General features: G+C 64.7%; 42 protein-coding genes and 5 pseudogenes (1 of these 47 running past the window's edge). 22 read left to right on the top strand and 25 right to left on the bottom strand.

Features of this window, described 5'->3' with window-relative positions; genetic code table 11:
• Together VSR34_RS30355 and phaP are read right to left on the bottom strand one after the other, a co-directional pair.
• Positions 1-127, bottom strand: a pseudogene (locus tag VSR34_RS30355) (acetyl-CoA C-acetyltransferase); the annotation flags it as partial.
• Between the two features lie 179 nt (positions 128-306).
• Entirely contained in the window at positions 307-885 is a 579-nt protein-coding gene (phaP, locus tag VSR34_RS30360) for a TIGR01841 family phasin (RefSeq protein WP_028213675.1), read from the bottom strand.
• Between the two features lie 353 nt (positions 886-1,238).
• On the opposite strand from phaP, the gene VSR34_RS30365 reads away from it, so the two are divergent.
• Both VSR34_RS30365 and VSR34_RS30370 read left to right on the top strand, forming a co-directional pair.
• Positions 1,239-1,541, top strand: coding sequence for a YXWGXW repeat-containing protein (locus tag VSR34_RS30365; protein ID WP_042291153.1), 303 nt, complete (start codon positions 1,239-1,241; stop codon positions 1,539-1,541).
• A gap of 88 nt (positions 1,542-1,629) precedes the next feature.
• Positions 1,630-1,815 (top strand): annotated as a pseudogene (locus VSR34_RS30370) (RNA polymerase sigma-70 factor); the annotation flags it as partial.
• Here VSR34_RS30370 and VSR34_RS30375 read toward each other — a convergent pair.
• A complete protein-coding gene (locus VSR34_RS30375) occupies positions 1,809-2,036 on the bottom strand; it encodes a hypothetical protein (RefSeq protein ID WP_051381645.1) in 228 nt (75 codons plus the stop codon). The pseudogene VSR34_RS30370 and the gene VSR34_RS30375 sit on opposite strands and share 7 nt — an antisense overlap.
• A gap of 119 nt (positions 2,037-2,155) precedes the next feature.
• On the opposite strand from VSR34_RS30375, the pseudogene VSR34_RS30380 reads away from it, so the two are divergent.
• The 3 genes and pseudogenes from VSR34_RS30380 to VSR34_RS30390 all read left to right on the top strand — a co-directional run.
• Positions 2,156-2,569: pseudogene (locus tag VSR34_RS30380) on the top strand (DUF1501 domain-containing protein); the annotation flags it as partial.
• A 124-nt stretch (positions 2,570-2,693) separates the two neighbouring features.
• A complete protein-coding gene (locus VSR34_RS30385) occupies positions 2,694-2,909 on the top strand; it encodes a YXWGXW repeat-containing protein (RefSeq protein WP_342964352.1) in 216 nt (71 codons plus the stop codon).
• A 1,065-nt stretch (positions 2,910-3,974) separates the two neighbouring features.
• Positions 3,975-13,445 (top strand): autotransporter-associated beta strand repeat-containing protein, encoded by a 9,471-nt coding sequence (locus tag VSR34_RS30390; protein WP_342964353.1) that lies wholly within the window; start codon positions 3,975-3,977, stop codon positions 13,443-13,445.
• Between the two features lie 135 nt (positions 13,446-13,580).
• Here VSR34_RS30390 and VSR34_RS30395 read toward each other — a convergent pair whose 3' ends face one another.
• Complete coding sequence (locus VSR34_RS30395) at positions 13,581-13,793, bottom strand: DUF1059 domain-containing protein (protein ID WP_028213661.1); 213 nt, start codon at positions 13,791-13,793, stop codon at positions 13,581-13,583.
• A 485-nt stretch (positions 13,794-14,278) separates the two neighbouring features.
• Here VSR34_RS30395 and VSR34_RS30400 point away from each other — a divergent pair, with 485 nt between their 5' ends.
• From VSR34_RS30400 to VSR34_RS30435, 8 genes are all read left to right on the top strand, one after another.
• On the top strand, positions 14,279-15,697 hold the full coding sequence (locus VSR34_RS30400) for an FAD-binding oxidoreductase (protein ID WP_342964354.1): 1,419 nt from the start codon (positions 14,279-14,281) through the stop codon (positions 15,695-15,697).
• 34 nt (positions 15,698-15,731) lie between these two features.
• A complete protein-coding gene (locus tag VSR34_RS30405) occupies positions 15,732-16,025 on the top strand; it encodes a GYD domain-containing protein (RefSeq protein WP_028213659.1) in 294 nt (97 codons plus the stop codon).
• 317 nt (positions 16,026-16,342) lie between these two features.
• Positions 16,343-16,690 (top strand): hypothetical protein, encoded by a 348-nt coding sequence (locus VSR34_RS30410; RefSeq protein ID WP_174480135.1) that lies wholly within the window; start codon positions 16,343-16,345, stop codon positions 16,688-16,690.
• 3 nt (positions 16,691-16,693) lie between these two features.
• On the top strand, positions 16,694-17,059 hold the full coding sequence (locus VSR34_RS30415; protein ID WP_028213657.1) for a hypothetical protein: 366 nt from the start codon (positions 16,694-16,696) through the stop codon (positions 17,057-17,059).
• 84 nt (positions 17,060-17,143) lie between these two features.
• A complete protein-coding gene (locus VSR34_RS30420; protein WP_238328000.1) occupies positions 17,144-17,581 on the top strand; it encodes a lytic transglycosylase domain-containing protein in 438 nt (145 codons plus the stop codon).
• 252 nt (positions 17,582-17,833) lie between these two features.
• Positions 17,834-20,185 (top strand): UDP-forming cellulose synthase catalytic subunit, encoded by a 2,352-nt coding sequence (gene bcsA, locus VSR34_RS30425; RefSeq protein ID WP_081716142.1) that lies wholly within the window; start codon positions 17,834-17,836, stop codon positions 20,183-20,185.
• Between the two features lie 4 nt (positions 20,186-20,189).
• Complete coding sequence (locus VSR34_RS30430; protein WP_342964355.1) at positions 20,190-22,493, top strand: cellulose biosynthesis cyclic di-GMP-binding regulatory protein BcsB; 2,304 nt, start codon at positions 20,190-20,192, stop codon at positions 22,491-22,493.
• Between the two features lie 7 nt (positions 22,494-22,500).
• Entirely contained in the window at positions 22,501-25,104 is a 2,604-nt protein-coding gene (locus VSR34_RS30435; RefSeq protein WP_342964356.1) for a cellulose synthase subunit BcsC-related outer membrane protein, read from the top strand.
• 60 nt (positions 25,105-25,164) lie between these two features.
• Here the strand turns inward: VSR34_RS30435 and VSR34_RS30440 are convergent, their stop codons facing one another.
• The 8 genes from VSR34_RS30440 to VSR34_RS30475 form a co-directional block, all read right to left on the bottom strand.
• On the bottom strand, positions 25,165-25,926 hold the full coding sequence (locus VSR34_RS30440; RefSeq protein WP_028213652.1) for a TerC family protein: 762 nt from the start codon (positions 25,924-25,926) through the stop codon (positions 25,165-25,167).
• Positions 25,927-25,981: 55 nt separating this feature from the next.
• Positions 25,982-26,905 (bottom strand): transporter, encoded by a 924-nt coding sequence (locus VSR34_RS30445; protein ID WP_342964357.1) that lies wholly within the window; start codon positions 26,903-26,905, stop codon positions 25,982-25,984.
• 186 nt (positions 26,906-27,091) lie between these two features.
• Positions 27,092-27,556 carry a protein kinase gene (locus VSR34_RS30450; protein WP_342964358.1) on the bottom strand — a complete coding sequence of 155 codons (465 nt, stop codon included), beginning with the start codon at positions 27,554-27,556 and terminating at the stop codon, positions 27,092-27,094.
• A gap of 45 nt (positions 27,557-27,601) precedes the next feature.
• Complete coding sequence (locus VSR34_RS30455; protein WP_081723678.1) at positions 27,602-28,531, bottom strand: DUF2950 domain-containing protein; 930 nt, start codon at positions 28,529-28,531, stop codon at positions 27,602-27,604.
• 10 nt (positions 28,532-28,541) lie between these two features.
• Entirely contained in the window at positions 28,542-29,846 is a 1,305-nt protein-coding gene (locus tag VSR34_RS30460) for a DUF3300 domain-containing protein (protein ID WP_342964359.1), read from the bottom strand.
• 92 nt (positions 29,847-29,938) lie between these two features.
• Complete coding sequence (locus VSR34_RS30465; protein ID WP_028213647.1) at positions 29,939-30,619, bottom strand: VIT1/CCC1 transporter family protein; 681 nt, start codon at positions 30,617-30,619, stop codon at positions 29,939-29,941.
• Positions 30,620-30,746: 127 nt separating this feature from the next.
• The gene (locus VSR34_RS30470) at positions 30,747-31,412 is read right to left on the bottom strand and encodes a hypothetical protein (RefSeq protein ID WP_028213646.1); all 666 of its coding nucleotides are present in this window, start codon (positions 31,410-31,412) and stop codon (positions 30,747-30,749) included.
• 517 nt (positions 31,413-31,929) lie between these two features.
• Positions 31,930-32,085 carry a LuxR C-terminal-related transcriptional regulator gene (locus VSR34_RS30475; protein WP_342964360.1) on the bottom strand — a complete coding sequence of 52 codons (156 nt, stop codon included), beginning with the start codon at positions 32,083-32,085 and terminating at the stop codon, positions 31,930-31,932.
• Positions 32,086-32,530: 445 nt separating this feature from the next.
• On the opposite strand from VSR34_RS30475, the gene VSR34_RS30480 reads away from it, so the two are divergent.
• The gene (locus tag VSR34_RS30480) at positions 32,531-34,012 is read left to right on the top strand and encodes a transporter substrate-binding domain-containing protein (RefSeq protein WP_036047463.1); all 1,482 of its coding nucleotides are present in this window, start codon (positions 32,531-32,533) and stop codon (positions 34,010-34,012) included.
• A gap of 103 nt (positions 34,013-34,115) precedes the next feature.
• On the opposite strand, the gene VSR34_RS30485 is transcribed toward VSR34_RS30480, so the two are convergent.
• The gene (locus VSR34_RS30485; protein ID WP_028233148.1) at positions 34,116-34,346 is read right to left on the bottom strand and encodes a hypothetical protein; all 231 of its coding nucleotides are present in this window, start codon (positions 34,344-34,346) and stop codon (positions 34,116-34,118) included.
• A gap of 1,004 nt (positions 34,347-35,350) precedes the next feature.
• Here VSR34_RS30485 and VSR34_RS30490 point away from each other — a divergent pair.
• Positions 35,351-35,470 carry a hypothetical protein gene (locus VSR34_RS30490; protein ID WP_342964370.1) on the top strand — a complete coding sequence of 40 codons (120 nt, stop codon included), beginning with the start codon at positions 35,351-35,353 and terminating at the stop codon, positions 35,468-35,470.
• A gap of 140 nt (positions 35,471-35,610) precedes the next feature.
• On the opposite strand, the gene VSR34_RS30495 is transcribed toward VSR34_RS30490, so the two are convergent.
• Positions 35,611-36,024 (bottom strand): hypothetical protein, encoded by a 414-nt coding sequence (locus VSR34_RS30495; RefSeq protein WP_154671558.1) that lies wholly within the window; start codon positions 36,022-36,024, stop codon positions 35,611-35,613.
• Positions 36,025-36,179: 155 nt separating this feature from the next.
• Here VSR34_RS30495 and VSR34_RS30500 point away from each other — a divergent pair, with 155 nt between their 5' ends.
• From VSR34_RS30500 to VSR34_RS30510, 3 genes are all read left to right on the top strand, one after another.
• Positions 36,180-37,355, top strand: coding sequence for an endo-1,4-beta-xylanase (locus tag VSR34_RS30500; RefSeq protein WP_051391042.1), 1,176 nt, complete (start codon positions 36,180-36,182; stop codon positions 37,353-37,355).
• Between the two features lie 240 nt (positions 37,356-37,595).
• On the top strand, positions 37,596-37,940 hold the full coding sequence (locus tag VSR34_RS30505) for a hypothetical protein (RefSeq protein WP_081716141.1): 345 nt from the start codon (positions 37,596-37,598) through the stop codon (positions 37,938-37,940).
• Between the two features lie 65 nt (positions 37,941-38,005).
• On the top strand, positions 38,006-39,055 hold the full coding sequence (locus VSR34_RS30510; RefSeq protein WP_063625099.1) for a hypothetical protein: 1,050 nt from the start codon (positions 38,006-38,008) through the stop codon (positions 39,053-39,055).
• A gap of 50 nt (positions 39,056-39,105) precedes the next feature.
• On the opposite strand, the gene fabI is transcribed toward VSR34_RS30510, so the two are convergent.
• The 4 genes from fabI to VSR34_RS30530 are packed head-to-tail and all read right to left on the bottom strand — an operon-like array spanning position 39,106 to position 44,440.
• On the bottom strand, positions 39,106-39,888 hold the full coding sequence (gene fabI, locus VSR34_RS30515) for an enoyl-ACP reductase FabI (protein WP_342964361.1): 783 nt from the start codon (positions 39,886-39,888) through the stop codon (positions 39,106-39,108).
• Between the two features lie 28 nt (positions 39,889-39,916).
• Positions 39,917-41,098: an acetate/propionate family kinase gene (locus VSR34_RS30520; RefSeq protein WP_028213639.1), complete on the bottom strand. Its 1,182-nt coding sequence runs from the start codon at positions 41,096-41,098 to the stop codon at positions 39,917-39,919.
• Between the two features lie 4 nt (positions 41,099-41,102).
• A complete protein-coding gene (locus VSR34_RS30525) occupies positions 41,103-42,041 on the bottom strand; it encodes a phosphate acetyltransferase (protein ID WP_028213638.1) in 939 nt (312 codons plus the stop codon).
• Positions 42,038-44,440 carry a DUF3141 domain-containing protein gene (locus VSR34_RS30530; RefSeq protein WP_342964362.1) on the bottom strand — a complete coding sequence of 801 codons (2,403 nt, stop codon included), beginning with the start codon at positions 44,438-44,440 and terminating at the stop codon, positions 42,038-42,040. Before VSR34_RS30530 ends, VSR34_RS30525 begins: the two co-directional genes overlap by 4 nt.
• 548 nt (positions 44,441-44,988) lie before the next feature.
• On the opposite strand from VSR34_RS30530, the gene VSR34_RS30535 reads away from it, so the two are divergent.
• Entirely contained in the window at positions 44,989-46,530 is a 1,542-nt protein-coding gene (locus VSR34_RS30535; protein WP_342964363.1) for a transporter substrate-binding domain-containing protein, read from the top strand.
• A 146-nt stretch (positions 46,531-46,676) separates the two neighbouring features.
• On the opposite strand, the gene VSR34_RS30540 is transcribed toward VSR34_RS30535, so the two are convergent.
• Positions 46,677-47,027, bottom strand: coding sequence for a DUF4148 domain-containing protein (locus VSR34_RS30540; RefSeq protein WP_342964364.1), 351 nt, complete (start codon positions 47,025-47,027; stop codon positions 46,677-46,679).
• A gap of 274 nt (positions 47,028-47,301) precedes the next feature.
• On the opposite strand from VSR34_RS30540, the gene VSR34_RS30545 reads away from it, so the two are divergent.
• From VSR34_RS30545 to VSR34_RS30555, 3 genes are read left to right on the top strand one after another with little or no spacing between them, the layout of a single operon-like run.
• On the top strand, positions 47,302-50,502 hold the full coding sequence (locus VSR34_RS30545; protein WP_342964365.1) for an efflux RND transporter permease subunit: 3,201 nt from the start codon (positions 47,302-47,304) through the stop codon (positions 50,500-50,502).
• Between the two features lie 9 nt (positions 50,503-50,511).
• Positions 50,512-51,726 carry an efflux RND transporter periplasmic adaptor subunit gene (locus VSR34_RS30550; RefSeq protein ID WP_342964366.1) on the top strand — a complete coding sequence of 405 codons (1,215 nt, stop codon included), beginning with the start codon at positions 50,512-50,514 and terminating at the stop codon, positions 51,724-51,726.
• A 15-nt stretch (positions 51,727-51,741) separates the two neighbouring features.
• Positions 51,742-53,235 (top strand): efflux transporter outer membrane subunit, encoded by a 1,494-nt coding sequence (locus tag VSR34_RS30555; RefSeq protein WP_342964367.1) that lies wholly within the window; start codon positions 51,742-51,744, stop codon positions 53,233-53,235.
• Here VSR34_RS30555 and VSR34_RS30560 read toward each other — a convergent pair.
• The 6 genes and pseudogenes from VSR34_RS30560 to VSR34_RS30585 form a co-directional block, all read right to left on the bottom strand.
• Complete coding sequence (locus tag VSR34_RS30560) at positions 53,210-54,625, bottom strand: heavy metal sensor histidine kinase (protein WP_342964371.1); 1,416 nt, start codon at positions 54,623-54,625, stop codon at positions 53,210-53,212. The genes VSR34_RS30555 and VSR34_RS30560 overlap by 26 nt on opposite strands.
• 8 nt (positions 54,626-54,633) lie before the next feature.
• Positions 54,634-55,320 (bottom strand): heavy metal response regulator transcription factor, encoded by a 687-nt coding sequence (locus VSR34_RS30565; protein WP_028213631.1) that lies wholly within the window; start codon positions 55,318-55,320, stop codon positions 54,634-54,636.
• Between the two features lie 409 nt (positions 55,321-55,729).
• A complete protein-coding gene (locus tag VSR34_RS30570) occupies positions 55,730-56,398 on the bottom strand; it encodes a LysE family translocator (protein WP_238327992.1) in 669 nt (222 codons plus the stop codon).
• 51 nt (positions 56,399-56,449) lie between these two features.
• On the bottom strand, positions 56,450-56,878 hold the full coding sequence (locus VSR34_RS30575) for a VOC family protein (RefSeq protein WP_028213630.1): 429 nt from the start codon (positions 56,876-56,878) through the stop codon (positions 56,450-56,452).
• Positions 56,879-57,154: 276 nt separating this feature from the next.
• Positions 57,155-57,383, bottom strand: a pseudogene (locus VSR34_RS30580) (aromatic acid/H+ symport family MFS transporter); the annotation flags it as partial.
• Positions 57,384-57,501: 118 nt separating this feature from the next.
• A pseudogene (locus VSR34_RS30585) lies at positions 57,502-57,671 on the bottom strand (acetate--CoA ligase family protein); its annotated part runs 103 nt beyond the window's last position; the annotation flags it as partial.

Raw genomic sequence — 57,671 nt, forward strand, 5'->3', positions numbered from 1 at the left:
CGCCCGCGCGCTCGAGCGCCGCCTTGATGACGATCGCGCCCAGGTCGGGCGCCGCCACCTTCGCCAGCGAACCGCCGAATTTGCCTACCGCCGTGCGTGCGGCCGAAACGATCACGATATCAGTCATGTTGAGCTCCCCGCTCTGCAATTACATTGGAAGATGTGTGTTCTGAACGCTGAGCCGGCAAACGCCCCGCCCTCGTCACTCAGTGAGGACGAAGGTCTGAGGCGTACCGCCTTTCAGTTGCCTGCTCAGTTGCCCTGCTAAGTCGCCCTGCCTGTTGCCCAACCGGGTAACAACGGGAATCAGGCCTTGGCCTGGCTCGCGGCCTTCGCGGGGGCCGGTTGCGCGGCAACCGGCGCGGCTTCCTGCGCGGAAGCGGCGACGTTCTGGAAGTTGCTTTGGGCGGTTTCGATGGCCTGGCGGCTGATGCCGCGCAGCGTCTCGACGGCATTGTTCACGGCGGCGAACGTCGAGTTCATGGCCGCAACGAAGGACTCCGAACCCACGGGCGCGTGTTGCGTCAGGCCTTCGGAAAAGGCCTTGAAACGCTGCTCCTGCTCGCCCGATTGCGCCTGGGCGGCCTGCATCCATTCGTTTTGGGTGGTCGACGCGATGTCGACGAGATGTCGGCCATACGACAGGGCCTTGGCAGTCGCTTGCTGCGTTGCGCCAATTTGCTGCGTGAAGAACTCAGTGGGATTGCTGCTCTGGAGGGCACCCTTGAGCGTGGCTTCGCTTTCCACCATCGCTGCCTTGCCGGCCTGCACGTTGAGGTCGATGACGGCGTGCACGCCATCAAGAACGGGCTTAGCGAGCGCAAAGAAGGCAGCGACACCGGCCTCGTAGTTTGCGCGGAGTTGTTCGGGTGCGGAAACAGACATCAGTTATGCTCCTTGGTTAGTCATACTAATTAAAGCGCCAACCCCCGATGGCATGACTTGCGGCTGAACTCTTATGATCAAACGTCCTTGCTGCATCGCCGCAGTCAAATTAGAAAATTCATTCTAAGGCAGAAATTTAACAATTTTGTGGCTATTCATATTAGGTATAAACCCTTAGCGCAAGTATTTCTGGTTCGGAACTTGCTGTTGTAAGGCAACAGGTAAATTTGAACTGTTCGGCCAAACACCAAGCGCGAAATATGCGCACTAGATAAATATCCGCCGACGGATATTCGGCCCACCGCCGTTCAAGTCCCAAGGGCCGCTGCTTACTGCATCAAGGAAGAGACATCATGAATCGGAAATCACTGCGCGATTTGTTTGTCAGCGTGCTTCTCGCCTCTACCGCCACGGCTGCGTTCTCGCAGCCCGTGATCGTCGAGCCCAATGCGCCGCCTCCGCCACCCCGGGAGGAAACCGTCCCGGCGCCGCGTGCCGGCTATGTGTGGGATGCCGGCCACTGGAGCTGGGATCGCGGCGTTTATGTGTGGACACCCGGCCACTGGCAGGAGGTTCGCTCGGGCTATGAATGGGTGCCGGGTCATTGGGTCGAGGACGGCGCGAACTGGCGATGGATTCCCGGCCACTGGGCATGACGCGGCATGAGCGCCATGAGATGTCAATGTCCGGTTCACCCGGGACACCCATGAAGAGAGGGAAGCGAGTGCGCCTGCGGTTCGACCGTTGCAGGTCTACCAGTCTGGGAAGGCCTTGAGCGAGCGCGATCCGGACGCAGACCTCGTCGCGCGTGTCGGCGCAGGAGATCCGCTCGCCGTGCGTGCGCTCGTCGCGAGCAAGCTGCCTCGCTTCATTGCGCTCGCCGCGCGCATGCTGGGCGACCGCGACGAAGCCGAGGACGTCGCTCAGGAGGCCAGCGTGGCGGCGTAATCGACCACGCCGCTCTCGATTTGTGCGCGCACCGCGCTATCGGCCGCGCGCGTACGCGCCAGCGCGGCGTCGAGCAGCTGGCGCCGGTCTTCGCGTGCATCGTGCGCGTATTGGCGGCCAGCGCGCCGCGAGGACTTGAGCGCTTCGATGAACTGCTGCTGGCGTTGCGGCGAAAGCGCCTCGGTGGCAAAACGCAGCGCCACGCGCTAGGCGGGCTGCGCCGGCTGCTCCGCACGCACGGCGAACCAGCGCCAGGCGTCGCCTGCAATACCGCCGAGCAGAAAAACATTGAGGAGTACGGAGCCTGTCAGCAATATTTTATACGCATAGCGCGCAAAATACGCGGCTCGCGAATCAACTCAAGGCACTCGATACGATGCTCGCCACGCTGCGCGACGGACTCGGCCCCGCGTGGGACAAGACCACGGTGCTCGTCGCGACGGAGTTCGGCCGCACGGCTGCGGCCAACGGGACCGGCGGCACGGACCATGGCCAGGCTTCGGTGGCAATGCTCCTGGGCGGCGCCGTGGCCGGGGGCCGCGTACAGGCCGACTGGCCGGGTCTGCGCGCGGCCGACCTCTACGAATCGCGCGATCTCAACCCCGCCGCCTCGCTCGACGCGTTGATAGCAGGCGCGGCGGCGGAAAGCTTCGGACTCGATCCGCGGCGTACGACCTCCACCCTGTTCGCGGAAGCGAGCACGAAAACTGCGATGAGCGGATTGGTACGCCCATGAGCCGATAAAACGGACGTGCATGCCGGCGGCTCGCGCAGCGGGATGCTGGGTTTGGCAACGCGATGAGCGTAATCAGCCGTCGTTCGGGAAACTAAACAATATCAATACGTGGAGGATAACCGTCATGAAGATGAGACTACTGCATCCCATCACATTGACCGCATGCGCCGCACTACTCTCCGCATGCATCGTGGAACCCGCCCGTCCACCCCAACCCACGCTGCACGTCGAGTCACCTCCCCCCGCGCCCTCCGAAGGCTATAGCTGGGTCAATGGACATTACCGCTGGGAAGGCAACGAGTGGGTTTGGGTGCCTGGGCATTGGGTGCAGGCGTACTGAGCTATCGCGCAGTTCCGGCTTGCGGGGCGCTGTTGACGGGCCCAAGGCTTGAAAGGTCGGCGCTCGTCTCCAGCGGATTTTGCAGATCCCGCATGATCGCAACCGCTGGATGGATGCTGCGCCACCACCGCCCGTGCTTACCTTACGCACTTTCATGTGCGTGGCGAATGACCACGCCAATCTACATGGTCTGCTAACGGATTGCCACCCGCGCCATGAAGGCAGCGGTAAGCGCAATGAATGCTCAGACAATTCAAGCGCAAGCCCCCACGCAAATCCCAAATAGAAGCGATTAATGTCGGCTTCATGAGCTGAACGTTTCCATACTGTCGTCGCACTGTACACACAGCGCTCAATAACGAAGCGATTGTTGTAGCCTAGCTTCGTCAGCAGCAGCCACTCGCATTTTCGACACCATGAAATAACTTGTCCTCCATGCTTGCGTCGAAGAATTGACTTAAATCAATTCTTCAGTTGCGATGTGACTGTCGAATGGCATGAATCGTTAAATCAGTAAGAACCGTTTGCGTTTACCCGGAAAATCGATCATGCGAGACGTTCTCATCATCGCGATGACCAAAGCATCCGCCGGGTGTTACGTGACGAAACTCCGCTTTATCTACCGCATCGGTCTGTGAGACCGCACGCGCTACGGAGCTTTTCATGCTGCGGAATTAACCATTTAGTACTCCAATGTTCATACCACCAGACCAACCGTTTGGCAAAAAATAAGCGGCCATCCCCGACACGTATGGGAACTGCCACCGAAGACCTGCATAGTCAAATTTGCATAGGGGGATCGCCATGAACAGGGTTTACCGCAGCATTTGGAACGATCAGTCGGGGAGTTGGGTCGCGGTATCCGAGTTGGCGAAAGCTCGCTCAGGATGCGGTAGATGCGCGGCGGTTCTGACAGAAAATTGTGAGGCGACGATAAGCGGAGAGGTTGCGCAATGCCCTCCTGGAATGACTGGCGGCGCAAACGGCAATTCGCAGACACGCGCACCCCATCGACGCGGTCCCGCTGATTTTCTACGGCCTTTGCTTCTCGCACAGGCATCCGCAATGTTTTTTTCGTCCGCGACGTCGGCGCAGACGACCATTCCCCAAGGCACGGACATCGGGACGTATTTGAATAGCGGAACCAACTGGAGCGCGACGAACTACAACTTCTCGATTGGCGCGGCAGCAACGTGGAGAAACGTTATCTACTTCAATAGCGCCGCCCATTCGACGCTCACATTGGATGGTGGTGGAAATACCGTCACACGCGCCGGCAACAATGTCATCATCTACAATGGCTCCAGCGTCAACAACAATTCCGTCACGCTTTCGAATTTGACATTCAGCCAGACCGCGAATTCGGGATCCGCGATATTTTACAATTCCGGCGGCTCGATCACCTCCAACGTGCTTCTAAACAACGTGACGTTCGATGGTCTTGCCGGCGCCTTCGGCAATGTCTTTTATATGAACGGCACGACCGGAAGCACAATAATGAACGTCACCGCCGGGGTAGGAGCGAACGGCGTCGTATTTTCGAATAGCACGTCGTCAGGCGATGGAGCCGGTGTCATCTCCATGTATGCCGGAAACATGACGTTCAACGGCGATTTCACATTCAATTCGAATCGCACGGACAATTATGGCGGCGCAATTTCGATGTACCAAAGCCCGGGCGTGATGACGTTCAACGGCACCACGGCATTCAACAACAACTACGCAAAGAATTACTTCGGCGGCGCCATCGACATCTGGGGCGGCGCCTCCACGTTGACATTCAATGGCCCGACCAGCTTTACGGGCAATTACGTCGTCACTTCCGCTACGGGATCGGGCAACCCACGCGGCGGGGCGATCAATATTGGCTACCTGAGCCCGGGCAGTGACGCCTCCGTGGTGCGGTTCAACAACGCGGTGACGTTCAACGGCAACTATATCGTGTCGACCGGCTCGGGCGGCAGTGCCTACGGCGGGGCCATCAGCGCTTACGGGAATGGCAACGCTTACAATTACCAATACGTTTTCAACGCCCCCGCCATCTTTGAAAACAATTATGTCGTAAAGGCAGGAACGGGCGCTGGAACCGGGAACGGCGGCGCCATCTATTACGATGCGTCTGGCGCCTTCGTAAGTCTTGCATCGGGTACCCAGTTCCTCGGCAATGACGCTTCCACCAATGGCGGCGCCATCTTTCTGCAATCGGGCACGATCTCGTTGAGTGCCCTGACGGCGAATATCCTGTTTCAGGGGAACCTGCAGGGCGTCACGTTCGGAACATCCGGAAACTACGCGCCAGTGCCAGGCACCGGCACGCCCAATGGAATCTATCTGGGCTCCTCAGGAAACCTGAACCTCATCGCCAATGCCGGCTACCAGATCCAGTTCTACGATCCGATTTCGTCCGTCGTCGGCTCGACGGTGACCGTGACCAAATCGGGCAATGGCGAAGTCGTGTTCTATGGAGATAGCGGCGCCACGACGCTATACGATTCGGCGATCCGGGCCAATACCACCGTGAATGGCGGCTATTTCACGCTCGCAAACAGCGTGAATTACGGCAATACGGCAGCCGGCGTCTTTACCGTCGGCACCGATGCCGGCGCGGGCACGTCGGGCACGGTACGCGGCGGCAGCGGTTCCAACCTGCGCGCGCTGACGTTTACGGTGCAAAGTGGCGGGACACTGTACGTCACCGACGGCACGTACACGGTTAATGCGGCAACCATCAACGTTCAGAATGGCGGCAATTTCGCCGGTAACGGCACGCTCGCCGCGAGCAGCAACATCAATATCGCGGGCACGACGAACGCCAACATCAGTGCCGGCAATACGCTCACGATCAACGGGCTGCTTGCTGGCGCGGGCGGCATCAGCGTGCAGGGAAGCGGCGTACTAGGCCTCGCCAACGCCGGTAACACGTATGTCGGCGCGACCACGGTGGGCGCCGGCGCAACATTGATTGGCGGTGCAACGAATGCGTTTGCGACGAGCGGCAGCGTGGCAGTGAACGGCACGCTAGATCTGAGCGAAAACAATCTTGGCCAGACGGCAAACAGTCTCTCGGGTTCCGGCGCAATCACGCTGGGGTCCGCGACGCTGAGCGCGAATAACAATGGAACAAGCACCGAGTTTTCGGGCAGCATCTCCGGGACCGGCGTCGTGACCAAGACCGGCACGGGGACATTGACACTCTCCGGGGCGTCCAATACCTACAAAGGCGGCACCACGATATCCGCAGGCACGCTCGTCGCCACGAATGGCGGCGCGGTTGGCACGGGCACGGTCAACAACGCGTCGACGTTCCAGCTCAACTTCGCCGCGGACAGCACGCTCGCGGATACGCTCGCGGGGTCGGGGGCGCTGGTCAAAACGGGGAGCGGCATGGCAACCCTGACCGGTGTGAATTCGACTCAGGGTACGGTGACGGTTTCCTCCGGGACGCTGGCGTTCGGACAGACCGGCGTCTTTTCGGTGACCAACAATCTGTCTACGCTCAGCGGCGCGGTCACGTCTTTGGGTCCGCACTCGCAGTTGACGATCACCAATGCATTGACGCAGGCGGCCGGTTCGACGCTGAATGTGGACGTCTCGTCATCGAATGCGCCACTCATCCGCGCAGCGACAGCGGCGCTCAACGGTACGTTGAACGTCGCGAGCTTCACTGGGGTGGCGCCGACTTCGGCAAGCGCCCTGGCCAGCACGCAATACACGGTCATCCACACCACCAGCGGTATCGCGGGTGATTTCAGTACGGTTTCAGTGGCTGGCGCGGCCAGCCCCGTCGATTATCTGACGCTTGCTGGACACAGAAGCGCCAACGCGCTCGATTACAACGTCGGCTTCGAACTGGCCTGGCAGGCCGGTGCGACGCTCGGCAACGGCACGTTCACGCTCACGAACGCCACCGACGCCTTCAACGTCGACGTGGTGCTCACCAACGAAGCCGCCTCCGCCACGGGCTGGGACGGCACGAGCCTGACCAAGGCGGGCGCGGGTACGCTCACGCTCTCGGCGCTGAACACCTATACCGGCGCGACGAACATCAATGCGGGCACGCTCGCCGCGGGCATTGCCAACGCATTCGCCTCCAGTTCCGCCGTGACCGTGAACAGCGGCGCGACCCTCGCCCCGCACGACTTCTCGCAGACGGCGAACGATCTTTCGGGCGCGGGCAACATCACGCTCGGCAGCGCAACGTCGACGGTGCTCACCGCGAACAGCAATGCCAATACAACGTTCTCCGGCGTGATCAGCGGCGCGGGCAGCGTGACCAAGACGGGTGCCTCCGCATTCACGCTCTCGGGCGCGAACACCTACCTGGGCGGCACGACGATTTCGGCGGGCACATTAGTCGCCACGTCCGGCAACGCGCTCGGCAGCGGCGCGGTTGCCAACGGCGCCGCGCTGCAACTGGACTTCGCATCGAGCAGCACACTCGCCAACGCACTCTCGGGTACCGGCAGCCTCACGAAAACGGGCGCGGGAACGGCCACGCTCACGGCGGCGGGTTCGACCCAGGGCGCGGTCACAGTAGGTGCAGGCACGCTTGCGCTCGCGCAGAACGGCGCGTTCAACGCCTCGTCGTACACGACGCAAGGCGGCGCGACGACGGCCATCGGCGCCAACGCGCAACTGGTGACGAGCGGCGCCCTCACACAGGCCGCCGGCTCGACGCTCGACGTCGAGCTCAATGCGACCACGCCTGCCGTCAGCGCTTCGACGGCCACGCTCGGCGGTACGCTCAACGTGACGGGCTTCAGCTCGTCCGCCCCTTCCTCGGCGAGCGCGTTGCCCTCGACCGAATACACGATCATCCACACGACCGGTGGTATCACCGGCGATTTCAGCACGATCTCGCTGAGCGGCGCGTCGAGCGAGGTGGACTATCTTGTTCTCGCAGCGCAAAAGAGCGCCAATGCGCTCGACTACAACGTCGGCTTCGGGCTGACCTGGCGGGCCGGTGCGACGCTCGGCAATGGCACGTTCACGCTCGCGAACGCCACCGACGCCTTCAACGTCGACGTGGTGCTGGCGAACCAGGCGGCCTCCGCCACGGGCTGGGATGGCGCGAGCCTCACCAAGGCGGGCGCGGGTACGCTCACGCTCTCGGCGCTGAACACCTATACCGGCGCGACCACCATCAACGCCGGCACGCTCGCGGCGGGCATTGCCAATGCATTCGCCTCCAGTTCCGCCGTGACCGTGAACAGCGGCGCGACCCTCGCCCTGCACGACTTCTCGCAGACGGCGAACAATCTCTCGGGCGCGGGCAACATCACCCTGGGCACCGCAACGTCGACCGTGCTCACCGCCAACAGCAACGCCAGCACGACGTTCTCCGGCGATATCAGCGGCGCGGGCGGTATCGACAAGACGGGTGCGAACACGCTGACCTTGTCGGGCGCCAATACGTACTCGGGTGGCACCGATGTCGCCGCCGGCACGCTCATCGCGACGAATGCCAGTGCGTTGGGCAGCGGCGCGATCGCCAACGGCGCCGCGCTGCAACTCGATTTCGCATCGGACGGCACGCTCGCCAACGCGCTCTCGGGTACCGGCAGTCTCACGAAAACCGGCGCGGGAACGGCCACGCTCACGGCGGCGGGCTCGACCCAGGGCGCGGTGACTGTGGGTGCAGGCACGCTTGCGCTCGCGCAGAACGGCGCCTTCAACGCCTCGTCGTACACGACGCAAGGCGGCGCCACGACGAATGTCGGCGCCAACGCGCAACTGGTGGTGAGCGGCACGTTCACACAAGCCGCCAACTCCACGCTGAGCGTCTCGGTGGGCACGAACAGCCCTGCCATCACCGCCAACACGGCTAACCTCGCGGGCACGCTGGACATATCGGGCTATTCGTCGAACACGCCCACGTCCGCAACCACCTTGCCGATGACGGAATACACGGCCATCCACACGACCGGTGGTATCACCGGCGATTTCAGCACGATATTGCTGGGTGGCGCGGCGAGTCCCGTCGACTACCTGACCCTCGCGGCACAAAAGAGCGCGGATGGTCTCGACTACAACGTCGGCCTTGGACTGACGTGGGCAGCGGGCGCGACATCAGGCAACGGCACGTTCACGCTCACGAACGCCACCGACGCCTTCAACGTCGACGTGGTGCTCACCAACGAAGCCGCCTCCGCCACGGGCTGGGACGGCACGAGCCTCACCAAGGCGGGCGCGGGTACGCTCACGCTGTCGGCGCTGAACACCTATACCGGCGCGACGAACATCAATGCGGGCACGCTCGCCGCGGGCATTGCCAACGCATTCGCCTCCAGTTCCGCCGTGACCGTGAACAGCGGCGCGACCCTCGCCCCGCACGACTTCTCGCAGACGGCGAACGATCTTTCGGGCGCGGGCAACATCACGCTCGGCAGCGCAACGTCGACGGTGCTCACCGCGAACAGCAATGCCAATACAACGTTCTCCGGCGTGATCAGCGGCGCGGGCAGCGTGACCAAGACGGGTGCCTCCGCATTCACGCTCTCGGGCGCGAACACCTACCTGGGCGGCACGACGATTTCGGCGGGCACCCTGGTCGCCACGTCCGGCAACGCGCTCGGCAGCGGCGCGGTTGCCAACGGCGCGGCGCTGCAACTGGACTTCGCATCGAGCAGCACACTCGCCAACGCGCTCTCGGGTACCGGCAGCCTCACGAAGACCGGCGCGGGAACGGCCACGCTCACGGCGGCGGGCTCGACCCAGGGCGCCGTAACCGTCGGTGCAGGTACGCTTGCGCTCGCGCAGAACGGCGCCTTCAACGCCTCGTCGTACACGACGCAAGGCGGTGCGACGACGGCCATCGGCGCGAACGCGCAACTGGTGACGAGCGGCGCGCTCACTCAGGCCGCCGGCTCGGCGCTCGATGTCACGATCGGCTCGAACAATCCGATCATCAGCGCGGCAACGGCGACGATCGGCGGCACCCTGGACGTGACAGGGATCTCGGCCAGCGCCCCTGCTTCGGCGAGCGCACTGCTCGGCACGCAGTTCACGATCATCCACACGACCGGCGGTATCACCGGCGATTTCAGCACCGTGTCGCTCGGCAGCGCAACGAGTCCCGTCGACTACCTCAAACTCGCAGCGCAAAAGAGCGCCAACGCGCTCGATTACAACGCCGGCTTCGGGCTGACGTGGGCAGCGGGCGCGACATCAGGCAACGGCACGTTCACGCTCGCGAACGCCACCGACGCCTTCAACGTCGACGTGGTGCTGGCGAACCAGGCGGCCTCCGCCACGGGCTGGGATGGCACGAGCCTCACCAAGGCGGGCGCGGGTACGCTCACGCTCTCGGCGCTGAACACCTATACCGGCGCGACGAACGTCAATGCGGGCACGCTCGCGGCGGGCATTGCCAACGCATTCGCCTCCAGTTCCGCCGTGACCGTGAACAGCGGCGCGACCCTCGCCCTGCACGACTTCTCGCAGACGGCGAACGATCTTTCGGGCGCGGGCAACATCACGCTCGGCAGCGCAACCTCGACCGTGCTCACCGAGAACAGCAATGCCAATACAACGTTCTCCGGCGTGATCAGCGGCGCAGGCGGCGTGACCAAGACGGGTGCCTCCGCATTCACGCTCTCGGGCGCGAACACCTACCTGGGCGGCACGACGATTTCGGCGGGCACCCTGGTCGCCACGTCCGGCAACGCGCTCGGCAGCGGCGCTGTTGCCAACGGCGCGGCGCTGCAACTGGACTTCGCGTCGAGCAGCACGCTCGCCAACGCGCTCTCGGGTACCGGCAGCCTCACGAAGACCGGTGCGGGAACGGCCACGCTCACGGCGGCGGGCTCGACCCAGGGCGCCGTAACCGTCGGTGCAGGCACGCTTGCGCTCGCGCAGAGCGGCGCGTTCAACGCCTCGTCGTACACGACGCAAGGCGGCGCGACGACGGCCATCGGCGCCAACGCGCAACTGGTGACTAGCGGCGCGCTCACTCAGGCCGCCGGCTCGACGCTCGATGTCACGATCGGCTCGAATGCGCCCGCGATCAACGCGAGTACGGCCGCGCTCGGCGGCACCCTGGACATCGCCGGCTTCTCGGCCAATGCGCCGACCTCGGCGAGCGCGTTGACGGGCACACGCTTCACCATCATCAACACCACGAGCGGCATTACGGGCGACTTTGGTTCCATCACGCTCGGCAATGCCACCAGCCCGGTCGATTACCTCACGCTCGCAGCGGGTTCGGGCAGGAGTGCAAACAATCTGCAATACAACGTGGGTTTTGGCCTGGCGTGGCAGGCGGGCGCGTCAGTCGGCAACGGCACGTTCACGCTGGCCGGCGTCTCGGATAGCTTCAACGTCGATGTGCCGTTGGGCGACCGCCCGGCATCGGCGACGGGCTGGGACGGCGCGAGCCTCACCAAGGCGGGCGCGGGCACGCTGATGCTCTCGGCACAGAACACCTATACGGGCGCGACGATCGTCAATGGCGGCACGCTCGCGACGGCCGTTGCCAATGCATTCGCCTCCAGTTCTTCCGTGGCGGTAAATAGCGGCGCCACACTCGCGCTGCGCGACTACTCGCAGATGGCGAACAACCTCACCGGCGCAGGCGAGGTGACGCTCGGCATCGGCTCAGGCACGGTGCTGACCGCGAACAACAGCGTCGACACCACGTTCTCGGGCGCGATCAGCGGCGTGGGCAGCGTCGCCAAGACCGGTGCGGCCACGCTCACGCTAGGGGGCTCAAACACGTATGCGGGTGGAACGGTCGTCTCGGGCGGCACGTTGATCGGTACTGCGAACAGCTTCGGCAGCGGACCGATTACCGACAACGCCGCACTGATCATCGATCAGGAATCCAATGCATCGTTCATCAACGCGATCAACGGCAAAGGATCGTTCACGAAGACGGGCGCGGGCTCACTGAATCTGACCGGCGACAGTCTGCTCACCGGCCCGACCACCGTGGCCGCAGGCCGACTCGCCGTGAATGGCGCACTGGCCAACTCGGCCGTGACCGTCGAGAACGGCGCGACGCTCGGGGGCAACGGCACGGTCGGCAGGACGCTGATCCAGAGCGGCGGCACGATCGGACCGGGCAATTCCATCGGCGCGCTCAACGTCCATGGCGGCTTCACGCAGGCCAGTGGTTCGATCTATCAGGTTCAGCTCGATCCGGCCGGCTATTCGACAGACATCATCCGTGTGAATGGCCCCGCGACCATCGCCAGCGGCGCCGTGCTCGACGTGGTGAAGTACATGCCCGGCAGCTACTCGGGGTCGTCCAACTATACGGTGCTCACGGCGACTGGCGGCGTAACCGGTACCTATACGCTCACGGGCGACATCAGCGGCGCATTCTTCAACCTCGTCGATGTTTACGACGCAAACGACGTCTACCTCAAGGCCGTGCGCGTACGCAACTTCGTCGATGCGGCGCTTACCCGCAATCAGCGGGCAGTCGCGGGAGCCCTCCAGCAACTGCCGGACGACAATGTATTGAAAAGCGCAGTGGCGGCGCTCGCGACGGAAGACGAAGCGCGGTACGCGTTCGATCAACTCTCGGGAGAGATACACGCGTCGGTCAAGTCCGTGCTGATCGACGACAGCCATTACGTGCGCGACATCGCGATCGATCGTATGCGCCAGAGCTTCTGCTTGCCGGGCAGCGGAGCGAATACGATCGCGACGACGCAGTTGACGCAATCGCCGCCCAATGACAACGACGAGTGCGCTCGACATGCCGGCGAGCCGGTCGCGTGGGCGAGCGTATTCGGCGGTTGGGGCAACATGGACAGCGACGGCAACGCAGCCAGCTTGCGGCAAAACCTGGGTGGCTTCCTCGTCGGCGCCGATACGTCGATCGGCAGCCGCTGGCGCGTGGGCGCGCTCGCCGGATACAGCGCCGGCAGCATCCATGTCGACGATCGCAATTCGTCGGCGAACAGCGATAACTACCATGTGGGGCTCTACGGTGGCGCGCAGTTCGGCGCGCTGGGCATTCGGCTCGGCACCGCGTTCACGTGGCATTCGATCGATGCGACTCGCACTCCGAGCTTCACCGGATATCAGGACCGGCTCAGCAGCAGCTATAACGGCCGCACCGCCCAGGTATTCGGCGACGTGGGCTACCGGATTCCGTTTCAGCGCATGATGCTGGAGCCGTTTGCGAGCCTTGCGTACGTGAACGTCCACACTGACGGATTCAACGAGCAAGGCGGCGCCGCAGCGCTGAGCGCACAGGGCGGCAGCATGAATTCGACGTTCTCCACCTTGGGGCTAAGGCAGTCGATCGACTTCGTGCTGCACAACGGCGCGACACTGACGGCGAGTGCGACGCTCGGATGGCGCCACGCGTTCGGCGACATCGTGCCGGTTTCGGTGTTCGCATTCGCGGGCGGCGGTCCGTTCGATATCGCCGGCGTGCCGATCGCGCGCGATGCGGCAATCGTGGAACTGGGGCTCGGCTTTCACGTGACGCGCGACGCGTCGCTGGGGCTCACGTATCGCGGCCAGTTCGGCGGCGGTACGACGGGACAGTTCATCCAGGGGACGCTGAAAGTCGTCTTTTGACGTCCAAACAATCGAAGACGTCGACTCGTCTCCCGACGGCAGGCTCCATGCTGTGGACACGATGCGGCACGCCGAGCCGTGCGGCCGGCGTCGGTCGCGGGCCGACCCCTTGCGCGCCGGCCGGCCTCTTCTTCGTCATGCCGCGCGCGGCGACGCGACGGGCGGCGAGCCTTCGTGAAAGAGCTGACTGAGCTGCGCACGCAGCTCCGGCGAATCGCTGTGACGATGCACGCTCACCGCGTGCTGGACTGCGGCTTCCAGAAGCTCCGCGTCCGAATCCGCCGAAATGGCAACCGTGCAGTTCATCTCGCTCGGAAACTCCCTGCAGTCAATGTACTTTCTAGTCATGGCGAGACCTCTTGTGGGCGAATCGATACAATCTCAAACAGACGCACGCGCGAACCATACGGCATGCGTGAAAATTATAGAATCCATGCATGACGCTTGCTAAACTATTAAAGCCAATCGACGTACGTCAATAATCTGAATTAATGCGCGAGATTTTATTTATCAAGCTGCGTAATTTAGGTTAGCTAATGAATCAACGAGGCACGGCGGCGACTGCCCGGCCACAAGACCGGCGATGCCGCAAAGCGCTCGTTGCCCGGGCCCCTGTACGGCCCGGCCAGAGGCCGCACTCTGCCGCCCTTTTCGAAAGCCTTCCTTCCCGCTTTCCCGACCGAGCGCACACCGTCTTTTTGCGCATGCGAATCTGCATTGATTCGACAATTGGAGCGGTCGCTTGCAGTCCCCTTCAGTCCACGCAGTCCACGAAAGTGCACGCCGGGCCAGTTGCGCGTGTTGTTTCCGATCCCTTGAATGAGAGGTGTGCGATGTCCAGCCTGTCGAGCGACTCCATAGCAACACTGAAAGGCACGCTGCGCGGCGATGCCCTGCAACCGGGCGACGCGGGCTACGACGAAGCGCGCCAAATCTGGAACGCGATGATCGAGCGCCGCCCGGCGCTGATCGTGCGCTGCCGGGGTTGCGCCGACGTGCGGCGCGCGGTGGCGTTCGCGAGCGAAACGGGCCTGCCGCTGGCCGTGCGCGGCGGCGGCCACAACATCGCGGGCAGCGCGCTGTGCGAAGGCGGCATCGTGATCGACCTGTCGCTCATGAAGTCGGTGCGAGTGGAGCCCGCCACGCGGCGCGCGTATGTCGAGCCGGGCGCGACGCTACGCGACTTCGATCATGAGGCGCAGGCTTTCGGCCTCGCCACGCCGTTGGGCATCAATTCGACGACCGGCGTGGCGGGTCTCACGCTGGGTGGTGGGTTCGGCTGGCTGAGCCGACGCTTCGGCATGTCGATCGACAATCTGGTCGCCGCCGACATCGTGACGGCCGACGGCGATCTGCTGCGCGCGAGCGCCGAGGAAAACGCCGACCTGTTCTGGGCGATCCGCGGCGGCGGCGGCAACTTCGGCGTGGTGACGATGTTCGAGTTCGCGCTGCACCCCGTTGGCCCCGAGGTCTACGGCGGGCTCGTGGTGCTGCCGCTCGACGCCGCGAAGGAAGCGTTGGTGCAATATCGCGAGGCGGCGAGCGCGATGCCCGAAGACTTGACCGTGTGGAGCGTGCTGCGCCTCGCGCCGCCACTGCCTTTCCTGCCGCCGGAAGTGCACGGCACGCCGGTCATCGCCTTCGCGATCTGCTATACCGGGCCGGTGGAAAACGGCCCACAGGCGGTGGAGCGCGTGCGGGCCTTCGGCAAGCCATGTGGCGAACATCTCGGGCCCATGCCGTACACCGCCTGGCAACAGGCGTTCGATCCGTTGCTCACACCGGGCGAGCGCAACTACTGGAAGTCGCACAACCTCGCCACATTGCCCGACGGCCTGCTCGACACGTTGACCGACGCCATCGCCAGCCTGCCCTCGCCCCAGTGCGAAATATTCTTCGGACAAATCGGCGGCGCGACTCAACGCGTCGCGCCTGACGCAATGGCCTATCCGAGCCGCGACGCCCTCTACGTCATGAACGTGCACGGCCGCTGGAGCGATGCCGCCGACGACGCCCGCTGCATCGCCTGGGCGCGCGGCTTCTTCGAGGCATCGGCGCCGTTTGCGCTCGGCAGCGTCTATGTGAACTTCCTCACGGACGATGAACGCGCACGCGTCGAGGCGGCCTATGGTCCGAACATGAGCCGTCTCGTGGCGATCAAGACACGTTACGACCCGCACAATCTTTTCCGTCACAACCAGAACATCCGGCCGGAAGCGTCAGGCTCAGGAAGCACACCAGGGAGCAATTGATCCGCGTTTCGATGTCATCGTAAGGGGAATCGTCATGTCGACCTATGTGGTGCTCGCGCAGTTCACCGACCAGGGTATCCGCACCGTGAAGAACAGTGCCAACCGGGCCGGTCAGGCAGCGGAAATGGCAAAAACTTTCGGCTGTGAAATGAAGCAGATTTACTGGACGCTCGGGGAATACGACATCGTCACCGTCATTGAAGCGCCCGACGAGCAAAGCTTCATGGCGTTCGGTCTCGCGCTGGGATCGCTCGGCAATATCCGTACGCAAACGCTGCGCGCATTGAGCAAGGACGAGTTCACGGCGGTGATCGGCAAGCTTCCTTGATTCGCTCGATCAAACGGGCAGAGGCGCGGGTAGCGGCGCGAGCAGCGGCGCGCGGGCCCGCGCCGCAATTGTTCATACGTATGCGGGGCGTGCGCAACGCATTCCCCCGCGAGATTGCCGGAGGCATTTCTCTGCCAGAAGTCGCCGGCGCGCGCAGCGACTTTCCGGTAACCGCCGCTGTGCGAGCGAACTCTTTCTTTTTCGCAAACGTTTGCCGCCCGGGTATCAAGTCTGGCGGGCCACGGCCGAAAACCCGTACATCGCCACGAATTTTTGGAGACCCGGCCGTGACGCGCGTTGTGCTCTTACTTGCCGTAATGGTTATGACAGGTTGCGCGCAGCTGCAGCCGCCCACTACGGCGCAAACCGGCAAACCCGCGGTGTCGAACGCAATCATGAAGTTCGACATTCCCGCCGATGCGCTCGGCGCGCGCGATGCGCAGCTCAGCGCCGTGCTCGCCAAGGCGGGCGCGCTCGCCGCCGCGCAGAAGCAACCCACCGTGATCCGCGTGACGGCGCTCGGCCAGGACCTTCCGTACATCAACCAGGCAATCTGGAAGGGTGTGCCGCAAAGGCAGGGGACGAGGCCCACGCTGGAAAACCTCACGGCTGGCGCGAACCAGGCGTACAGCGTCTCGATCGAGCCGTTGCATACGGGGAGCTGACCAATGCGCCAGATCGCTCTCGCCGCAGCCGTTCTTTTCCTGTGCAACGCCGCGTGGGCAGGCCAGCCCGCCGCCAGCGGGAACCCAACCGCAGGCCCAACCGCGAGCCCGACCGTGGTTGCCGCTGCCGCCGCGGCCGCGGCCGCGGACAAGGTCTATCCCCCGCTGCCCACGCTCGCCATGTTGCCGCCCGCGAGCGGCGACGACGACGAAGCGCCCGCGCCGCACAGCGCTTCTTCTCACAAGAAGAAAGCGCGCCAGCGCGACTGCCATTGCGCGATGCCCGCGCCGCGGCTCGTCGTTTCCGACACCTCGCGCGCCTATCTGAAGGACATCGAGCAGCGACTCGATTCCGCTCTCGCGCAGTAACGTTCCAACCCGGAGCCTCGACCGATGCAGCACAAGACCACCGCCCTCCGCCGGTTGCGATCGCGGGGCCTCCTCGCCCGGCTCATGCTCGCGGGCCTCGCGGCATTCGGCATTTCTGCGGCGCATGCCGCGCCGCCGGCCGACGAGTGCTTCGAAAAGGCCGGCGCCTACCAGGGCGTGAATCCGCTCGTGCTGCGCGCGGTCGCATGGCGGGAATCGAAAGGCGACGCGGCGGCCATCAATCACAACGCCAACGGCTCGATCGACGTAGGGCAGGCGCAGATCAACTCGATCCACTTTCCCGAACTCACGCGCGAGGGCATTCCGCACCGCGCGCTCACGGACCCTTGCGTGAATATCTTCGTGGCCGCGTGGCTGCTCAAGCAAAAGATGGTGCGATACGGCAACACGTGGCGCGCCATCGGCGCGTACCACTCGGAATCGCCGCACGAGCGCGACGCCTACGCGCGCAGCATCCAGGCGATTCTCGTGAGCTGGGGGCACCTGCAGCCGGGACGATGAGCGCGGCACGAGGCTTCATTCGTTGCTGGCTTCCCATCCCTTTCGTATGCGCGGCCCAACCAGGTCACGCGGTGTGTGACAGCCCCGCCGCTGACCGCGCCAGTCGAACCTCGCGGCCTTCCCTACGAGATCCCTTCGCATCACCGGACACCGGCGAATTCGCCGCCGGCTGACGCCGATCAAAGATACCTCTGAGAGCCTCAAGTTTCACGAAAGCCCGCCGATAAGCCGCCTGGACAAGGAAGCATCCGTATGGAGAGGATCATCGGCACGGCTGGTCGCGAGGTACGTTGGAGAATTCGCCCGCGCGGCTGGCGCCTGGGCGGCGGCCGGCACGCCGTCACGACCGCCGCGCCCTTCAGGCTGCCCGGCTGGGCGGCGGGGCTGGCATGGCTCGTCACGCTGGCAGCAGTCTCGGTGATCGCCTCGGTCAGGCTCGACCTCGTGGCGCAGCTCTGCCTGTCGTTCGCGGTGGTTGCCACGATGATCGCGCTGCGCCGCGTGCGCAGGTTTGAAGGCGTGCGCCTGTTCTTCCTCTTGTGCTCGGGCTTTCTCACGTTTCGCTACCTGTATTGGCGAACGACTTCGACGCTCGACTATTACGGTTTCTTCGACTTCATCTTCGCGTTGTTGCTGTATTTCGCGGAAATCTACGGGATCGTCGTGGCGTCGGTCGGCCTGTTCGTGAACAGCCGGCCCCTTCATCGCGCGGCGGCGCCGCTCGTGACCGACGCGGGGCCGGTGCCCAGCGTCGATGTGTTCATCCCGACCTACAACGAATCGCCCGAACTGCTGGAGGTTACGCTGCGAGCGGCGCTCGACATGCGCTATCCGCGCGGCCGGCTGAAAGTCTATCTGCTCGACGACGGGGGCACCCAGCAGAAGCTCGCACAGGCCGACGAAGCGAAGGCCGCCGAGGCACGCGAACGCGCACAGGCGCTGCGCGAGATGACGGCACGCCATGGCGCCATCTATTTGACGAGGGCGAAGAACGAACACGCGAAGGCGGGCAATATCAACGCCGCGCTGGCTCAAACGAGCGGCGACCTCATGGTGATCTTCGACGCTGACCATGTGCCGACCGCCGATTTCCTCGAGAAGACGGTCGGCTTCTTTCAGCGCGACGAGCGGGTGTGCCTCGTGCAGACGCCGCACTTCTTCATCAATCCCGATCCGCTCGAGAAGAACCTCGGCATGTTCGGCAAGATGCCGTCCGAAAGCGAGATGTTCTACTCGGTCATCCAGCCGGGGCTCGACTTCTGGAATGCGTCGTTCTTTTGCGGGTCGGCTGCCGTGCTGCGGCGCCGCTGCGTGATGGAGATCGGCGGGATCACGGGCCAATCCATCACGGAAGATGCGGAAACGGCGCTGACGCTGCACTCGCGCGGCTATCACAGCGTGTACCTGAACGAGCCGCTGATCTCCGGGTTGCAGCCCGAGACGTTCGCCAGCTTCGTCCTGCAGCGGGTGCGGTGGGCACAAGGGATGATCCAGCTGCTGCTCTTGAGCAACCCGTTGGGCATGAAGGGACTGACGGTGCCGCAGCGCCTCTGCTACTTCTCCAACGCGTTCTTCTGGTTCTTCTGCTACGCGCGCATCGTGTTCCTGTTTGCGCCGGGGATGTATCTCCTGTTCGGCCTGCAGTTCTACCACGCGACGATTCCTCAGTTTTTCGCTTACGGCCTGCCCCAGGTGGTGGGAGCGATTCTCACCACCGATTATCTGTTCGGGCGGCACCGGTGGACGCTCATTTCAGAGGTCTATGAACTGCTGCTCTCGCTGTTCTCGCTGCGCGGCGTCGTCTCCGTCCTGAAGAATCCGCGTGCGCCGACCTTCAAGGTCACGCCCAAGGGCGAGCAAATGGACGAGGACGCCATCTCCGAGCTCTCGGGGCCGTTCTACGCCGTCTACCTTTACGTGCTGATCGCCGCGGTCGTCGGGATCTGGAAGCTGCTGCACGACGCGCCGCACGCGGACGTCATCATGGCATCGCTCGGCTGGAGCGTGCTGAATCTCGTGCTGTTGAACGCCTGCGTCGGCGTGCTCTATGAACGCAAGCAGCGGCGGGCCACGCCGCGCATCCCGACCAACATCGAGGCAACGCTGCATCTCGACGACGCCGGGCCCGAAGGGGCGCCGGCGCGCGCGCTCGCATGCCGCATCGTCGACATGTCGGCCGGCGGCGCGAAGCTCGTGATTGCGCGTGGCGCGTACTCGGGCACCCTGCCCCAGTCACACGCGACGCTCGAAGTCTTCAACGCCGCGCTCAACCGCACGAGCCGTGTCGCCGTGGCGCTGCGCGCGTCGTTCAGCACGCCCGACGGGGATCTGGCGGTCGGCGCGCAATTCAGCGATCACAGTGTCGCGGGACGGTCGGAGCAAGTCGCGCTCGTGTTCGGCGATAGCGGACGCTGGCGCGTATTCCGCGAAAGCCGCAACCGACGCATCGGCATCCTGCGCAGCCTCGCCACGGTCATCAGCCTCGGCACCATCCACGCTTTACATCATTACCGCGTCTTTTTCGCCAGCATGGGCACCTATGCCGTCCGGCCGCTCCTCGCCCGCACGCGTACCCTGCGTTCCCTTCTCTCGTCGCGCCAATAACCCGATGAAATTTCCGCTTTACCCGCGCGTGATCGCGTATTCGTGTGTGCTCGCCGCGATCTGTGGCGCTTTAACCGGCCACGCGGCAGTTGCCGCGCAAGCGGCATCGCCGGCCTCCCCGGCATCGGCGCCGGTCGCGGCTGCCTCCGCGGCGGCGGCGCCCGTGTCGCTCGCCACGCTGGCAAACCTGTCGGGGCCGCTGCGACTGGCGGGCGAATCGGCCTCGCGCGCGCTCTCGCTGCCCGTGTCGGCGAGCGAGACAGTGCGCTCGGCGACTCTGCATCTGGTCGCGACCAATTCGGTGTCCTTGCTGACTGCGCGATCGGCGCTCGCCGTGCGCGTGAACGACCGCACGATCGCGCAAATGCAGCTGTCGCCGCACCAGCCGGAACTCACGGCCGATATCCGCGTACCGGTGGACTTGCTGCACCCGGGATACAACACATTGGCTTTCGCCGTTGCCGAGCACGCGACGGAGAACTGCGAGGATCCGAACGCGCCCGAACTCTGGACCGAGATCGACACGAACGCGTCGACGCTGCAGATGCAGACGGAACTCAAGCCGCTCACGCCGACATTGGCGGATCTCGACGACCTGATCGACCCCAAGCAGGCGCTCCCGCGCTCGATCGCCATCGTCCCGGCAACTCATGCACGCAACGATCTTCAGCTCGGCAGCGGCGCACTGCTCGCCGAGGGCGTGGCGCTGCGCCTGCGCTATCTGGCACCGGACCTGCGCGTGCAGGACGCGCGCCCCGGCGCGGGCGGCGGCGCGGTCGCCGGCCTCGCGCTGGCGCCGCTGTCCGGTTCCGACGTGTTGCTGTTCGGCACGCGCGACGCGCTGCGCCCCTATCTGGACCCTCGCATCGCGTCGCACATCGACGGCGCGTTTCTCGGCATCTACCCCAAGCCCGACGACCCGCGCCGATTCGTGCTCGTCGTGAGCGGCCGGGACGACGCCCAGGTGGCGCTCGCGGCGCGCGCGTTCGCCCACCGCGAACTGCCGCTGCCCAAGCGCAATGAGATGGCGGTCGGCGCGCTCAACGAAGCGACGCTCGCCCGCTATGCGGCAAAGCACGTGCTATCGGGGACCGGCGCCCACGCGTTCAAGGACCTCGGCTTCACCACGCGAACGCTGGGCCCCGCCGACCACGCCGACCTCGACCTGATGCTGCCCGCGGACATCTACGCGCCCGAAGACGCCGAGGTGATCCTCGACCTGAACTTCACCGAAGGCGCGAGGATGCGCCAGGATTCGGTGCTGAACGTCTACCTGAATAACCGCTTCGAGCAGGTCATCGCACTCGATCAGCAACAGGGAGCGGTGCTGCGGCACTATCGCGTCGCCATTCCGCTGCGCAGCTTCCAGCCGGGACCGAACGTGCTGTCGCTGCGGCCTGTCCTCGTGCCGCTCGTTTCCGACCATTGCGCGCTGCGCGAGCTGCGCAACCTCCTGATCACGGTGTTCGACGACTCTTCGCTCAGGCTGCCGCCCGCCTCGCACTTCACGACGCTGCCCGATCTCAAGCGCTTTGCGCAAAGCGAGTTTCCTTACACCGTGCATCCGGATGGGGCGGACCTGGCGCTGCGGGTCGCGGCGCGCGACAACGATACGTTGAGGGCCGCCTGGTCCCTGATGGCGAAGATCGCCCAAAAGCAGGAATGGCCGCTCACGTCCGCCCAGGTCACAGCGGGCAGCGTGGCGCCCGGAAGGCACACCCTGCTCGTCGGCGCGGTCGGCGCGCTGTCGCAGGCCGACTGGGAAGGGGCGCCCTGGCAGCCGGGCCGGATCGAGACCATCGCGTATGACCCGGCCGTGGATTCGCCGGGCAGCGAGCCTCGGCACGAAGGGCTGTTGCAGTCGCTGCGCGCTCGCTTCGGCGACGCGGGACAGCCGGCGGCAACCTCGTCGGAGTCGATGCTGAGCGCCGACACCGCGTTGTCGCGCCAGTTGCTGGTCATGCAATTTCGCGGCGATGCGCGCAAGACGGTCACGCTGCTGACCGCCGCGAACGCCGCCGAACTCGCCGAGGGGGTAAGTCGGCTCGTCGAGCCGAACTATTGGGAGAACCTTGCCGGCGACGTGGCCCTGATGAATTTCGACAGCCCCGGCCTCTGGGCGGCACGAAGCGGTGCGAGCTATGCCTACGGCGAGTTGAGCGCCTACGATCGTCTGGGCTTCGAGCTGTCCAACCATCCGTGGCTCGGCTATGCGGGGTTGGCCGGCCTGCTCGCGTTACTGGCCGCGCTCACGGTTGTCTTGCTCCGCCGTTACCACCGGAAGCACCATGCCGCCTCGAAGGACTAAGTCGCGGATGGGTCCGGGGGGAGGCAGGCGGTGGTGCGCGGTGTGGCTTTGCGGGGCGCTCTCCGGTTTCGCGCACGCGGCGCAGGACAACGTGCTCGACGTCGAGCAGACCGGGACGCAAGGGGTGGCCACGCATTGGGGCACGTCCCCGGATGCACGGCGATCGGCGCAGCCGCGGGTGACGAACGCGCAATCACGCGCGGGCGACGCTCGCGTCGAGCAGGCCGAGCAACAGGGGCTGATCGCGCCGGTGGTGCCGCCGGATCTTGCGCTGCCCGCGCGCAACGCGAAGGCGGCCGTGTACGTGCCCAGCGCGCCGGATGAGCGGCCGTTGTGGAACTTGCTGAAGGCGAACGAGCTGACGGCCTACGATGCGCAGGTGGCCCGGCTGACCCGGGAATATCCGTCCTGGACGCCTGCGCAGGCGCTCGCCCACGAACGCGAGCGCAGACAGCGCGAGGAGGCGTTCAAGGTGGCGCTCGGGGGCGGCCCTCAGGCGTTGCGCGCCCTGCTGTCGCGCGCCCCGGAGGAATTTGGATGTGACCACATCGAGCACGTCTGGCAGGCCGCCGACGCCTTTTCGCAAGCCGGGGACGCGGACGCGGTCTTCGCGCTGTACCGGGCGGTCGTTCCGACGTGCGCCCCGGCCGCCAACCGCATGGCGACGCTTTACCGCGCCGTGCATCAGCTGAGCGAGGCGCAGGTCGACGCGCTGATCGATGCCGAGGCGAATGAGGGCCATCGTTCGCCAGAGGAAAACATCGCATTCGAGCGGCTGCGCTACGAGCGGGCAGTGAGCGCGCTGGCGGCGTTGCCGCCCGGCGATCCCGCTGCGGCAGCGCAGTTGGCCGTGCTTGCGCCAGCCATTCGCGCGAGGCGCGATGGCGAGGCCGCGACGCTGGCGGGCTGGATCGCATTCGCCCATCAGGATCTCGATGCCGCCGCGGACTGGTTCGACACGGCACTATCGATTACGCCGCAAGCCGCTGACGCGAGCATCGGACTGGCACAGGTGCGCGTCTCCCAGCGCGATTGGGATGCGGCGGACGCCCTGCTCATGCCGCGCGCGGTCGCGAAGGACGCTCGCGCGCGCAATCTGCGCGGGCAGATCGCGCTGGCACGCGCCGACGACGCTTATCGCGCGCATCGCTACGCGCAGAGCCTGCTTCAACTGGACGAGGCAGAGGCGCTCGGCATGCCCCAGGCACAAACCGCTGCGCTGCGCGGCTGGAACCTGTATGCGCTCAAGAAGTATGCGCAAGCCGAGCAGGTCTTTCGTGAACGCTACGAGGCGAGCCATGATGAGGACAGCGCGGAGGGGCTCGCGCTGACGCGCTGGGCCGCGGGCCGGCACGTAGCGAACGCCAGGCCGGACGCCGGTCCGCTCGGTGCTTATGAACACGCACTCGAGGCACAGCGTCTTTACTACGAGAAGTCCTTCGTCGCCGCACACGCCAGGCTGCATGAGGCCCTGGCCGATTCGACCGAGCCGGCACGCATCCTGCGATACGTGCCTGCCGATCTCACCGGTGTGAATTCGGCATCCGTCGCTGCGGGCGTGGACGCCTCCGACCAGGCGGGCACGGCCGGCCAAAGCAAGCTCAGCGTCGTCGCGCCCGCCGTACGAGGGGAATGGTTCGATGGCACGCGAGCGTACAACTTGCGGTATCGGCAACTGTTCCTGGATGCGGGACACGGGCAGCTGAACGGCGTGGGGATGGTGGGGGGCCATGCAACCGCAGAAGAATTCCAGGCGATGGTGTCGGACACCGCACGTTTGAACGGCGCACGAACCATCGATTGGCGCTTGTCGATGGGGGCGGTGCAAGGTGGCGTCGCCGGATTCTCGGCGAACGGGCAGGCGAGCGTCGGGCAGCAGGCACATTGGGGTGGATGGACGGTGTACGCGGGGTATGCGCCGGTACGAGATTCGTTGCTGTCCTGGCGCGGCATGGAGGTCGCGGGCGCCAGGTGGGGAGCGGTCAACCGCGCGGCGAGCGGCGGCCGGGTGCGCTGGCAGGTAGCGCCTCGCTGGAGCATGAGTGCCGCAACCGAAGCACAGTGGCTGACAGGCATGCACGTGGCGGACAACGCAGGCGTTTCGACCGACCTGTCGGCGAGCTATGACCTGAAGCTGCGCGGCTTCGACTATTTCAGTGTCGGTCCGGCATTGCACTATCTCGCGTATCGCCGCAATGAAAACTTCTACTCCCCGGGACAAGGCGGCTATTACAGCCCGCAATCGTCGGAGAGCGCGGGACTCGCGCTCCAGCTGCTGTCCGCCGAAGGGCAGTCCTGGCAATGGCAGGGCAATCTGGAGACGGGGTGGAACTACGCTCGTCAGGATAGCGAAGCATGCTCCGCGAGCTGCATCGGCAGCCACGACCGCGGCCCTTACGTGCACGGGCAAGCGTCGGCTGTCATGAAGCTGGCGCCCCATTGGCAGATGGGGGGCCTCGTCGACGTCAACGTGACGCCGGGGCGCGACAGGCAGGTGGCAGCGCTCGCGTTCGTCCGCTATTTCATCGAGCCGCGCGCGGCCGTGTTCAGCCGGGATCTGCCGCGCAATGCGCGCGATGCCTACCTGCAACTCGACGACGACCATCACTAGATGATCGAGCCAATGCGGCCCGAGCGAAGCTTTCAAGCCGCCCGGGCCGCATGCCGGGAACTACCCCGCCCGCCTCTGGCGCCGGTGCAGCCGCGCCCGCCGGGCCAGCATGTTCATGCCTTCGACGAAGGCCGAGAACGCCATCGCCGCATAGATGTAGCCCTTCGGAACATGCGAGCCGAAGCCCTCCGCGATCAGCGTCATGCCGATCACCAGCAGGAAGCTGAGCGCGAGCATGACGATGGTGGGGTTTTGTTCGATGAATCTCGATAGCGGGGCCGCCGCGACCAGCATTGCGGCAACCGCCACGATCACGGCAATGTACATGATCGCCACATGACTGGTCATGCCCACGGCGGTGACGATGCTATCGATGGAGAACACGAGATCGAGCATCAGGATCTGGGCGATCGCGGCCCGAGGCGTCAGCATGGTGTGCGCGGCCGACACTGTCTCGTCCGCGAGTTCGTGCACATCGCCCGTGACGTTGTGGTGAATCTCCGTCGTCGCCTTCCACACGAGAAAGAGCCCACCGCTCAGCAGAACGAGATCACGCCACGAAAACGCATGGCCGAAGAGCGAAAGCGCGGGCTCCGTCAAGCGCGTGATCCACGCCACCGTGCCGAGCAAGGCAAGGCGCAACACGAGGGCGAGCGCGATGCCGATCCGCTGCGCCTTATAGCGATGCGTTGGCGGCAGTTTGTTGGTGACGATGGAAATGAACACGAGGTTGTCGATACCGAGCACCACTTCCATGGTGACGAGTGTCACCAGTGCGGCCCATGCGGCCGGGTCTGTGGCGAGAGCAAGAAGATTGTCCATGTTCACCATTGCCTCAATGATCGAACCTCAATGATCGAACCTCAGTGATCGAACCTCAGTGATCGAACCAGCGATATTGAACCGCGACCGTGACGATCTGATAGTTGCCTGCGGCACGGGTAACGAAGCCGCGCGACCAGGCGAGCTTCGCAGACCAGCCGTGGCCCAGCGGGACCGCGAGCGTCACGCCCCCGCGCGCATTGGCCTGGCCGGTGCCGGCCGGCCCGTCATTCACGCTGGTGGCGCCCCCCTGGGCATAGCCGGCATCGACGGCGAGCCAGAACCCCGGCCGAAAAGTGTAGCCGCCATGCAACTGTGTGACGATGAGCGGGGCCTGGTGTCTGATATGACCGTTGAAAAAGTCTCCGTTGTTCGTGAAGAACCATGCGCCGGCCGAAACCTCGAAAAACCAGTCTCCCCACGGTTGCGACAAGCCGATCTCCGGCTTGAACGCCCAACGGTTATTGCCGATGTTCACGAGATGCGACGGGACGTATTGGCCCGTCGGCGCCTGCACGGTCAGGCTCGCGCCGAGCGAAGTGACGGGTTTCGCCTGTGCGAACGCCTCCGGGGAAAGCGCGGGATTGCCGATCAGGTTCAGCGCGAAACGCAGTGTCGTGTCGCCGATGCCTGCGCGATGAATCTCCGTGGGCGCGCCAATGACGAGCCCGCTCATATTGCCGCTCATGAAGGGCTGCGCGAAGCCTATCGATGCCGTGCGGTTTGCGAGTGCGAACGTGCGCACGTAGCCGATCACGTAGGTACCGATTCGCGCGCTCACGCCCGATATCGGCAAGGACGGGTCGGTGAGCACGTCGCCGCTCACATGCGCGTAACCTGCGATGACGAAGTTCGTGCCAACGGGCGAAGCGGAATACGTCCGCGGCTCCAGCTCTTGCGCGTGCAGGGCATTTGCCCGCCAGAGCAAGACAGCGACGCAGAACCAGACACAACGCCAGTGAGCCGTTCGTCTGCTCATCGCGGTTCGATCCGATACGCCGGCTGATGCCCGGCACATGGGCGCGCCTGGACGGCGCGCCCGCAAGGTCACACGACAGCGTAGCAGCGTCCCGTTCAGAGCTGACCAGGTCTTTGGTCGGACTGCCAATGATCGGTCTCGCCCGCGCTCTTTCGACGAAGCGTTCCTTTCGATTTCGAGTCCTGTTCAATCCCCTTCCGGCATCTTCGACGAATGGTGGCTGGTGATCAGCCAGGTGTGCCCATTCCAGCCATAGGTGAACGTATAGCGCGCCTTGACCACGGTGCCGTCGGCGTACTTGAACGAGTACAGTCCCGCGTCTATGGCCGTGTTGCATTCGATCATGACAAAGCGGAAGTCGATCGTGCCGACGGGTTTGTGTTCAAGGAAATGCTTGAAATAGTCCTCCTTTTCCTCGACGCTCAAACGCGGCTTGTTCGATACGGTCGGCAGCAAGATCGAGCGCCGCGCATAGTTCGCGACGACCTTCGCCGGGTCGCCGGTTTTCAGCGAATCGTTCCAGCGATCGAACAGTGAGGCGATCTGCTTCTCCGTGGCGGGATGGCAGGCTTCGGTCTTCGCGTATGCCCCATGAAAGGCAACACCGAGCACGACAGCAACCGCGCACGGCCTCGACAGGCAGCTATTCATGATTGACCTCGATGAAAACCGAACGGCCCGCATGGCATGCGAGCGTCACTCGCGATCGCGATCGGGCACCTTGCTCCAGCCCGGCCCGGGGTCGAACGATTTCATGGCCTGCGCTTTCGCTGCACTGTCCGGCCCGAGATCGCGCTCATAAACCTGACCCGAATGGCTCACCATGAACGTCTTGATGCCCGTGTCGCCGTACTTGACCGGCCAGCCGATCACCGCGAAGCCGCCAAAGAGCTTGCCCTTCACGACGTAGTCGTAGGCGCCGCCGGGCGCGTTGGGTCCCTGTGACTCCAGCAGCTTGAAGCGGTACCCGTAATAACCGGCGTTCTGTGCATTGCGCGAACTCGCATCGACGAAGGCCGCGCCGAGCGGGCTCGCCGTCTCGTCGGGCCCGCTTGGCCAGTACAGGCCGTCTTGCTTGCCGGGCGAACTCACCAGCTTCGAGGCGTAGGCGAGCACGCCGGCACCGTCGTGATTGGTCTGCGCGTATTCGCGCTGCGCGTCGAAGATCGCGAGCATCGCCTGGATGACGGCCAGCTCGTTGCGGCCGATGCGCCGCAAGCGTATTTCCCGGGCGCCAGCCCGCGTATCGAAGTGCCATCCCTGCTCGCTCTTGACGAGCGGAACCGGGAACGTCCAGCCATCGTCGCCCACGACGATGTGCGCACGCCCGGGCTCGCCTGGCTCGACGGCATGGGACTTTGCCCACTCGGCGATGAACGTATCCCGCACCGGGGCGCCGAAGGGTGGGATCAGCTCCCGAAAGTCGTTGCCGAAGATCGTGCGCAACGCGTCCTCGCGGTCCTTGACGACGGCGTCGCCGAACGCGTTCATCGCAGCCTCGGGCGAGCTGAAGTTCTTCTGCGCGTGCGCGAGCGGCACCGTCGCGACCGACAGCGCGACGACCGCCGCGACGTTCGCGAACATCAGCGTGAGCCACTTTTGCATGTCTCGTGGACGAATGTTCATGGTTCGCTCCCTAGCGCCTGCCACCGCGTCCACCGCCGCCGCGCATGCCGCCTCCGCCCGCGGACCGGTTAAAGCCCGAGCCCTGCATGCTTCGGCTGCCCCGATCGAAATTGCGCTGCGAGGCGCTGCCGCTACCCCCGACGCCCGAGAACGCGCCGTCGCGCCCGCCGCCCCCACCGTATCCGCCGCCATAGCTCGCGCGATTGCCGCTATTGACGCGGTTCGCATCGCCGATGGAACTGCGACTGCCCATGCCGCCCGCGGATCGGTCCGCCACCGACGCGCGATTGCCTGCGCCGCTCACGTCCATGTTCCCAGCCCGGTTGCCCGCTCCCGGCCGGTCGGCCGTGGCCATGCGGTTGCCCGCCTCGGCCGTGCGCCCGCGATACTGGGACCGCCTGTCGGCCCCGGGTGCGCCGGCGAACTTGTCGCGCGTGGCGTTGTCGCGGTAGGCGACGCCCTGTCGATGGCCTGCATCGTGTTGCCAGCGGCCGCCGCCCCGCTCTCCGTTCTTGAGCTTCGAACTGTCGAAGTTGCGGTCGACGTTCCTGGCCCTGTCCGAGTTGATGTTGACGTCGTCTCCGCCCCAGCACGAATTGCAGTCCGCGAAGATCGCTCCGGCAGCAAGCAGGCCGACGCCGAAGGCGAGCCCCGCGCCCGGATAGTAGCCGGGGTAGTAGGCGGGATACGGCGGCCAGTAATAAGGCGGATAGGCCGGATAACCCCAACCGCCATACACCACGGTCGGGTCGTAGGCGGGCACATAGATCACCTGCGGATTGGCGGGCTCGATCTTCACGATGGTCTGCCCGCCGCCAGCGGGTGCCTGTTCGACGACCACGTTCTGCTGCTCGTTCGACTTCAGGTTGCCCGACTCCTGCGCCCGCGCCCGCAGCCTCTGCACCGCGGCGAACACGTCCTTTTGCTGGGCGAGGAACGCGTCGCCGAGCTTCTGTGTCCAGTCCAGCTTGTCGTACATCGGCTCCAGCACCTGGGGGAACGCCACCAGCGACTTCACGCTCGTGTCCCAGGTCTGATCCTGAACGGCCTGCACGGCGGCATCGCCCTTCATGTCCGGGTGCGCCTTCACCCAGCGCGCCGCATAGACGACTTCGAGCGGGTACGTGGACGCCATCAGAACCTGGGCCAGAACCGAGTCGGGATAGAGCGCGATCGGCGCGACCAGCGCCTCGATCTGCTCCGGCTTGTAGGGAGCCGGGCCATCAGGACTACTATCGGCAAAGACAGGCGCCGCCACCAGCATGGTGACCCACACGAGCGCGGACTTCATCCATCGTTGTTTCCAGTTGGTCATGTCCCCTCCGTGCGGCGGATATCGACGCGCGCAACGATGTCCCCCTCCAGCGGCGAAGCACGCCGCATGGGCCGTAGCGCGGCCCGCACCGCCTACCCGCCCAGCGCAATGATCGCCATCGTCAGCAGAACGCCGAGCGCGATCATGGCAAAGCCCGCCTTCATCGCCCCTGCCCCCGTGTAGCGCCCCAGCGCGCAGCCCGCGACGAAAAGTATTGCCAGGGTCAGCACGCGCGAGGCGATGAGTGCCGTCGTCACATCCTTGATGACCAGAAACGGCAGCGCGACCGGGAAGGTTCCCAGAACGACCAGCAAAAAGATGCCCAGCGCGCCGACGAAGTCATCGCGTCCAAGATTGGCTCGCGGCGGCAGCGTCGCGGCGGTCGCGAGACGTGCGCGGATCCGCTCGAGATCGGCGTCTTCGACGAGCGGCTCGAGCTTCTCGGGCAAGGCGTCGCGCAAGGCCCGCACGGCGGCCGCCTGGTCCTGCTCGCGCTTCACGGTCTGCGCGAGTTTCAGACGCTGCCCCCGATCGGCGAGCGTGCGCACGAGATACATCACGGCGTCGGCAAGGCCCCATGCGAGATTGCATCCGAGCGCGGCGAAGAACATCTTGTACCCTTCGTCGACGCCCGCGGTGACTGCCTTGACGGCGCCGACGAACGTCAGTGCCATGAAGAGCCCAAAACACAGCTCGCAGACGCGATCGACAGTATTGAGAATCGGCGTGCGCTGTTCGGGTTCGGCGTGTCCGGCTGGTGTGAGAGTGCTCATATGGCCTCGACTCAGGATAGACAAGGCAGACCTTGCTCGACATACCCGCGTGGAGCGCCGGTACGAACAGACATCGAAGGCCGGCAGCTCACATCGTTCGCGACGACTTCGGATGCGGCGCGCCGCGTCACTCGCGGCGCGCGATGGCATCCATGGCGCGGAGCACCACCGGATCCGCTTTCGGCCAGCAGGAAGCGGCGCTGGCCGCGACACTGGCGTCACCGTCCATGCCCAGCGCGAATATGCGCGCCGGGCGACCACCCGCGGAACGCGGCGTGCGTCGCGCGATGCGCACCTCGTGATTCGCCAGCAATTCCCGCAACGCCCGCTGCACCTCGCGCTGCCCGGCGCCCAGTTCCTGCGCCATCTGCGGCGCCGTCAGCTCCCGGTCGCCGGACAGCAGCGCAGCAATCGCCCCGGCAAGTCCCTGCGACTGGCTGTGCTCCGCCGGGATGCTGCGTCGCCTTTGCCTGCGAGTGTCCATCGGGCGAGGCGGCACCCGCTTCGCCCGGACCGCCAGATGCGCTTTGACGCCTTCGCGGTTGCCATTTCCCTCGGGCGTGGCACTGGCACGCGATCCGCTAGTACGAGCCGTTCGGCAGCGCTGGTCGATATCGATCCGGCAGAATGGGCTTGCAAAGATCTCGTGCAGATGCGCGTCGTGAAATCGTGAACACAGCGCACGCCTGATGGCTTCCCAGTCGTCGAAGATTCCGCTGTCCGCAAGCTCGAAGGCCCGCCGGCGGATGATCTCCCGACATTCCGTTGAATCGATACCGTCGCTCTCTTTCATCTCGCTTTCCCATGACTGCGTCCCCCCGCCCCCGCGGGGCATTCGGGGCAATGTGACGTGGCATACGCGCGGTGCGCGATATGGCCGGCGAGCGTCCCCGGCAACGCGACGAGTCGCGTGACACCGTGACCGCCTGCACGGCGCGATTTCAGGGATCAGGTTAAGCATGCGGAGCCAAAGGCGATATCGGACTTTCGTCCGATACATCGCCGCTGCCGTTTCGATAGTGGTTTGCAGTAGTGACCCGTTGCGCTTTGTCTATGCTTACGTTGATCGACAACAGCTCGGTCTGTTGCGCAGCAATCAAGTCGGCCGGACTGATGAAGGCTATTTGTAAGACTCGATGTCCCCAGGGTAGGTACTTATCGCAACGGCCGACGCTCTGTTCCATTGCCGCCACGAGCAACCTCAAGCACCGCTTGCCCTCTCGGTCGCCCAAGGTACCGGACCTTCGTCAGATGGTTGCGAGTTCAACGACCTGTGCCGAGGCCTTTGCCCGCGGCGCTTCGCGCCGCCATCACGGACGAAGCTCAGGCGTATCGAGACCACTGGCGACAAGCATGCGTACCAGCTCGGCGAGCGAAGCCGCTTTCATCTTCTCCCTCACCCGTCCCCGGTGAATCTCGACGGTTTTCTCCGCTGTACCAAGCTCATCGGCGACGAACTTGTTCATCCGCCCCGTCGCCACGAGCGCCATCACCTCACGCTCGCGCGGTGTCGGCCTGTCGATGCGCCGCTGAACCGTTCGCGCTGCCCGAACAGACGTTGCGCAAGCGCGACCGCTGCCCGGGCCGTGGCGCCGATCAGCACGGTGGCCTCAGGGTTCGATGTGTTCCGGCGCTGGATTCCGGCTTCCGGGGGTACCATAATCAGTTCAATGACTGGGTAACAAGCGCTGGGCAAAAGGGCCGCCTGGGGACGCCATTTTGGTTCCCGTGGCGTCATTGAGCGCGGGCTTTCCGCGCGCCGGCGACATCACTCCGCCAGAGCCGTGGCTCGCGCGCTGGCGCACTGGTGCCGATGAGGTTGACGCACGCGGCTGGCATGCTCGTGCTGCCTGTTCGGCATGCCGCAGACAACGAGCCACGCTGACTATCGTCGTGTAGGGGATCGTTGCCATGCGTTTCGGCTCCCTGGCTCATCTCGTTGCGGGTCTCCTTTGCGCGTTTGCCCTGGGCGGGGCGATTGCGACCGTCAACCCGCCCGCGCCGGCGTCTGTGCGTCCTCCTGCGACGAGGCAACTGAGCCTGAGCAACAAACCCTGGCGGGGCGACTTCGACGGCATGCTGGAGCGCCGCTGGATCCGGGTGCTGGTGCCCTACAGCCGCACGCTCTATTTCGTCGACAAAGGCCAGGAGCGTGGCCTGACGGCCGAGCTCGTACGCGATTTCGAGCGCTATGTGAACGATACCTACGCCGACCGTCTCGGCAAGCGCCCGCTCACCGTGGTCCTGATCCCCACCACACGCGACCGGCTGCTGCCGGACCTCAATGCTGGCCTGGGCGACATCGCGGCGGGAAATCTCACGGTGACCGATGAGCGGCTGAAGCTGGTCGACTTCGTGGCCCAGATCGAGGGTAACGACGTGCGGGAGGTGGTGGTGACGGGGCCCAAGTCCCCGGTGCTCGCCACGGTGGATGACCTTGCCGGCAAGACGGTGCACGTGCGCCGCTCGTCGAGCTATTACGAGAGCCTGAGCGCACTTGACAGACAATTCCGCGCAAACCGCAAGCCGCCGATCAAGCTGGTGCTGCTGCCCGATGCACTAGAAGACGAGGATGCGCTCGAAATGCTCAACGCAGGCCTGCTGCAGATCCTCGTTGTCGATAACTGGAAGGCCGATATGTGGGCGCAGGTTCTGCCGAACATCACGGTACACGACGATCTTGCCGTGCGAAGCGAAGGTAAAACCGGCTGGGCGATCCGCAGGAACAGCCCACAGTTGCGGGACGCCATCAGCGGTTTCGACAAGAACTATGTCGATCTTCGCAGCGTTGCCGAGTACCGTCTCGAACAGTACATGCGCCGCTTCAGGCAGATCTCCAACAGCGCCAGGGCGGCCGGGTTGAAGCGCTTTGAACAGACCCTGGCGATTTTCCGGCAGTACGGTAACCAGTACAGGTTCGATCCGCTGATGCTCGCTGCACAGGGGTTCCAGGAGTCGAGGCTCGACCAGCGTGCACGAAGCCCCGCCGGCGCGATCGGCATCATGCAGATCACGCCCGCGACGGGCAAGCAGATGGACGTAGGCAATATCAGGGTGACGGAGTCGAACATTCACGCCGGCGCAAAATACATGGATCATTTAATGACCCGCTATTTTCCCGACGCCCATTTCAGCGAGGATGACCGGTCACTGTTCGCCTTCGCGAGCTACAACGCGGGCCCGGCCAACATCGCCAGAATGCGCAAGGAGGCGGCAAAGCGGGGGCTTGATCCCAACAAGTGGTTCAACAACGTGGAGATCGTCGTCGGTGAAAAGATCGGCATGGAGACGACCACATACGTTCGCAACATCTACAAGTATTACACCTCGTACCGCCTGATCACCCAGGCCGAGGCGAGCCGATCGAGGGCGATGGCGAAGGCGCGGCAGTAAGACGAGCGGCTCCCGGTTACTGCGTCAAAGTCCATGTTCGTCAGTTCCCCTCTCACTCGGCTACTGTTGGATTCAAAAATGCGACCCTTGCGGTTCGCGCCCGCTAACTGATTTTGTGGTGGGTGACCACGCCATTCAGCCTGAGAAAGTGTTCTTCACGTCGTCCCCTCAACATGGCCAGGTCCGTTCGCAAGACCGTTCGCACTTCGTCGAGCCACGGCACCAGGAAGTCTTCAGCGCCGCCCTCCATCTCCGCAAGGCGGTCCACGCGGGCCCTGATCTCGGCATCGAGATTCAGCATGGCCACCAGCAGGTCCTCGCTACGTTGCCGCATCGTCTTCGCTCCATGTCATCATCTGGTTTTTCACTTTCGCATGATTCGTGAAGCAATCCAGCTCAAGTGCGGGGTTCATGTCTCGCTTCTTCACGTGCCGCGCGTGTGTGACACGCGACGCCTTCAAATCCGGCTTTTTTTGCTTTCAGGAGGCCGCAATTCAGCCATTCCGCAGCCGAATCGGTAGCTGTCGTTCGAAAGCAAGTAAGTCACCCATTTTTTTCCGAGACAGTTCAATCCGTTTGTCATTCCGCGCCAAGCGGCACGACAAGCATGGTTCGGGAAGTCGGCACTGCTGACGGTCGGGTCCAGGGTCCGTGTTCGTCCGCGGCACTGCGTTTCGCGCAATTCCCGAGCGCCACCATCGCATGAAAGGCTGCGGAGACCGGGTCCGTCGTGGGCGACGTTCTCGCAGTGCCCGTCGATCGTTGTGTGCGTGGCGTTCGGTCTTTGACGGGAGCCAGGCCACGCTTGAAATGGCGCTCGCCACTTCGGCTGTCGCGGTGTGAAACATGCAGGTCGCCGCTCAACGCTAATGTCCTGAGCGCGTTTGTTAATCGCCGGCCAGCGACACCCGAGGCGGCGGCTAGCTGCGCGACGCTCCGTTGCGCTCCATCCGCCAGCACGCTCAGTAGTCGCGCTTCCAGCGTCCCGACTAACCGTTGCTCTGTCGTCATCTCCCCTCCGTCACTCAAGTTGATAAGTCAACTATAAATGACACTGTAAGGAATTTGTATGCGTCGGTGTGTCGCCAATGCCTGTTTAAATCGGGCTGTCTGAATTGTCGGAGCGACGTGGCGCAAGAATAGCGGGCAGCATGGAGCTTTAAAGCGATGCAGTGCTGCTACGGTCATAGCACTCGTTGTGTCTGGCGCTCATGCAGGCGGATTCGATCACGAGGTCGCCCACGACAACAGCGGTATCTGGAACAGAAATGTTCAGCTTGCGCTGGAACGATTGCGCAGGATACGGCCTCGAGCGTCGTGGCCCCCCACATCATTTCGATGGGTCATAAGCTCGGTCTGGAAATCGTCGCCGAGGGCGTGGAGTCCGGCGCCCAGGCGGAGTGGCTCCGCGAGCGAGGCGTTCAGTACGGACAGGCTGGTATTTCGCGAAGGCAATGACGGCCGATGAACTCGTGATCTGGGTCGTCAAGCATCGCGCGCGGCATGAGGCAGGCAGCCTGCCCACCATGTAGTTGTGCCGATCGTTTGTCTGGTGCAGGCGTTGCTGGCCGCGCGAACGACCGCCAGCCCTGGTGGCTTCAACCGGTCGAAGCGCCAGGGCAGAGGCCGCACGAACGCGCCTGGCCCAATCGCAGGCGCCCGGCGCTCACCGTCACCTCGCGGCCGCAGTCGCACCGGCAAACCCACAGACCGTCGCCGGCGTAGCGATCCGTCGTGAGCTGGCCGAACACCTCGCCGCCCCGCAGCGCAGGCGAACCGGGACGCGACCGCCACACGCGCCGCTGTGCACGGCAGCCGCAATCGCGCGTTTGGCCGCCCTCCACTGCGTCCAGCCCGGCGCTCACGTAATTCCCGCAGCGGCACTTCCAGAGCCACACCCCGGCGCCGCGATACTGGAGCGCCACGAGATCGCCGAAGCTGCGACCCGTGACATCGCGACTCGGCGGGAAGGGCCATTCGGGAGGCAAAGGGGGACGGATACGCTGGTTCACGAAAGTTCGATGGGATTCGGCATGTACATGCAAGTGTAACCGCCGGCTCCCCGCCAAGCGCGCGGCTCATCACGGCGAAACCGGTTGGTTAGCGTTAACGCTGGAAATGATGCACAATCGCCCGTCACAAGAAATCCACTGAAGGGATACGGGAAATGCGTCCTGTGCGGACCTCCATACGTGCGATCAGGGTAGCCGTCGCCGCGCTCTGCGCGATCGCCTCGACGGCTGGTTGCGCGCACAACCAGATGCCGGTTCCACAAGAGGCGGCGGCGCTGGCGCAACCGTTGCCACCGCTGAAAAACGTGATGGCGGCGCACTTCAAGATCGGCGCGGCGATCGAAACCGATTCGATCGACAGTCCCGCCGACGCTGCGCTACTGGCCGCGCAGTTCTCCAGCCTGACAGCGGAGAACAAGATGAAGCCAGGCACGATCGGCGTGGCCGAGGGCAAATACAACTTCGAACCGGCCGACAGGATCGTCGCGTTCGCTCAGGCGCACGGCATCGCGGTGCGCGGCCACACGCTCGTATGGCACTTCCAGAACGCCAACTGGAAGGAGGCGCCGGACTGGTTCTTCGCCGGCAATGCGAACGATCCGCACTACCGCGATATCGTCGCCGCGCGGCTTGAACGCTATGTCACCGACGTCGTCGCGCACTTCCGCGGCAAGGTCTATGCGTGGGACGTCGTCAACGAAGTGATCAGCGACGATCCGCAACACGTCTATCGCGAAGACAGTCCGTGGTACCGCGCACTCGGTAAGGACTACATTGCAATCGCGTTCCGTGCCGCGCGTGCGGCCGACCCGAACGTCAAGCTCTACATCAACGAGTACGGCACCGACGACCCGGGCAAGCGCGCGAAGCTGCTGGCGGTCATACGTGATCTACGCGCGCAGGGCGTGCCGATCGACGGCGTCGGGCATCAGATGCATATCAGCGTCGGCTGGCCGCCGCTGCCGAACATCAAGCAGGCCTTCGACGAAGTCGCCGCGCTCGGACTCGAAAACCAGGTCACGGAACTCGACGTGAGTCTCTATTCCGACCCGGGCGAATGCTGGCACGATCCGAAAGCGTGTCTTCCGGATCTCGGCAATCCGGTCCCGAGCGACATTCTGCGCGCGCAGGCGCAACGCTATCGCGCGCTGTTCGACCTGTTCGAGCAGGAGCCGAGCATCAAGGCCGTTACGCTCTGGGGCTATTCGGACAAGCACACCTGGCTCACGTCGACGCCCGTGCCGCGAACCAATCTGCCACTGCTGTTCGACGCGGATCTGCAGCCGAAACCCGCGCTGCGGGCGATCGTCGACGCCTCGTATCGACCTTGATATGGGTCCAGATGCTTGCCCCTAGGACCTAGGTCCGATTGACCGTGCATCCACACGTGGCAACCTTCGAGAAAGTTGTCCGCCTGCTCACGCAATAGCGTGTGTCGCGCCGCTCGCGCGCGCCCTCCCGGCGCTGATTGGGCGAGAGAACGGGACGCACGCCGCACCTGCACGTACCAGACCAACAGGGGAAACCTGATGCGAGCCTGCCGATATGTGGTGCTTTGCGCCTTGCCCTTCATGATCGTCGGCTGCAACACGCCGCCGATACCGCCGGGCAAGCCGGTCGATATCCCGACTGCGCTCGGGCAGGTTCTCGAGGGTCTGTGCAACTTCAAGAAAGATCAGGCTGGCCGGAAACAGGATCTGGGCTTTGCCGTCGACTCCGTCACGGTGGAGCTCGACCTGACCGTCGACGGCGCGCGGACGCCCGCCGTGGCGGTCGCGCCGGATATCCAGTTCATTCCGACGGTTAGCTATGGGCAAATCATCACGGCGAACAGGGGGAGCAGACTGACCCTCACGTTCAAGAACACCGGCAGCGGCGGTCACGGCGGCTGCGACGTCATGGCACCCGTCAAGTAGCGACTATCCTCGCTCGCCATGGCCTATGGCTCAGTGCGAGCAAGACGGCTCGATCGAGGTCTCCAATGGGTCTGCTTACCTGGTTGTTTGGCTCAAAGACCGGCGCGAACACCGGTTCAGACGACGCGGCTTCCGATCGAAGCGGCAAGCGGGGCGCTAGCGCGCGTCTCGACGCGATGATGGATCGCGCAGTCGCGATGCATCCCCGTCTGCAACTCGCACGGCATTACGAGGAGCGCCTGAGGAGCGCCATGTCCGTTTCCCTCGGCCACATCGACGATTTGATCCGTCTGCTGCCTGCGCCCCACGAGGCCAGCATGGCGGCCTGGGCTCACGATCCGTTGATCCGCACGTTCTTCGCGACGCCCGACGACATACCCAAGGCGTTCAGCCGCTCGGAAGAATTGCAGGCGCATTTCGCGCAGCATCCGGACGCGACGCAAGCCTACGCGACGCTCGGGATGGCGATGTTCGAGCGTCACGTGCTGGGCGTCGCGCTCGAAGGCGACGCCGTGCGCCACGACGTGACCCAGACCACACTGTGTTTCACCGATCATCGCATCCCCATCTGCGGCACGAGCGATGCCGGGCTGCGTGAGGAAATGACGCGCCGGCTGATCGATCAACTCGCGCTAGAAGGGCTGGCCAGACTCGCCGCCGATCGACGCGACCTGGTGGCAAAAGGTCGAGAGCTTCTCGAAGCGCGCGTGAAGTTGCTCGAACGCCAGGGCGTGGGCATGCGCTCCGTGGTCGGAGCGGCACCGGCTGCCGATTCGAAAGAACTGCTGGATTTGCAGGCGCAAATCGAAAAGAACGCAGGCGAACTTGCTGCCCTTCGCGCGCCGACGGAAGTCATCGAGCTCGAACTGGACCGGGTCTGCGACGTGTTCTCCCACCCAGCCGATCATATCTATGTCGAAAAGCGCTGCGTGCGTCTGGATTTGATGAACGTGGTGAGGACCGACGACACGCAGGCGAGCCGCGAAATCGAGTTTCGTGTCGCGCGCGTTCCGGGCGATCCGCCCACCATGCGCGCGTTCACGCTCGTCCGCTTTCCCCGCGCCGAACTTCTGCCCGCCGGATTGCATATCGACGCGGCAACGCGCGCGATTTGAAAGCGTGCAGCAACGCACCGGCGCGCGCCCGGTGCGAATGCCTCGCCCGCCTACGCCATGATGTGAACCCCGCCGTCCACATAGAGCGTCTCACCCGACAATCGCCGGGCATAGGGTGTCGCGAGAAACGCGCAGGTGAAGCCGACGTCCATGATGTCGACGAGTTCGCCGAGCGGCGCGCGTTCCGCCGCTTGCGTGAGCAGCACGTCGAAGTCCTTCAACCCCGATGCGGCGCGCGTTTTCAGGGGCCCCGGCGATACGGCGTGCACACGGATCTGCTGCGGACCCAGCTCGTACGCCAGATAGCGCGTGCACGCCTCCAGCGCCGCCTTGACCGGACCCATCACGTTGTAGTTGGGGACGACCTTGTTCGCGCCGTGATAGCTCATCGCGAACATGGCGCCGCCGTTCTTCATCAGCGGCGCCGCGAGGCGCGCCATGCGCACGAACGAATGGCATGAAATGTCCATGGCCGCAGCGAAGCCCTCGGCCGAACAGTTCAGCAGGCCGCCCTGCAAATCGTGCTTCGGCGCCCACGCGATGGAATGCACGAGCATGTCGAGCTCGCCCCATTCACGCGCAATGCGCTCGAATACCGCCTCCAGCTCGCCGTGTTGCGACACGTTCAGCGGCATGAAAATAGGCGCGTCGAGTTCTTTTGCCAGCGGCGCCACGTGCGGCTTTGCCTTCTCGTCGGCATAGGTGATCGCGAGCTCGGCACCCAGCTCGCGGAACGCCTTGGCGCAGCCATAGGCAATCGAATGTTCGTTGGCGATGCCCGTCACCAGCGCCTTCTTTCCCTTCAGGACCGGATTTTGCGTGCTCAGGTTCATCGGACATTCCCTCGGCAGTCATGCAGATTCACGCGATACCCGCCACGTCGCGCGTGTGGCGGGCGATCATGAGTTCTTCGTTGGTCGGTATGACCCAGACGGCGACCTTGCTCGATGCGGTGCTGATGCAAGGGCCGCCCGATTCGTTCGCACTGCTGTCAATCTCCACGCCGCACCAGCGGGCCTGTTCGCAGGCCCGCCGCCGGATCTCGGCGGAGTGTTCGCCGATACCCGCCGTGAACACCAGCGCGTCGAGCCCTTGCAGCGCGGCGGCGAGCGAACCCAGCTCGCGTCCGATGCGATACGCGTACAGATCGATGGCGAAGGCCGCGCGCGGGTCGTCGCTGGCCAGCAGGGTGCGCATGTCGCCCGAAATGCCCGAAACGCCGAGCAGCCCCGAGTGGCGATACAGCAGGTCCTCGACACCGCGCGTATCCATCTTCAGCGCATCGAGCAGATAGAGGATCACGCCTGGATCGAGGTTGCCGCTGCGGGTGCCCATCGGCAGTCCATCGAGCGCGGTGAAGCCCATCGTGCTCGCGACACTGCGGCCCGCGGCCATCGCGCACAGACTCGCGCCATTGCCGAGGTGCGCGACGACGGTGCGGCCCTTCGCGGCATCGGGCGCCACGTCGGGCAGGGTTCGCGCGATGTATTCATAAGACAGACCGTGGAAGCCATATCGACGCACGCCTTGCTCCGTCAACGCCGCCGGCAGCGCAAAGGTGGAAGCGAGCGCTGGCTGCGTCGCATGAAACGCGGTGTCGAAACACGCCACCTGCGGCATGTCCGGGTCGCGCGCGGCGATGACACGAATCGGCTTCAGGTTGTGGGGCTGGTGCAGCGGCGCGAGCGGGATGAGCTTCTCGAGTTCGTCCAGCACGGCCGGTGTCGCGGCCACGGGCTGCGAGAATGCCTGGCCGCCATGCACCACGCGATGCCCGATGGCTACGACACGGTTGCCCTCGCGGTGGCTGCGCAGGAATTCACCGATGTAAGCAACGGCCTCCTCATGTTCGAGGTGGCCCGCGCCCCAGTCCTTGTCTCCGGTCTGGTGGCCATGTCCATCGAACGCGACGAAACGCGGCGCCGATAGCAGCCCTTCGATCTGCCCGCGCATGATGAGCCCGAGCGTCTCCGACTGCATATCGAATGCGCTGAACTTGATGCTCGATGAACCCGCATTGAGTACGAGAATGACGTCGGCCATCGCTTTACCCCATCACCCGCGCATCGGCTCTGCGCTTTTCCGCGACGAGCGAGGCCACGGCGCAGGAGGCCAGCCGCGTGACGACGGAGTCCGCACGGCTCGTCAGGATGACGGGCACGCGCGCGCCGAGCACGATGCCGGCGGCATCCGCGCCGGCCAGAAACGACAGGCTCTTCGCCAGCATGTTGCCGGCCTCCAGGTCGGGCACCATGAGCACGTTCGCGCGTCCCGCCACCGGCGAATCGATTCCCTTGATGCGAGCGGCTTCGGGATCGATGGCATTGTCGAGCGCGAGCGGACCGTCGACGAGCGCGCCGGTTATCTGGCCGCGGTCCACCATCTTGCACAGCGCGGCGGCTTCGATCGTCGATGGCACCTTGGGATTGACCGTCTCCATCGCCGAGAGCAGCGCGACCCGCACTTCGGGAAAGCGCAGCGCATGGCCCAGATCGATCGCGTTCTGCAGGATGTCGGCCTTCTCGGCGAGCGTGGGCGCGATATTGATCGCAGCGTCGGTGATGATGAGCGCGCTCTCGTGTCGCGGCACATCCATGACGAAGCAGTGACTGACGCGGCGTTCCGTCCTGAGACCGCCTTCGCGGCTCACCACGGCGCCCATGATTTCGTCGGTGTGCAGGCTGCCCTTCATCAGCGCTTCGGCCCGGCCCTCGCGCACCAGTTCGACCGCCCTCGCGGCCGCGGCGTGGCTGTGCGGCACATCTTCGATCACGCAACCCGTGATATCGAGATCCTCGCTCGCCGCGACTTCCTCGATGCGTCCACGCGGCCCCACGAGAACCGGTGCGATCAGGCCGAGTTCCTTCGCCTGCAACGCGCCTTCGAGGGAACTGCGATCGCAGGGATGCACCACCGCGGTGGCAAGCGGCGGCAGAGACCGGCAAATCTCGATCAAGCGGTCGTACTTTTCGTGCTGACGATTCACGATGCCTCCTTGAGTCCTGGCAAGACCTGCGCGGTCGGTGCGTCCTGAACCTGACGTTTCGTCGCTGCGGAGCGCGACGCGCTCGCACGCTCGAGCGGCAGCAATTCACGGATCTTCTCGAGCATGCTCGCCTGGGCAGCGGTCGGCTCCATCTGTTGAACGCGCCTGTCGGCAAGCAGCTTGTCGACCAGCTCGAGCAGCTTCTCGCGGTCTTTCCTGTCCGCCAGCAGACCCGGCAGCGTGGCGAGCGCCTGCTCCGGCTCGTAACGCACGATGATCTCCTGCTCACCGCGCACGCGCCGCCACTGGTCTTCGGGAAGCTGGGGCAGATACGCGGCATAGTCCTTCGCGAGCTCGTGCCGCAGGGCGAGCAGGGCGAGCGGAAGCGGCTCGCCGTGGCGCGCGAGCAGGCAACCGGCGCGAGCCAGCGCTTCGGTATAGCCGCCCTCGCGCATCGACGCCAGCGCATCCCTCACGAAAGGCAGATCGCGCGGATCCCCAAGTCCCGCAGCGCGCGGCGCTTGCAATTCGTCGCCCTGCTCGACGGAAAAGAGGTTTCCATAGAACGAAAAGAAAGCGCTCTCCGTCATGGCGTCGCGCATCGCCCGATAGAAGTCGAGCGATGCACTGACCAGTTCGGATCCATAGTGCTCGAACGCCTTCAACCGGGCCTCGTCGCGCGTTTCCTCATGGGCTTCGACACGCCGTTTCACCCTGACCGCCTCCGCAGTCGGCCCAAGCCATGCGAGCCAGGGATTCATGTCCGAGAACGCCCAGCGTTGCGCGCGCAGTGGATGGAACTGCCGCTGCAGGTTAGCCGTCGTTTCGTTCGACATGGCGCGCACCCAGGGCTGCAGAAATAGCTCATAAGCGCGCTGGTTCATTTCCGAGACGCGCTTGACGGCCTCGAACGGCTGTTCATCGATACGCTCGAACCGGTTCAAGCGCCCCGCGACGTCTTCGAGCCGAAACTCCTCGAACGACACGTCGTAGTGTGTCTTGCCGTCTTCGCCCCGCTGTTCGGCAATCGTCATGCCGTATAGCCCGGGAGGAAAGTCTTCGATCGATTCGAGCACGGACGTGATCTGCTGGTGTTCCTTCTTCGCCACCTTGCCCGAAACGAAAATGCCGAGATGGCCGATGCTCTGATGCACGAGCCCGACGATCACCTGACCGCGCGCCTTGATCTCCTCGGTGCTCCCGTAGATGTCGGCGACCCAGTTGAAGGCCTGCTGCGGCGGCGTGATGTTGTCGCCCAGCGAAGCGAACAGGATGATCGGAGACTTGATACGCCGCAGATCGAAGGCCGCGCCGTCAAGACCCCGAACCTCGCCCGCCCAGAGCTTGTTGCCGACGAACAGGTTGCGCGTGATCCACTCGATCTCCTCGCGGTTCATCAGGTAGTAGCTGCCCCACCAGCGCTCGAAATCGAGGAAGCGCGGCGGCTCGGTATCGATGTTGTCGAACACGTGATAGTACTTGTCCCACAGGCTGTTGGCGGGATTGAGGTTTTCGAAGTTCTGCACGAGCCACGCGCCGTCGAACTTGCCGTTGCCGAGATCCGCGGTCAGCGACGCGAGCCACGTGCCGCCCAGCATGCCGCCGGAGTAGCGCATCGGATTGTCGCCCTCGCCTTCGCTCCACGCGCCGCTCCAGTAGGACATCGGGGCGCCGATGATGACGAGCGGCCCCGTATGGTCGGGGTCGGAACTCGCCACCATCATCGCCGCCCAGCCGCCCTGGCAGTTGCCGACGATCGCCGGTTTCTCACTGTCCGGATGCAGTTCGCAAACCTTCCTGATGAACTGCTCTTCCGCCGCGCAGACATCGAGCAGCGTCTGGCCCGGCTCCGGGTCGCGGAAGAAGATGACGAAATACACGGGGTGGCCGGCCCTCAGGGCAACGCCGGCCTGTGAATCGTCCTTGAAGCCGCCGATGCCGGGACCATGGCCCGCACGCGGATCGATGATCACATAAGGACGCTTGCTAACGTCCACGACCACGCCTTCGGGCGGCAACAGACGCACGAGCGCGTAGTTGACGGGCCGCGGCAGCTTGCGGCCGTCGATCACCAGTTCATGGTCGAAATGAAGAACGAGTTGAAGGCCGTGGCGCGCCTGATCGACGAAAGCGTTTCCGCGCTGACGCAAGGTGTCCCAGAAGAGGATCGAACGCTCGACGACATCCTCGGCGTACCGGTATCCAGCCCAGGGGTCCAGCGCCGTCGTCCATGCAGGGCTGCCCGCTGCGGGTTCGCAGTGGTCTTGCAGATGCTTTGCCGCATCCGTCAAACGCTGACTGAGTTGCGTCTGCGCGACTTCCGAACGCTTTGCGAGAAGCCGGGCAACCTTGCCGCCGATTTCCTGGCTGCGCGCAACTTGATTGGCTACGTCTGTCATTGCATCACCTTCTGATCCGCTAAGGAAAGGGAGAGGACACATCCGCCGCCACGAGGGTCCGGGCGGACGCGGACATCTGCGACTCGTATGCCGGGCAATGCCGGGCGAATCGCTTCGCATAACAGCCGAAATAGACGGCGGTGCTCTTGTGGAAAACGAGTCTCAATATCGAGCGACAACCGGGAATTCTGGACGGCTTACGGAATAAAAGGATTGCTAACTACTATTCGTGCCAGTCACACTCGTGGCAATGGAGGCGGATAGGGACGCTATCTCCAGTCACCCTGGCAGACCTGTGTGACAGATTCGTTACGGGATTTCCCGTGACGATTGGCGATTCGATGGGCGATTCGATTCGTCCGAAGTCAATCGTGCAGCCGCTCGGGAAGTTTCTCTATAGGACCATCGGCCCATATCCAGCCGATACGATTGTGCCATGATGGAAATCAGCGGAACACGGGGTAATGCTGTGTGGGCCGCCCGCCTCCCGTCAATTACGGTCGGCACTCGCGGCAGTCAGCGATGAGCGCGGCGATTGCCCTGGCACCATGCGTATTGTTCATACGTTGCCTATCATCCTGTCTTTCGGGATGATGATGGCCGGCCTGCCGGCATGCTGGGCGGCCCAGCCTGCGCCGGCGCAGGCCGTTGCGTCGCAGGCCGCCACGCCCGCGCCGGCGTCGGGAACCGTGGCGGCAACGCCCAAGGCAACCCGAGCCCGCCAGCTCAACCTCGCCAACGAGCCGAGGTTAGGCGATTTCGACGCCATGCTGGACCGCCGGCTGATCCGCGTGCTGGTGCCGTACAGCAGGACACTGTACTTCAACGACCTCGGCCATGAGCGCGGCCTGACCGCCGGGCTGATGCGCGACTTCGAGCGCTTCCTGAACAAGACGTACAAGGACAAGCTCGGCAAGCGGCCCTTGACCCTCTTCATCATCCCGACGACGCGCGATCAGCTCATCCCCGGGCTGCTTGCCGGGAAAGGCGACATCGCCGCCGGCAATCTGACCGTCACCGAAACGCGGCTCGCGCAGGTCGACTTCGTCGCGCCGCGCGACCGCAAGTCGGTCCGCGAGCTGGTCGTCACCGGGCCGAAGTCGCCCGCGCTCACCAAGCTCGACGACTTGAGCGGCAAGACCGTGCATGTGCGCAAGAGCAGCAGTTACTTCGAGAGCCTCAATGCACTGAACGCGCGCTTCAAGAAAGAGGGCAAGGCGCCCGTCAAGCTGGTGCTGCTGCCCGATGCACTAGAGGACGAGGACGCCATGGAAATGCTCAACGTCGGGCTGCTCCAGATTCTCGTCGTCGACGACTGGAAGGCGCGATTCTGGGCGCAGGTGCTGCCGGCCATCGTGGTGCACGACGACATCGCCGTGCGTGACGAGGGCTATATCGGGTGGGCGGTCCGCAAGCAGAGTCCCAAGCTCCAGCAGGCAATCAATGACTTCTACCTGCGCGAAATGAAGAAGCAGAGCCTCGCGGAAGTGCGCCTGAAGCAGGAACTGCAGCGCGTCAAGCAGATCACCAGCAATACCGATGACGCGGACCTGAAGCGCTTCACGGAAACGATCGGTCTTTTCGAACGATACGGTGCGCAGTATCACTTCGACCCATTGATGCTCGCCGCGCAGGGGTTTCAGGAATCGCAGCTCAAGCAAAGCGCCCGCAGCCATGTTGGCGCGATCGGCATCATGCAGCTCATGCCGGCAACCGGCAAGGAGCTTGCCGTCGGCGACATCCGGGTGACGGAAGCCAATATTCACGCCGGAGCGAAATACCTCGATCTCCTGATGTCGCGCTACTTTCCGGACGCGAAATTCTCCGACACGGACCGCTCGCTCTTCGCGTTCGCGAGCTACAACGCCGGCCCGGCGAAGATCGCGAAGCTGCGCAAGGAAGCGAGCGCCCGGGGTCTTTCGCCGGACAAGTGGTTCAACAATGTGGAAATCGTGGTTGCCGAGAAGGTCGGCATCGAGACGACCACGTACGTGCGCAATATCTACAAGTACTATGCCGCGTACCGGCTGGTTCAGGACGCACGTGCGGCCCGTGAGCGCGCCATCGGGCAGGCGCGCAAACAAGGCTGAGCGCAGACCGCGTGCTTTTCATAACGCCGGATGCGATTTGCGGCTGAGGCACGCTTGCGTGTGACCAAACGGACGTTTGATCCAGCCGATTGAGATGCGCGGCGGCGGCGCCTGGCTTCATCGCCAGGCCTGCCGCGCCCGCCTGCTCAATGCCCCGCATAAATCGACCGGCCGCCCGTGCTCGCCAGAACCGGCGCACCAGAATCCGAGCTTCCTGTCATCGCCACGCCGCCAACGGCGTTGTTCGCCGGTGCGGACTGCTGCGCCTTCTGTGCGTCTTGCTGCGCGACGATCGCCTCCGCGCGCTGGATGTCGTCGGGATAATTGTTGTCCCTGGCCAAAGGACGATACCCCGCCTGCTCCAGACGCGTAAGTTCTGCCTTTACCTGGGCTCGCGTGACGGGCGCGTTCCCGGCCGTGTCGGCAGTCTGGGCGAAAGCGGCGGCCGGAACGGCCAGGGCGCAGGCAACGAGCAAAGTGGAAACGAGTGCTTTCATGATGTTCACCTCTCAATGAATGGCCGCCGCATCGTGAAGTGATGCCGCTTCAGCCGCCCTCCGGCAATGTCGCGAAGGTTGACTGGATTCTGGTCGCGCGGCGCTGACCCGAAGCTGACCCGTTGATTACGAGTTCGTTATCTGGGCAGAACGCGCCGATGGCTGTATCCGCCCCTTCGTCCCGAAGATGACGAATCCGTAATGTCGAGGTCAGCAGCGGGTAAGCGCGCCCTCCCGATACTTGCGCCAAACCTGCCATCACCCGGACAACGCCATGTGGATCGTCAAACTGGCCCTCAGGCGGCCTTACACGTTCATCGTGCTCGCCCTGCTGCTCTTCATCCTCGGGCCGCTCGCCATCATGCGCACGCCCACGGACATTTTTCCGGACATCAACATCCCCGTGGTCAGCATCGTCTGGACCTACAACGGCTTCTCGGCCGAGGACATGGCGCACCGCATCACCTCGAACTACGAGCGCGCCCTGACCTCGGACGTCGACGACATCGAGCACATCGAATCGCAGTCGCTCAACGGCGTCTCGGTGGTCAAGGTGTTCTTCCATCCCGGCGCCGACATCAACCGCGCGATTGCCGAAGCCGCCTCGAACTCCGCCTCCATCCTGCGCATCCTGCCGCCGGGCACGCTGCCGCCTAACATCATCACGTATAACGCCTCGACGGTGCCCGTGCTGCAACTGGGCCTCTCGAGCGCGACGCTGCCCGAGCAGTCGCTTTACGACCTCGGCAACAGCTTCATCCGCACGCAGCTCGCCACCGTGCAAGGCGCCGCCGTGCCGCTGCCCTATGGCGGCAAGATCCGCCAGATCATGGTGCAGCTCGACCCCAAAGCGCTGCAGGCAAAGGGCCTCGCGCCCGCCGACGTCGTGAACGCCGTCAACGCGCAGAACCTCATCCTCCCCGGCGGCACCGCGAAGATCGGCTCGCGCGAATACAACGTGGAGATGAACGGCAGCACCCAGACCGTCGCGGCACTCAACGACCTGCCCGTCAAGACCGTGAACGGCAGCGTGGTGTACGTGCGCGACGTCGCGCACGTGATCGACGGTTATGCGCCGCAAACGAACATCGTGCGCGCGGACGGCAAACGTGCTGCACTCCTTACGGTCGAGAAGACCGGCAGCGCCTCGACACTCACGATCATCGAGCAGGTCAAGGCGATGCTGCCGAAGATCGCCGCGGGCCTGCCGAGCGCGCTCGAGATCACGCCGCTCTCCGATCAATCGGTGTTCGTGAAGTCGGCGATCTCGGGCGTCGTGCGCGAAGCGCTCATTGCGGCCTGCCTCACAGCCGCGATGATCCTGCTCTTTCTCGGCAGCTGGCGCGCCACGCTCATCATCGCCGTGACGATTCCGCTCGCCGTGCTCACGTCGCTCATCGCGCTCGCCGCGCTCGGCGAAACCATCAACATCATGACGCTCGGCGGCCTCGCGCTCGCGGTCGGCATACTCGTCGACGATGCCACCGTCGCCATCGAAAACATCACGCACCATCTGGAGCGCGGCGCCCCGCTGCATGACGCGATCCTCAACGGCTCGGGTGAAATCGCCGTGCCTACGTTCGTTTCCACGCTCTCCATCTGCATCGTGTTCGTGCCGATGTTCCTGCTTTCTGGCGTGGCGCGTTATCTCTTCGTGCCGCTCGCCGAGGCCGTGGTGTTCGCGATGTGCGCGTCGTACTTCTTCTCGCGCACGCTCATTCCCACGCTCGCCATGTATCTGCTGCGGGCGCGCAAGCAAGGGGCCGCGCCCGCGCGCGGCATTGCCGGTGTGTTGACGCGTTTTCAGGCGGGATTCGAGCACCGCTTCGAAGCCCTCCGCAACCGCTATCGCGAGCTGCTTGAGGCCGCGATAGCGCAGCGCCGCCGCTTCGTCGTACTGTGGCTCGCACTGTGCCTCGGCTCGCTCGCGCTCTTGCCGTTCACGGGCCGCGACTTCTTCCCCGCAGTCGATACGGGCGAAATCCGCCTGCACCTGCGCGCGCCCACGGGCACGCGCATCGAGCAAACGGCTCGCATCACCGACGAAGTCGAAGCGAAGATCCGCAGCGTGATTCCGCCTGCCGAACAGGCCGCCGTGCTCGACAACATCGGCGTGCCGGTGAGCGGCATCAACCTCACCTACGACTCCTCGGACCCCATCGGCCCCGAAGACGCGGACATCCTCATCACGCTCGCGCCGAAGCACAAGCCCACCGCGCAATATGTCGCGAAGCTGCGCAACGTGCTCGACGCATCGTTTCCTGGCGTGACCTTCGCGTTCCTGCCCGCCGACATCGTGAGCCAGATCCTGAACTTCGGCCTGCCCGCGCCCCTCGACGTGCAGATCGTCGGCAACAAGCTCGAGCAGAACCGCGTCGTCGCCAATCGACTGCTAAACGAGATGCGCGGCGTGCGCGGCCTCGTCGACGCCCGCATCCAGCAGCCCGGCGACGAACCCACCATCAACGTCGACGTGGACCGAACGAAGGCCTTGCAAGCGGGCCTCACGCAGCACGACGTGGCGCAGAATCTGCTCATCGCGCTCTCGGGCAGCTCGCAGACCACGCCCAATTTCTGGCTCGATCCGAAGAACGGCGTGAGCTACCCGCTCGTGACCGAAGTGCCGCAGTACGACATCCATTCGCTCCAAACGCTCGCCAATATCCCGGTAACGACGGCGCAATCGGTCTCGTTCACGCCGCAAAACCAGCTCGGCACGCTCGGCACCGTCTCGCGCAGCTCGCAGGAAGCCGTGGTCTCGCACTACAACGTGCAGCCCGTGCTCGACATCTTCGCCTCGACGCAGGGGCGCGACCTGGGCGGCGTCGCCTCGGACGTGAACCGTCTCGTCGATCAAGCGCGCGCGCAACTGCCGCCCGGCTCGTCGATCGTCGTGCGCGGCCAGGTGCAGTCGATGAACGCCTCGTTCGGCGGCCTCGCGGCGGGCCTCGTGTTCGCGATTGCGCTCGTCTACCTGCTGATGGTCGTGAACTTCCAGTCGTGGCTCGACCCGCTCATCATCGTGAGCGGCCTGCCGGCCTCGCTCGCCGGCATCGCGTGGATGCTGTTCGTCACGCAAACCACGCTCAGCGTGCCGGCGCTCACGGGCACGATCCTCTGCATGGGCATTGCCACGGCCAACAGCATCCTCGTCATCAACACGGCGCGCGAGTCGCTCGCCGCGGGCATGGCGCCGCTCGCCGCCGCGCTGGACGCGGGCTTCAACCGCTTTCGCCCGGTGCTGATGACGGCGCTCGCCATGCTGATCGGCATGCTGCCGATGGCGCTCGGCCTCGGCGACGGCGGCGAGCAGAACGCACCGCTCGGGCGCGCCGTGATCGGCGGCCTCGCGATCGGCACGCTTTCCACGCTCGTGTTCGTGCCGGTCGTGTTCGGCATGGTGCATGGCTGGCTCGCGAAACGCCGCACAGCCAGCGACGATACGCACGCTGAAGCACCCACTCATGTTGAATAAGGATTCCAGATGAATACGCAGATTCCGCCCGAGGAACGCGATGCCGCGGCGCAAACCGCGACGCGAGGTCGCTCCGCCGTCGTCGTTGGCCTGACCTGCCTCGCCATCGCCGCGGCGCTTCTCACGGCGGGCATCGCGCCGCGCCTCCAGGCCCGCACGGCGCAGGCGCAGCAGGTCGCGGCACAGCGCGAGCTGATCGTCTCCACTGTCGCGCCCACGCGCGCGCCCGCCACGCAGGACCTGCTGCTGCCCGGCTCGATCATGTCATGGGCCGACGCCTCGATCTATGCGCGTACGAGTGGCTACGTGCAGCACTGGTCCGCCGATATCGGCGCGCATGTGAAGGCAGGCCAGACGCTCGCGCAGATCGACACGCCCGAGCTCGACGCGCAGCTCCAGCAGGCGCGCGCCGACGAAGCGACGGCGCAGGCAAATTACCGCTTCGCGAGCAGCACGGCCCAGCGCTGGCAAACGATGCTGCAGACGCAATCGGTTTCCGAGCAGGACGCCCAGGCGAAAACGAGCGACGCCGCCGCGAAGCTCGCCACGCTCCAGGCGGCGCAGGCCAACGTGGCGCGTTTGCAGGAGCTGGTTTCGTACCAGAACGTGACGGCGCCATTCGATGGCGTCATCACCGCGCGCAACGTGCAGGTGGGCGCGCTCGTGACCGCGGGCGGGACACCGGGCCTCGCCACGATGCCAGGCGAGCTGTTCCATATCGCGCAGACCGACCGCCTGCGCGTCTATGTAGACGTGCCGCAGGACGATGCCAGCCTCATCGCCCCGGGCACGACCGTATGGTTGACGACACAACAATATCCGGGGCGCCGCTTCGACGCCAGCGTCGCACGCAGCTCGAACGTGATCGACCCGGTGAGCCGCACCTTGCGCGTGGAAGTCGACGTTGAGAACCACGACGGCGCGCTGATGCCAGGCGCCTACGCGCAGGTGCACCTTGCGCTCACCGCCGCCTCGCCGGCGCTGGAACTCCCCGTGAGCGCACTGTTGTTCCGCCCGGACGGCGTGACGGTCGCAGTGGTGGACGCACAGAGCAAGGTGCAATTGCGCAAGGTTACGATCGGCCGCGACTTTGGCACTTACGTGGAAATTGCCACGGGACTCACGGCAAGCGACCGTGTGATCGACAACCCGGGCGATGCCATCGCCAGCGGCCAGCAAGTGCGCGTCGCGGCCACGGCCGCTGCGGGCAAGGGCACGGCGTGAGTGGGGAGGACGATCATGTTCGAACATCGCTTACCGGCGCTGCGCCGGATCGTCGTGGCCTGCACGGCGGCATCGCTCGCGGCGTGCACCACGTTGCCGCATTACAGCGCGCCTTCGGTCGACGTCCCCACGCACTATGCAACACAACCCGCCGCGACCCCGGGCTGGAGCGTCGCCGAGCCCGCCGACGCCAATCCGCGCGGGCCCTGGTGGACCGTCTTCGGCGACAACGAACTGGACCAGCTCGAAGCGCGCGTGGACGTATCGAACCAGACCGTGCGCCAGGCCGTAGCCAACCTCGAAGCCGCGCGCGCGATGCTCGACTACCAGCGCGCGGGCTATGCGCCCACGGTTACGGCGGGCGTGGCGGCGCAGCGTTACCGGACCTCGCAGAATCTCGTGGACCATTCGCTCGCCGGCAAGACGGTCCCGGACTACTCCACGGGGCTCACGGCGAGCTGGGAACCCGACCTGTTCGGGCGCGTGAAGGACGCGACGACAGAGGCGCGCGCCAATGCGCAGGCGAGCGACGCCGATGTCGAATCGGTGCGCCTGGCGGTCTCGAGCCAGCTTGCCGCGAACTACTTCGCTTTGCGCTCGCTCGATCGGCAGAAAAAGCTGCTCGACGACACCGTGACCGCCTACGCGGCCGCGCTGCGCATCGTTGAGCAGCAGCTCGCCGATGGCGCGATCGACGCCTCCGCGGTCGCCCAGGCGCAAACGCAGCTCGAAAGCGCGCGCACGATGGACAGCGATATCGACGTGCAGCGCGCGCAGCTGCAGCACGCCATCGCCACGCTGATCGGCGTCCCTGCTTCCACATTCGCGCTGCCGCCGCGCGTGGATCCGGTGGTGGTGCCACCGGTTCCCGCAGGCGTGCCCTCGGCGCTGCTCCAACGGCGTCCGGACATCGCGGCCGCGGAGCGGCGCGTGGCGGCGGCCAATGCCAGGATCGGCGAGGCGCGCGCGGCCTTCTATCCCGACCTCACGCTCTCCGCGACGGCGGGCCTGGAAAGCACCTTCTTCGCGCCGTGGTTCAGCGCGCCGAGCCTTTTCTGGTCGATCGGCGCGCAGCTAGCGGGCACGCTGTTCGACGGCGGCCGCCGCAACGCCACGCTCAAACGCGCGAACGCGCAATACGACGCGGCCGTGGCCGGCTACCGGCAAACCGTGCTCACGGCGTTCCAGCAGGTCGAAGACAACCTGAGCGCGCTCGACACGCTGGCGAGCGAAGCGCAAAGCCAGCAACGCGCCACGGCCGCCGCGCAACGCTCGCTCGAACTGACGACCCACCGCTACCAGGCGGGCGCGGTGAACTATCTCGACGTGGTGACGGCACAGACCATCGCGCTCGCGAACGAACGCAACGAGGAGCAGATTGCGGGCAGAAGACTCGATGCGAGCGTCCATCTGCTCGAAGCGCTGGGCGGCGGATGGGACCGCGCGGCGCTGAGCGGCATGAACGCACCGGGCGATCCCGGCATCAACGGCGCGCGAACGTCAGGATGAAGCGCGTGGCCGTCGCGTCGCTTTCGGCGCGCGCCGAGCCGCCGTGCAACGCCATGATCGAGCGCACGATCGCGAGACCGAGCCCCGCCGAAGCGCCGGCGCGCGGCTCGCTATGGCGCGACGCGTCGGCGCGGTAGAAGCGGTCGAAAATGCGTTCGAGCAGCGCGGCGTCGATCGGCGTGCCGGGGTTGGCCACGGCGACTTCGACGGCCGAAGGTGTCTCCTGCACACTCATCGTGATCTCGCCGCCGCGAGGCGTGTAGCGCAGCGCATTGGCGAGCAGGTTGCCCACGGCGCGCCGGAACAGCTCCTTGTCCGCGCGCAGACGCCCTTTGCCTAGCACGCGAATGCGCACGCCCGCGTCCTCCGCCAGGCCTTCGAAGTAGTCGGCGATCTGCGTGAGGGCGTCCTGCACGTCGAACTCGGCGAGCGTCGTCATGAATTGCGGATGCTCGGCGCGCGCCAGAAAAATCACGTTCTCGATCATGCGGGAAAGCCGTTCGCACTCCTCGAGATTCGATTCGAGCAGCGCTTCGTATTCGGCCGTCGTGCGCTCCCGCGCGAGCGCCACCTCGGTCGCGCCGCGCAGATTGCCGAGCGGCGTGCGCATGTCGTGCGCGAGATCCGCCGTGTATTGCGACATGCGCTCGAAGCCGCCGTGCAGCCGGTCGAGCATGGCGTTGAGTGACTTCATGAGCGCTTCTAGTTCGCTCGGCGCGCCCTCGACCTCGATGGGCGTGTCGAGCCGCTCGACCGTGATCGTGGCGGCGCGCGCGGCCATCTCGCGCAGCGGCCGCAGCGACTCGCGCACGAGCAGCCAGCTCATGAGGAACGCGAGCAGCATGCCCGCAAGGCCGAAGGCGTAAAGGCGCTCGCGATAACGGTCGAGCAGCAGCCAGCGATCGGTCATGTCGCGCGCGATGACGATCGTGACGGGCGTGCCGTCGGCGAGCGCCGCCTCGGTGGCGAGCCCGCGCACGGGCACGCCGCGCAGGTTGCGCCACTCCACCACGTCGCCTTCGGTAATGCGCTGCGCCGAGGGGATGCGCCGCGCGAGCGCCGCTTGCGGGAACACCGCGTCGGCAATGCTGGCCGTGTTGTGCTCGACGAGGGGCGCGCCGCCGGCGTCGAGTATCTCCATCGAAAGCGCGGCGTTGCCGAGCACCTGGCTCGTCAGCCGCTGCGCGTGCTCGCGCACGTCCTGCGCGGTGTGCAGCTCCTGCGCGAGGCGCCGTGTATGCCGGGAAATCAGCACGATGTCGAGGTCGTCCTGCTGTTTGACTTCGCGGTCGAGCGTGAAATAAAGCGTGCTGCCCACGAGCGCGAACACCGCGAGCGTCGTGCCCGCGAAACTGAGCGCGAGGCCGGTGGTGAGCGAGCGCACGGCCAGCCGCGACATCAGGCGGACCCTTTATCGTCGGTGATCTCGGCGACGTAGCCCACGCCGCGCACGGTATGGATCAATTTGACGTCGAACGCGTCGTCGACCTTGGCGCGCAGGCGGCGAATGGCGACTTCCACGACGTTGGTGTCGCTGTCGAAGTTCATGTCCCACACGTACGAGGCGATCTGCGTGCGCGTGAGCACTTCGCCCTGGCGGCGCACGAGCAGTTGCAGCAGCGAGAACTCCTTTGGCGTGAGGTCGATGCGAGTGGCGCCGCGTTTCACGCGCCGCCGCGTGACGTCCACTTCGAGGTCGCCTAGCGAGAGCACGTCGCTCTCGCGCGGCGGCCCGCGCCGGGCCAGCGTGCGCACGCGCGCCAGCAGTTCGACGAAGGCGAACGGCTTGACGAGGTAGTCGTCGCCGCCCAGCTCGAGACCCTTCACGCGGTCGTTGATGTCGTCGCGTGCGGTGAGGAAGAGCACCGGCGTGGTGTGCGTGGCGCGCAGCGCCTTGAGCACCGTCCAGCCGTCCATGGCGGGGAGCATGACGTCGAGCACGATCACGTCGTACGCCGCTTCCTTCGCGAGGATCAGGCCTTCCGCGCCGTCCGCGGCGACGTCCACTGCGTAGCCGGATTCTTCGAAGCCCTTCTTTAGATAGGCGCCGGTTTTCGGTTCGTCTTCGATCACGAGAATGCGCATCGCCGTTCTGCTCACAGAGTGTGTCCGGCTCAATTGTATGCGTTCGCTGGCCTCGCGCGCCTGGTGGCGGCGTGTTTTGCGGAACCGCTGTCGAACGGACGTATCGAACCTGCCTTGGGTGTCATTGGGTGCAGCGCGTTCGCAGGCAGGCACTAGAGAACTCGCCGGCCTCCACGCCGTTTTCGGCGGCAAGGCCCATGCAATGGTCGTTGCAGACCGCGGGGGCGCCTCGCGCGACGGGATTTCCGTCCGGTTCAAGTCCTCGAACGTATTTCCCTGCGTAACAGAGTATGAAGCCAGGCAGCACGGAGTTAATCACTACGCCTGCGATGCCGATATCCAACGAGCGACACTTCAGCGGTGACGGCGGAGCCTCCTCGTCCCAGCCCAGCCTCTTTTTCAGCTTCCCTCACCCTGGCCGCAGCGAAACGTCTCCAGACCTCATCGCAGGGTCTCCATGGCCAGCAGTACGGCCATGGCTACCATCAGTGCGCCGCCAACAATGTTGAAGAGCTTTGCCACGTAGCAAAAGGCCGCTCGTGGTCACGGAGTGCGCGGCTGCTACCCAGGCGGCGTCGATCACCAGTCCAAGGGTGATCGGGACCAGTGAAATGCCGAGAAGTGAAAGGACAGGGCTGTCGATCCCACTGCTCATGAAGCTCGGGACGATCGAGCCGAACATGATCAATGCCTTCGGGTTCGTTGCTCCCACAATGATGCCCGCGAGCAGCGACTGGCCCGACTTCCGGGACCAGTTTCCGCTCGCGGTTGATAGCGGTCTGGAAAACGCCAGGTATTGAATACCAATGCCCAGTAAAACGACCGCTCCCAGCAGACGAATGATCGTCAATGCGTAGCTGGAGTGAACGATGAGAGATCCGATGCCCAAGGCCACGATAATCGCGACGCAGTACGTTCCGATCGCATTGCCGATGACGCCTCGGAATGCATTGCGGCGTCCGACCGTGATGGTCTGCCCGACCAGGAACATGATGCTCGGTCCTGGAACGGCGATCAGCACGGCGGACGTCAGAACGAGCCCTGGAAGGCCGTTGAGTTCGGTGAGGCCTTCAGGCATCGCATGCCTTCCTGAGCAATGTGGATGGCGCTTGCCGCGCCGTGGCCTCCATCATTTTGCTTCTCGCATCCATGGCGTAAAGGTGACGCCTACCAGCAATCCTTCCGGCCCGATGAAGCGACTGACGGTCTGGCCCCACGGCTCGTTCCGGTTACTGACCAGCATCCGATACCCTCGTGATTCGAGTTCCGCGGTAGCCGCCGCGACATCTTCGACATCGAACTCAATCCAGGCTTGCGGAATGGGTACGTCATGAGGCCACGCATCCGTGCCGAAGCACGACTGCGCCGCCTGGGGGAGTGGCCACAGCGCAAACGAATTTGCGCCTTTCAGATTTTCGGTATGCAGGTAGCCGCCATTCTCTTCCTTGAAGGGGATACCGAACGCTCGACTGTAAAGCTCGCGGCTTGCCTGGGGATCAGTGACGATCGGGCCAAATCCCGCGATGAACAACGCTGTGGCCTTTAGGATCTCTTCCATGGCTTCTCCTTTGCCGCGAATGAGCGGCTCCTCGAGGAACGAATACGTCCGCACGCGCCCGTCGAACTAAAGTGGCGCCCGGTGTTCAGGTAACGCGGGGCATGGATGAGTGTAGGCCTGTTTCAGGTTCCCGGCAGGCATCTGAATCAATCAGCGCCTCCCCAAAAACAGCGCGGCAGTGCTCATCGCACCGCCGCGCCGCTCGACCCAGCGCTGTCGGCAAATAAAAACTCTGTGTGCCGCGCTCACCTGCGCCGCCGGTTCGCTATAACGCACACGCTGCGAGATCACGATCGCAACCACCGCCAGCACGGCCGGCACCGCGAGCATCGCGAGAAATCGCGCTGAATTGCCAGCAGAGACCCAGCAGCGCGCCGCCGATGCCCGAGCCAAAAATGCTGCCGAAGCGGCCAATGCCCAGCATCCAGCTCCTACAAGTTGCGCGCGCAACGGTCTTATAGCAGCCCGGAGCATAAGCGTTGAGGCCCGTTTGCGCACCACTCAAGCCGTGATCGTCGCGAAGGCGCGTCGCGGCACGGTCGAGGGTTTCAGCGAGCGCGCCGCGATGAAATCGGCGATACAGCGCCGGCAAAAGTCACCATGGCACTGACCGTGCAGCAACGCTAACCGCGGGATCGCGAGGCGGCCTCCGCGCAAACCTCGCCGATCACCGCGACACCATCGGCGGCACGCACGCCCTGGCCCTCGGGCAATACGAAGATCCGATTGATCTCGGCCTCGGTGAGCCGCAAGCCCAGTTCGGTCGCCATCCGGGCGAACGCAACGATCGCGG

Source organism: Paraburkholderia sp. JHI2823, from assembly GCF_038900695.1.
GTDB classification, from domain to species: domain Bacteria; phylum Pseudomonadota; class Gammaproteobacteria; order Burkholderiales; family Burkholderiaceae; genus Paraburkholderia; species Paraburkholderia mimosarum.

Excerpts from the sequence above, each read along its gene's own strand:
- phaP (WP_028213675.1), bottom strand. The coding sequence starts at position 885 with ATGTCTGTTTCCGCACCCGAACAACTCCGCGCAAACTACGAGGCCGGT.
- VSR34_RS30365 (WP_042291153.1), top strand. The coding sequence starts at position 1,239 with ATGAATCGGAAATCACTGCGCGATTTGTTTGTCAGCGTGCTTCTCGCC.
- VSR34_RS30385 (WP_342964352.1), top strand. The coding sequence starts at position 2,694 with ATGAAGATGAGACTACTGCATCCCATCACATTGACCGCATGCGCCGCA.
- VSR34_RS30390 (WP_342964353.1), top strand. The coding sequence starts at position 3,975 with ATGTTTTTTTCGTCCGCGACGTCGGCGCAGACGACCATTCCCCAAGGC.
- VSR34_RS30395 (WP_028213661.1), bottom strand. The coding sequence starts at position 13,793 with ATGACTAGAAAGTACATTGACTGCAGGGAGTTTCCGAGCGAGATGAAC.
- VSR34_RS30400 (WP_342964354.1), top strand. The coding sequence starts at position 14,279 with ATGTCCAGCCTGTCGAGCGACTCCATAGCAACACTGAAAGGCACGCTG.
- VSR34_RS30405 (WP_028213659.1), top strand. The coding sequence starts at position 15,732 with ATGTCGACCTATGTGGTGCTCGCGCAGTTCACCGACCAGGGTATCCGC.
- VSR34_RS30410 (WP_174480135.1), top strand. The coding sequence starts at position 16,343 with ATGGTTATGACAGGTTGCGCGCAGCTGCAGCCGCCCACTACGGCGCAA.
- VSR34_RS30415 (WP_028213657.1), top strand. The coding sequence starts at position 16,694 with ATGCGCCAGATCGCTCTCGCCGCAGCCGTTCTTTTCCTGTGCAACGCC.
- VSR34_RS30420 (WP_238328000.1), top strand. The coding sequence starts at position 17,144 with ATGCTCGCGGGCCTCGCGGCATTCGGCATTTCTGCGGCGCATGCCGCG.
- bcsA (WP_081716142.1), top strand. The coding sequence starts at position 17,834 with ATGGAGAGGATCATCGGCACGGCTGGTCGCGAGGTACGTTGGAGAATT.
- VSR34_RS30430 (WP_342964355.1), top strand. The coding sequence starts at position 20,190 with ATGAAATTTCCGCTTTACCCGCGCGTGATCGCGTATTCGTGTGTGCTC.
- VSR34_RS30435 (WP_342964356.1), top strand. The coding sequence starts at position 22,501 with ATGGGTCCGGGGGGAGGCAGGCGGTGGTGCGCGGTGTGGCTTTGCGGG.
- VSR34_RS30440 (WP_028213652.1), bottom strand. The coding sequence starts at position 25,926 with ATGGACAATCTTCTTGCTCTCGCCACAGACCCGGCCGCATGGGCCGCA.
- VSR34_RS30445 (WP_342964357.1), bottom strand. The coding sequence starts at position 26,905 with ATGAGCAGACGAACGGCTCACTGGCGTTGTGTCTGGTTCTGCGTCGCT.
- VSR34_RS30450 (WP_342964358.1), bottom strand. The coding sequence starts at position 27,556 with ATGAATAGCTGCCTGTCGAGGCCGTGCGCGGTTGCTGTCGTGCTCGGT.
- VSR34_RS30455 (WP_081723678.1), bottom strand. The coding sequence starts at position 28,531 with ATGAACATTCGTCCACGAGACATGCAAAAGTGGCTCACGCTGATGTTC.
- VSR34_RS30460 (WP_342964359.1), bottom strand. The coding sequence starts at position 29,846 with ATGACCAACTGGAAACAACGATGGATGAAGTCCGCGCTCGTGTGGGTC.
- VSR34_RS30465 (WP_028213647.1), bottom strand. The coding sequence starts at position 30,619 with ATGAGCACTCTCACACCAGCCGGACACGCCGAACCCGAACAGCGCACG.
- VSR34_RS30470 (WP_028213646.1), bottom strand. The coding sequence starts at position 31,412 with ATGAAAGAGAGCGACGGTATCGATTCAACGGAATGTCGGGAGATCATC.
- VSR34_RS30475 (WP_342964360.1), bottom strand. The coding sequence starts at position 32,085 with ATGAACAAGTTCGTCGCCGATGAGCTTGGTACAGCGGAGAAAACCGTC.
- VSR34_RS30480 (WP_036047463.1), top strand. The coding sequence starts at position 32,531 with ATGCGTTTCGGCTCCCTGGCTCATCTCGTTGCGGGTCTCCTTTGCGCG.
- VSR34_RS30485 (WP_028233148.1), bottom strand. The coding sequence starts at position 34,346 with ATGCGGCAACGTAGCGAGGACCTGCTGGTGGCCATGCTGAATCTCGAT.
- VSR34_RS30490 (WP_342964370.1), top strand. The coding sequence starts at position 35,351 with ATGGGTCATAAGCTCGGTCTGGAAATCGTCGCCGAGGGCGTGGAGTCC.
- VSR34_RS30500 (WP_051391042.1), top strand. The coding sequence starts at position 36,180 with ATGCGTCCTGTGCGGACCTCCATACGTGCGATCAGGGTAGCCGTCGCC.
- VSR34_RS30505 (WP_081716141.1), top strand. The coding sequence starts at position 37,596 with ATGATCGTCGGCTGCAACACGCCGCCGATACCGCCGGGCAAGCCGGTC.
- VSR34_RS30510 (WP_063625099.1), top strand. The coding sequence starts at position 38,006 with ATGGGTCTGCTTACCTGGTTGTTTGGCTCAAAGACCGGCGCGAACACC.
- fabI (WP_342964361.1), bottom strand. The coding sequence starts at position 39,888 with ATGAACCTGAGCACGCAAAATCCGGTCCTGAAGGGAAAGAAGGCGCTG.
- VSR34_RS30520 (WP_028213639.1), bottom strand. The coding sequence starts at position 41,098 with ATGGCCGACGTCATTCTCGTACTCAATGCGGGTTCATCGAGCATCAAG.
- VSR34_RS30530 (WP_342964362.1), bottom strand. The coding sequence starts at position 44,440 with ATGACAGACGTAGCCAATCAAGTTGCGCGCAGCCAGGAAATCGGCGGC.
- VSR34_RS30535 (WP_342964363.1), top strand. The coding sequence starts at position 44,989 with ATGCGTATTGTTCATACGTTGCCTATCATCCTGTCTTTCGGGATGATG.
- VSR34_RS30540 (WP_342964364.1), bottom strand. The coding sequence starts at position 47,027 with ATGAAAGCACTCGTTTCCACTTTGCTCGTTGCCTGCGCCCTGGCCGTT.
- VSR34_RS30545 (WP_342964365.1), top strand. The coding sequence starts at position 47,302 with ATGTGGATCGTCAAACTGGCCCTCAGGCGGCCTTACACGTTCATCGTG.
- VSR34_RS30550 (WP_342964366.1), top strand. The coding sequence starts at position 50,512 with ATGAATACGCAGATTCCGCCCGAGGAACGCGATGCCGCGGCGCAAACC.
- VSR34_RS30555 (WP_342964367.1), top strand. The coding sequence starts at position 51,742 with ATGTTCGAACATCGCTTACCGGCGCTGCGCCGGATCGTCGTGGCCTGC.
- VSR34_RS30565 (WP_028213631.1), bottom strand. The coding sequence starts at position 55,320 with ATGCGCATTCTCGTGATCGAAGACGAACCGAAAACCGGCGCCTATCTA.
- VSR34_RS30570 (WP_238327992.1), bottom strand. The coding sequence starts at position 56,398 with ATGCCTGAAGGCCTCACCGAACTCAACGGCCTTCCAGGGCTCGTTCTG.
- VSR34_RS30575 (WP_028213630.1), bottom strand. The coding sequence starts at position 56,878 with ATGGAAGAGATCCTAAAGGCCACAGCGTTGTTCATCGCGGGATTTGGC.